This window comes from Candidatus Erwinia haradaeae, from assembly GCF_900698885.1.
Classification (GTDB): domain Bacteria; phylum Pseudomonadota; class Gammaproteobacteria; order Enterobacterales; family Enterobacteriaceae; genus Erwinia_E; species Erwinia_E haradaeae_H.
Genome location: NZ_LR217705.1, coordinates 749,729 through 807,399, shown reverse-complemented (window position 1 = coordinate 807,399; position 57,671 = coordinate 749,729). Strand labels below are relative to the sequence as shown.

At 29.4% G+C, this 57,671-nt stretch carries 33 protein-coding genes, 1 tRNA gene and 1 other RNA gene (1 of these 35 cut by a window edge); 19 read left to right on the top strand and 16 right to left on the bottom strand.

Annotated elements, in window-relative coordinates; translation table 11 throughout:
- Positions 1 to 774: 774 nt before the first annotated feature.
- The 6 genes from hisS to rnpB all read right to left on the bottom strand — a co-directional run bounded on the left by hisS (position 775) and on the right by rnpB (position 10,226).
- A complete protein-coding gene (gene hisS, locus ERCISPPS3390_RS02475; RefSeq protein WP_197095247.1) occupies positions 775 to 2,076 on the bottom strand; it encodes a histidine--tRNA ligase in 1,302 nt (433 codons plus the stop codon).
- Positions 2,077 to 2,238: 162 nt separating this feature from the next.
- Positions 2,239 to 3,363 (bottom strand): flavodoxin-dependent (E)-4-hydroxy-3-methylbut-2-enyl-diphosphate synthase, encoded by a 1,125-nt coding sequence (gene ispG / locus ERCISPPS3390_RS02470; RefSeq protein ID WP_197095246.1) that lies wholly within the window; start codon positions 3,361 to 3,363, stop codon positions 2,239 to 2,241.
- Between the two features lie 1,917 nt (positions 3,364 to 5,280).
- Complete coding sequence (gene rlmN / locus ERCISPPS3390_RS02465) at positions 5,281 to 6,444, bottom strand: dual-specificity RNA methyltransferase RlmN (protein WP_197095245.1); 1,164 nt, start codon at positions 6,442 to 6,444, stop codon at positions 5,281 to 5,283.
- A gap of 453 nt (positions 6,445 to 6,897) precedes the next feature.
- Positions 6,898 to 7,335, bottom strand: a complete 438-nt coding sequence (gene ndk, locus ERCISPPS3390_RS02460; RefSeq protein ID WP_197095244.1) for a nucleoside-diphosphate kinase — start codon at positions 7,333 to 7,335, stop codon at positions 6,898 to 6,900.
- Between the two features lie 484 nt (positions 7,336 to 7,819).
- Positions 7,820 to 9,019 (bottom strand): enoyl-ACP reductase FabV, encoded by a 1,200-nt coding sequence (fabV, locus tag ERCISPPS3390_RS02455; RefSeq protein WP_197095243.1) that lies wholly within the window; start codon positions 9,017 to 9,019, stop codon positions 7,820 to 7,822.
- Positions 9,020 to 9,845: 826 nt separating this feature from the next.
- Positions 9,846 to 10,226, bottom strand: an RNA gene (gene rnpB / locus ERCISPPS3390_RS02450) — RNase P RNA component class A.
- 2,308 nt (positions 10,227 to 12,534) lie between these two features.
- Here rnpB and fabB point away from each other — a divergent pair.
- From fabB to purD, 4 genes are all read left to right on the top strand, one after another.
- On the top strand, positions 12,535 to 13,767 hold the full coding sequence (gene fabB, locus ERCISPPS3390_RS02445) for a beta-ketoacyl-ACP synthase I (RefSeq protein WP_197095242.1): 1,233 nt from the start codon (positions 12,535 to 12,537) through the stop codon (positions 13,765 to 13,767).
- An 860-nt stretch (positions 13,768 to 14,627) separates the two neighbouring features.
- The gene (locus ERCISPPS3390_RS02440) at positions 14,628 to 15,380 is read left to right on the top strand and encodes a 1-acylglycerol-3-phosphate O-acyltransferase (RefSeq protein WP_197095241.1); all 753 of its coding nucleotides are present in this window, start codon (positions 14,628 to 14,630) and stop codon (positions 15,378 to 15,380) included.
- Between the two features lie 3,192 nt (positions 15,381 to 18,572).
- Positions 18,573 to 20,159, top strand: a complete 1,587-nt coding sequence (gene purH, locus ERCISPPS3390_RS02435; protein ID WP_197095240.1) for a bifunctional phosphoribosylaminoimidazolecarboxamide formyltransferase/IMP cyclohydrolase — start codon at positions 18,573 to 18,575, stop codon at positions 20,157 to 20,159.
- Positions 20,160 to 20,878: 719 nt separating this feature from the next.
- A complete protein-coding gene (purD, locus tag ERCISPPS3390_RS02430) occupies positions 20,879 to 22,147 on the top strand; it encodes a phosphoribosylamine--glycine ligase (protein ID WP_197095239.1) in 1,269 nt (422 codons plus the stop codon).
- A gap of 1,804 nt (positions 22,148 to 23,951) precedes the next feature.
- Here purD and speD read toward each other — a convergent pair.
- The 3 genes from speD to ERCISPPS3390_RS02415 form a co-directional block, all read right to left on the bottom strand.
- Positions 23,952 to 24,749 (bottom strand): adenosylmethionine decarboxylase, encoded by a 798-nt coding sequence (gene speD / locus ERCISPPS3390_RS02425; protein ID WP_197095238.1) that lies wholly within the window; start codon positions 24,747 to 24,749, stop codon positions 23,952 to 23,954.
- A gap of 28 nt (positions 24,750 to 24,777) precedes the next feature.
- Positions 24,778 to 25,629, bottom strand: a complete 852-nt coding sequence (speE, locus tag ERCISPPS3390_RS02420) for a polyamine aminopropyltransferase (RefSeq protein ID WP_197095237.1) — start codon at positions 25,627 to 25,629, stop codon at positions 24,778 to 24,780.
- An 873-nt stretch (positions 25,630 to 26,502) separates the two neighbouring features.
- Entirely contained in the window at positions 26,503 to 28,455 is a 1,953-nt protein-coding gene (locus ERCISPPS3390_RS02415; protein ID WP_197095236.1) for an exoribonuclease II, read from the bottom strand.
- Between the two features lie 1,438 nt (positions 28,456 to 29,893).
- Here ERCISPPS3390_RS02415 and rpsF point away from each other — a divergent pair.
- The 4 genes from rpsF to rplI are packed head-to-tail and all read left to right on the top strand — an operon-like array spanning position 29,894 to position 31,341.
- Complete coding sequence (rpsF, locus tag ERCISPPS3390_RS02410) at positions 29,894 to 30,289, top strand: 30S ribosomal protein S6 (protein ID WP_197095235.1); 396 nt, start codon at positions 29,894 to 29,896, stop codon at positions 30,287 to 30,289.
- Positions 30,290 to 30,291: 2 nt separating this feature from the next.
- On the top strand, positions 30,292 to 30,615 hold the full coding sequence (priB, locus tag ERCISPPS3390_RS02405) for a primosomal replication protein N (protein ID WP_197095234.1): 324 nt from the start codon (positions 30,292 to 30,294) through the stop codon (positions 30,613 to 30,615).
- 4 nt (positions 30,616 to 30,619) lie between these two features.
- Positions 30,620 to 30,847, top strand: a complete 228-nt coding sequence (rpsR, locus tag ERCISPPS3390_RS02400; RefSeq protein WP_157989256.1) for a 30S ribosomal protein S18 — start codon at positions 30,620 to 30,622, stop codon at positions 30,845 to 30,847.
- Positions 30,848 to 30,888: 41 nt separating this feature from the next.
- Positions 30,889 to 31,341, top strand: coding sequence for a 50S ribosomal protein L9 (gene rplI, locus ERCISPPS3390_RS02395; RefSeq protein WP_197095233.1), 453 nt, complete (start codon positions 30,889 to 30,891; stop codon positions 31,339 to 31,341).
- Positions 31,342 to 31,774: 433 nt separating this feature from the next.
- Here rplI and ERCISPPS3390_RS02390 read toward each other — a convergent pair.
- Positions 31,775 to 31,851: transfer RNA gene (locus ERCISPPS3390_RS02390), tRNA-Asp, on the bottom strand.
- A 94-nt stretch (positions 31,852 to 31,945) separates the two neighbouring features.
- The gene (gene dnaQ / locus ERCISPPS3390_RS02385) at positions 31,946 to 32,680 is read right to left on the bottom strand and encodes a DNA polymerase III subunit epsilon (protein ID WP_197095232.1); all 735 of its coding nucleotides are present in this window, start codon (positions 32,678 to 32,680) and stop codon (positions 31,946 to 31,948) included.
- Between the two features lie 72 nt (positions 32,681 to 32,752).
- Between dnaQ and rnhA the strand changes: the two genes are divergently transcribed.
- From rnhA to cmoB, 4 genes are all read left to right on the top strand, one after another.
- Positions 32,753 to 33,262: a ribonuclease HI gene (rnhA, locus tag ERCISPPS3390_RS02380; protein WP_197095231.1), complete on the top strand. Its 510-nt coding sequence runs from the start codon at positions 32,753 to 32,755 to the stop codon at positions 33,260 to 33,262.
- 789 nt (positions 33,263 to 34,051) lie between these two features.
- Positions 34,052 to 34,819 carry a hydroxyacylglutathione hydrolase gene (gene gloB, locus ERCISPPS3390_RS02375; RefSeq protein ID WP_197095408.1) on the top strand — a complete coding sequence of 256 codons (768 nt, stop codon included), beginning with the start codon at positions 34,052 to 34,054 and terminating at the stop codon, positions 34,817 to 34,819.
- A 690-nt stretch (positions 34,820 to 35,509) separates the two neighbouring features.
- A complete protein-coding gene (gene cmoA, locus ERCISPPS3390_RS02370) occupies positions 35,510 to 36,262 on the top strand; it encodes a carboxy-S-adenosyl-L-methionine synthase CmoA (protein WP_197095230.1) in 753 nt (250 codons plus the stop codon).
- Complete coding sequence (gene cmoB / locus ERCISPPS3390_RS02365; protein ID WP_197095229.1) at positions 36,262 to 37,233, top strand: tRNA 5-methoxyuridine(34)/uridine 5-oxyacetic acid(34) synthase CmoB; 972 nt, start codon at positions 36,262 to 36,264, stop codon at positions 37,231 to 37,233. The genes cmoA and cmoB overlap by 1 nt, the downstream gene beginning before the upstream one ends.
- 969 nt (positions 37,234 to 38,202) lie before the next feature.
- Here the strand turns inward: cmoB and ygfZ are convergent.
- Both ygfZ and der read right to left on the bottom strand, forming a co-directional pair.
- On the bottom strand, positions 38,203 to 39,180 hold the full coding sequence (gene ygfZ / locus ERCISPPS3390_RS02360) for a tRNA-modifying protein YgfZ (RefSeq protein ID WP_197095228.1): 978 nt from the start codon (positions 39,178 to 39,180) through the stop codon (positions 38,203 to 38,205).
- Positions 39,181 to 40,614: 1,434 nt separating this feature from the next.
- Entirely contained in the window at positions 40,615 to 42,123 is a 1,509-nt protein-coding gene (der, locus tag ERCISPPS3390_RS02355; RefSeq protein ID WP_197095407.1) for a ribosome biogenesis GTPase Der, read from the bottom strand.
- A 1,141-nt stretch (positions 42,124 to 43,264) separates the two neighbouring features.
- Here der and ERCISPPS3390_RS02350 point away from each other — a divergent pair.
- From ERCISPPS3390_RS02350 to ung, 5 genes are all read left to right on the top strand, one after another.
- Positions 43,265 to 44,008 carry a YciC family protein gene (locus ERCISPPS3390_RS02350; RefSeq protein WP_197095227.1) on the top strand — a complete coding sequence of 248 codons (744 nt, stop codon included), beginning with the start codon at positions 43,265 to 43,267 and terminating at the stop codon, positions 44,006 to 44,008.
- Between the two features lie 52 nt (positions 44,009 to 44,060).
- Entirely contained in the window at positions 44,061 to 44,597 is a 537-nt protein-coding gene (locus tag ERCISPPS3390_RS02345; RefSeq protein ID WP_197095226.1) for a septation protein A, read from the top strand.
- Between the two features lie 86 nt (positions 44,598 to 44,683).
- Positions 44,684 to 45,100 carry an acyl-CoA thioester hydrolase YciA gene (yciA, locus tag ERCISPPS3390_RS02340; RefSeq protein ID WP_197095225.1) on the top strand — a complete coding sequence of 139 codons (417 nt, stop codon included), beginning with the start codon at positions 44,684 to 44,686 and terminating at the stop codon, positions 45,098 to 45,100.
- Between the two features lie 1,848 nt (positions 45,101 to 46,948).
- Positions 46,949 to 48,289: a metalloprotease PmbA gene (gene pmbA, locus ERCISPPS3390_RS02335; RefSeq protein WP_197095406.1), complete on the top strand. Its 1,341-nt coding sequence runs from the start codon at positions 46,949 to 46,951 to the stop codon at positions 48,287 to 48,289.
- A gap of 1,229 nt (positions 48,290 to 49,518) precedes the next feature.
- Positions 49,519 to 50,187: a uracil-DNA glycosylase gene (ung, locus tag ERCISPPS3390_RS02330; RefSeq protein WP_197095224.1), complete on the top strand. Its 669-nt coding sequence runs from the start codon at positions 49,519 to 49,521 to the stop codon at positions 50,185 to 50,187.
- Between the two features lie 212 nt (positions 50,188 to 50,399).
- On the opposite strand, the gene grpE is transcribed toward ung, so the two are convergent.
- The gene (gene grpE, locus ERCISPPS3390_RS02325; RefSeq protein WP_197095223.1) at positions 50,400 to 50,996 is read right to left on the bottom strand and encodes a nucleotide exchange factor GrpE; all 597 of its coding nucleotides are present in this window, start codon (positions 50,994 to 50,996) and stop codon (positions 50,400 to 50,402) included.
- A 121-nt stretch (positions 50,997 to 51,117) separates the two neighbouring features.
- Here grpE and nadK point away from each other — a divergent pair, with 121 nt between their 5' ends.
- Complete coding sequence (gene nadK / locus ERCISPPS3390_RS02320; protein ID WP_197095222.1) at positions 51,118 to 51,999, top strand: NAD(+) kinase; 882 nt, start codon at positions 51,118 to 51,120, stop codon at positions 51,997 to 51,999.
- 125 nt (positions 52,000 to 52,124) lie between these two features.
- Here nadK and tig read toward each other — a convergent pair whose 3' ends face one another.
- Together tig and ompA are read right to left on the bottom strand one after the other, a co-directional pair.
- Positions 52,125 to 53,429 (bottom strand): trigger factor, encoded by a 1,305-nt coding sequence (gene tig, locus ERCISPPS3390_RS02315; protein ID WP_197095221.1) that lies wholly within the window; start codon positions 53,427 to 53,429, stop codon positions 52,125 to 52,127.
- 1,046 nt (positions 53,430 to 54,475) lie between these two features.
- Positions 54,476 to 55,525, bottom strand: coding sequence for a porin OmpA (ompA, locus tag ERCISPPS3390_RS02310; protein ID WP_197095220.1), 1,050 nt, complete (start codon positions 55,523 to 55,525; stop codon positions 54,476 to 54,478).
- Between the two features lie 1,558 nt (positions 55,526 to 57,083).
- Between ompA and corA the strand changes: the two genes are divergently transcribed.
- A protein-coding gene (gene corA, locus ERCISPPS3390_RS02305; RefSeq protein ID WP_197095219.1) for a magnesium/cobalt transporter CorA crosses the window boundary here: on the top strand, positions 57,084 to 57,671 show its 5' portion. Its footprint extends 372 nt past the window's final position; only the first 588 of its 960 coding nucleotides appear in the window; it begins with the start codon at positions 57,084 to 57,086; the stop codon falls past the right edge of the window.

Here is a 57,671-nt window from a genome sequence, read left to right as displayed (position 1 = left end):
CATTAAGCTACTTGTGGCTATCATATCTAGTACACTTTGTAAATTAAATTAATTACATTCTTGTCATTGAATTGACTATTATTGATTAGCGCGTTTCAATAAATTTTATTTTATATTAATAAATATCTTTTTTTTGATAAATTATTGTAGTGTGTAAAGATCTTTTATCTTAACGAAATTATTCACCAAAAAACCTAAAAAATGGAATAATAGATTATACATAAAAACTTAGATAAGCTAGAATTTTACATCAGCATACCAAAAATAACTTAAATGAATAAGAATATAGTGCAAAAAAATTATGGAAGCTCTCGATCTGATATATTTTACTAGCTATTAACAGACGGCTTATCTGTTATATAAGACTATTAAAAGTATTCTGCAAATATCAATATTTTTTGATAAACTATTAGGAACATTATTTAGTATAAACTTGTCGTTTATTGGTTATATTTTATAATGCGATGATTTGGTAACGCATAACAATATAATTGTTTTTGAGCTGTCATGATGATTTTTTAAAAACTAAATCCATTTAAAGCATCAATATATTATTATAATAGATAAGTTAACTATTTAAGTATTATTTATAAAATTTTTATATTATACTCTAAATATTATAATATGTAAATATTTTTAAGTTTAGATTAGAGAGTCTTATCATATATGCAATATACTGTCAGTTAAATGACAAAATTTAATGTTTAATTTTATAAAAATTTTATTTTCTATTATGTTGATCGCAGTAATGTTCTATTCTAAACTAGATTGATCTTAAATTTTATGTTTCTTTCTTAGTGTATCAGTTAGCAGTGCTCGAAGTATATCAGCTGCATGATGTTGAGAAATTGTTTTTTGAATTCCATTATATAAGTCTTTAATTATACATGTATGATGTGCAACTTCATTTTCACCTAAAGCTAAAACAAGACGTGCGGCTAATTTATTCGCTCTAGAAAATTGTGCACTAAAGTTTCCGCCACCAAAATGATTTATTATCTTAAACTCCGGTAGTTGATTTCGGAGATACTCGGAAAAAGTTAACATAGAATTTTTTGTGCCTTGACCTGAAGATATAAGGTAGATATCAACAACTTTTTTTGTTTTTAATAGGGGGTAAACTGAACGAACAAGTAATATTAACCTCTCTAGTCCAATAGCACAACCAACTGCTGGAACGTTAGGTCCGCCCAATAATTTAACTAGATAATCATATCGTCCACCAGAACATATTGCACCTTGAGAACCAAGGCTATTGGTAATCCATTCAAAAACTGTGTTATTATAGTAATCTAGCCCACGCACAAGACGGTGATTAACATGATAAGAAATACCGGCAAGATCTAATAAACGACATAGTTCAGTAAAATGTTCACGTGATGTATCATCTAGATAATCTATAAGTGGTGGTATATTGTCAAGTAATGCTTGTATAGAAGGGTTTTTACTGTCGAGTATTCGCATTGGATTAGAATGTATACGACGTTTTGAGTCATTATCTAATTTTTTAATATTCTTTTCAAGCATATTTACTAGTGTATGGTGATAACTTTTTCGTGTTTCTATGGAGCCTATAGAGTTTAGTTCTAATTGAACATGATTATCTATACCTAGAAATCGCCAAAATCGAGCGGTCATTATGATGAGTTCTGCGTCAATATCCGGGCCTTTTAATCCAAATACTTCAGAACCGATTTGGTAAAATTGTCTGTATCGACCTTTTTGTGGGCGTTCATAACGAAACATAGGGCCTATATACCATAGACGTTGTTCTTGATTATAAAAAAGACTATTTTCAATTCCTGCGCGTACACAGCCAGCTGTTCCTTCTGGGCGTAAAGTAATTCCCTCACCGCGACGATCATTAAAGCTGTACATTTCTTTATTAATAATGTCAGTATCTTCGCCAATCGCGCGCTTAAATAAAGACGTACATTCGATAATTGGGGTTCGAATTTCACTAAATCCATAATTTAAAAGTATCTTAGTAAGAACTTCTTCTACATGTTGATAGAGAGAGATGTCGCTGGGTAGCAAATCATTCATACCGCGAATTGCTTGTATTGTTTTTGTCACTGCATATATTCTCTTGAAATAAAAACTTTACATTATATTAGTTTTTCTAATTGGGGTTTACTATGAGAGATACACCTTTATTTTATTATTTACTTTTTTAGTTATTTTCTCTTTATTTTATTTTATTTTTATGTTTAGTAAAAAAACAAAAACTATTTAATTCTATGGATTAGTGATTGTCTTTATATCAATATTACGAGCAGTGTTAATTTTATGCGATTTACGTCGAATATGTTTCTCAAGTTGGTCCACAATCCTCTGATTATCTAGACGCTCATTTAACTGAATACCATCTTCATATAAGCTGCTACTTTTTTTTCTACCAGATACCGCTATAGTTGCGAGTTTAGCTTCACCAGGGCCATTTACCATACATCCTATAATAGCGACATCCATCGGCGTTATAATGTCTGACAAGCGTTCTTCTAAGATATTAACTATGCTAATTACATCAAATTCTTGCCGTGAACAGGTTGGACATGCAATAAAATTAATACCACGTGAGCGAATACGTAAAGATCTTAGTATATCAAAGCCAACTTTAACTTCCTCTAGCGGATTAGCCGCTAGAGAGATACGTAGTGTATCTCCAATGCCTTCTAGTAAAAGAGATCCAATCGCAATGGCTGATTTTACTGCGCCAGCCCGTGCGCCGCCTGATTCTGTAATACCTATGTGAAGAGGTTGCTGAATCTGTTTCGCTAAGAGGCGATATGACTCCATAGCAATACAAACATCAGATGATTTTACACTAACTTTAAATGAATTGAAGTTTAATTTATCTAGATAGTCAATTTGACGCAAAGCGGATTCTAGTAACACTTGCGGAGTTGGTTCTTGGTATTTTTGTTGTAGATTTTTTTCTAGTGATCCACTGTTTATTCCGATTCTAATAGGAATATTATGATATCGAGCGCATTCAACAACAGAACGAATACGTGATTGATTTCCAATATTACCTGGATTAATACGTAGGCAATCTACACCATATTCAGCAACTTTTAAAGCGATGCGATAGTCAAAATGAATATCTGCGACTATTGGAACATTAACTTGTTTTTTTATTAAACGAATAGCTTCTGCAGACTCTATTGTAGGTGCTGAGATTCTCACAATATCAACACCGATACGTTCTAGAGATTTGATTTGATTAACAGTTGCTGGAATGTTAGTTGTGCAAGTATTTGTCATAGATTGAATAGTAATTGGCGCATTGTCACCTACAGGGACTTTACCAACATAAATGCGTGTTGACTTACGACGTGTAATGTGTTTGACATGAGGCATGATTTTTCCACAGTTACTTATCACATGAGAAAGATATATGTAAATTTAATAAAAATTAAATAGGTATCTTATGAGCTATAGTATATACACTATAGTTAATAACTTCCATGCTAATGCTTTCTGGAAATTTAATATATAGTTATTAACCGGAGCTAAGATTAATATAAATACAGAGTATATTTTTACTAAATTCTAAATTTTTCTTTTATTTAATAGTTATATATATTGTCAGATAGTAAGCGTTTTATCTGCATATAATCATAACAAAGATCGATTAGACGTAGTTTAATTTGATCTATTACTAATAAAAATCGAGTTGTCTTTTCTAAAAGAACTAAAGCTTATCCATTAAAATTACCACTTCTGTTTAGTCGTGCTATATAAATAAATACTTATGATATAGCATATAAATAATCAATTATTATGTTCTATAATTTATATAGTATTGAAGTATGCTATAAATAAAATTATTTTTTTTCTAAAAACAGAGAATAAGAATTTTAAAACTTATTTTTATATCTACATATAATATCATTTGAGATTAGATTAATCTACTGAGGGTTCATCTATATTTTTTTAACATTGATAATTATTGACTGCAATTTCTGCATATTGAGCTTTTATTAAAGAGTGTATAATCTTTAAAAATTTGTGTTATTATTTCCAATAAGTGCGAAATTGTTACGATAACATAACACACTGTTAGTCATGTGCAAATTATTAATAATTTCTTTCTTTTTTATCCTATCTAAGGAGTGGTTTTTCATTACTAAAATATGTGAATTTTTATTGCAGATTTCGGATCTATTATAGATATTAATTTTTTTAGGGACACGGACTAGGTGAGTATATAATTTCATATAACCTCAAAGAAATGTTAATGCTAGCGAAACAGGTATGTTATTATCTTTGATTTCTTAAATGACAGGTATGTTCAAGTCAAGATATTCAGTAACATGTTGTGAGGTAAATCTTAGGTTTTTACGGGTACTATATAGATTCTCTCTAGTTAAAGCGACTTTGTATATATTTTGAGTGTTGTCAGAATTCATAATCAAGATATTCTGCTATTATATTGATAATAAAAAAATTGTGTCAGTTTGCATATTAAATATAATATGTGATTTTTTGATTTTTTTACTAAAATAAAAAACTAACATTGCTATAGATTTTATGCATAAATAATACAGGATTCTTTATTATTTTTCTTTAAATTAACTTGATACTTTTGGTTAGCATAAATATATATTATTTGGATAAGGCTGTATTTTGTACCTTTGAGTATAATATGTTTTATTCTTTTACAACCAACAAGTGTGTGCAATTGTTTTGAAAGGTCTGCATGTTATAAAAAATACATGTTTCACTGGGGTGACTTATTTTTAATAAGATTTATTAAGGTGTTTGTAGAGTTAGTAATTATTTATTATTTAAGTGAATAGTATTTTTTTGATACAGAAAGGTGCTTTTTATTAGTGTTAGGTTTTAGATAGATGTTACATATTTTTATATGTAGTGAGTGTGCGCTTAAGTTAGAGTGATATACGTTCTATAACGATAATAGTAAATGGTATTACAGAAAAATTTTTTATTAAATTTTTGTAAAATCAGATTATTAAGAATAAATTTTATACCGTACTTAGATGCAGAGGTAATGTAGATTATACAATAATACTTTTTTATTCGTTTTGTCTTTTTAATGTGAGGTATTTTAGGCAAATTATAATTGGATGCTCTAAAAAAGTCTTTAAGTTATTCGCTATTTAAGCAATAGGTATCTTTCAAGAGAGCGGTATTTGTATATAAAGATAAAGTGTTTATTTTAAGTTTTTTTATTAGAAAAATTTAGAGATGAGATTTATATATTCTAAGCTTACTTTAAGATGGATATTTTATTTAAGAGAGTTATATTAGCATTTATCGTATCATTTTATCAACTTTTATATTCTTATTATGTAATATACGTTTCGTGCGGTTTAAAACATTCCCAGTTAATTGCCCGCAAGCTGCATTAATGTCTTCTCCGCGAGTTTTTCTAACAATAGTGGTAAAACCATGCGCCATTAAAATCTTAGAAAAACGATCAATACAGCTATTTGAGCTACGACTGTATGATGCTCCAGGAAAAGGATTCCATGGAATTAAATTAATTTTACATGGAGTATCCTTGAGAAGAGTGGCTAATTTGTACGCATGATTTATTTTGTCATTGATTTTATCTAGCATGACATATTCAATGGTTACTTTTCCTTGGTTAGCTTTAGATTTACTAATGTAACGCCGCACTGATGTGAGTAAATCCTCAATATTATATTCTTTATTAATAGGCATAATTTTACTACGTAGCCTGTTGTCTGCTGCATGTAGAGAAATTGCTAATGCAACATCCAATTTTTTACATAGTTTTTCTATCGCTGGAGTTATTCCTGAGGTTGAGATAGTCACGCGTCTTTTAGATAGACAAAAACCAAAGTCATCTAACATGAGCTCGATTGCTGATATAACATTAGTGAGATTTAAAAGTGGTTCGCCCATACCCATCATAACCACATTGGTAAAAGGACGTTGACGACTGATAGTATCTATCCTTAGTCTTTGCGCAGCTCGCCATACTTGACCGATAATTTCAGATACTAATAAGTTTCGGTTAAAGCCTTGTTGTGCTGTTGAACAAAATGTGCATGCTAGCGCGCATCCAACTTGTGAAGATATACATAATGTACTGCGATCTTTTTCAGGAATGTATACGGTTTCAATATTTTGATTACCGACCTGCATAGCCCACTTAATTGTGCCATCTGATGACCTTTGCTCCTTTGTTATTTCTGGTGCTCGAATCTCAGCGATAGTTTGGAGTTTAGCTTGAAATATTTTTTTTATATCCGTCATTTGAGAAAAATCAGAACAATAGTATCGATAAATCCATCTCATAATTTGCTCTGCATAGAATGGTGGTGCATTTATACCAATAAAAAATTGACGTATTTGCTGACGATTTAAGTCTAATAGATTGATTTTTGTCTTTTTTTGTATCAGATTGATAGGTAATGTAGATAATGGGTTGACTATTAGCGTGCTCATAAATAGTGTTTAACCTTCTATGCATTAGTTAGATCGGTGCGCTACATAATATGACATAATATGATAGAATACAGAATTGATAAGTTATTTCATTGATTGCAGAGGTTCTTTCTGATAATTTATATGAGATTATGGGAGATTGTTAATAAACCTACTGAATAAACGTTTGAAAAATTACATACTAGTAGTTATGTAGAGCAATTCAAGTAGTTTGGTTTTTACAGTTTTTTATAAGTATAAGATAAGCTTGTTTAATATTAAATCATACCAGACTTCTTTTAAGGAATTTTAGTTAATAGACATGAGTTGTCAAAAGATCAGTGGAGCTAATATGGTATATTATGGCATGCCATTATGCCTTATAATAAAACATTTATATTGAAAATTGCAGAAAAATTTTAGGGTAGATAGCATTATATGTTTTTACTAAATACTCTCTAGTTTCTTATGATTTTATAATTGACATGATTTTGAAAATAGATCATGACAGCTAAAGAAGAAATTAATTTCACGTGTTGCAGATGTGGATGAATCAGAACCATGAATCGCATTCTCTGTCAAGCTATCTGCATAATCTGCTCGTATGGTTCCAGAAAGGGCATGTATCGGGTTTGTTGCGCCCATTAACTGACGATAAGATTGAATAGCATTCTCCCCTTCAAGAACAGAAATCATGGATGGCCCCAAGGTCATACACTGAATAAGATTTTGGAAAAAAATTTTCTCTTGATGTTCTACATAAAATTCTTTCGCTTGAGATGGAGTTAATTGTAACATTTTACAACCAATAATGGCTAGTTTAGCGCATTCTAATCGATAAAAAATTTTACCAATAATCTTTTTTGCTACTGCATGTGGTTTTATAATCGATAAAGTACGTTCAATAGTCATGTCATGCTCTAGTTTATAAAAATGGCCCAAAAGAAATGCTTTTATTTGGTGAGGGATAAATAATCTATGAAAAGAAATTTAACATTAATTTTTATTAATGATTAATATGCACAGAATTATGAGCTAATTCTAATAAAATTGTACTTAATTGTTTTTTACAAAAAATATCATATTATATAAACAATATTAGTGAATTACGATTCAATCATGAACTGCCTTTATTTAAATAAAAATAGAAAATATTAAATATCTGCAAATTAATACTTTTTAAAATTAAAAATACTCCAAAGAAAGATTTTATTCAAAATAATTTACATATAATAATAATTAATAATTATAATATAATGCAACAAGATTATATTAATATGTTTTTTATATTTTAGACTTACTTAATTAACCCTGACTAAGTACTTTAGTACTTTGTTGATTTATTGATATCAAATAATGTTTATAATAATTATAACTCTTTTATTTTCTTAGTCAACTATATCTGAATAAGGTTTTTAATATTTACCATGGGATTGATCATTTCTTTATAATTTATGTTTTTAGAACCAAAACCAAATAGGCTCATAAACTCATGTTTATACCCAACCAGGTCAGTGATGACGTGCAAGTTTTCATTGTTCACTGTAAACCAGAGTTGAGTAATTTTTTCTTGAATATCAGGATGAATTTCTGTATCATCTACTCTTAAGCGTCCCATTGCATCTAATTTAGGTAAATTACTATATAAGCCGTTTTGATATAACCCATATATTTGTTCGATGCAGCCTTCATGTGTGCCTTGTTCTTTTGCTAATTTTAAGAGTAGAGATAAATAAAGAGGCATAACTGGAATCGCAGAACTTGCTTGAGTTACTACTGCTCTGAGTGCTGCGACGCGAGCATCACCATTACCATGCGTTACTAACATCTGACGAATCTTGGTGCTATATTGATCTAGATCTTTTTTGGCTGCACCAATTGATCCATTCCAGTAGATATCTCTCGTGATTTTTTCACCTAAATAAGTAAATGCGATAGTTTTTGCACCTTTTGCAAGTGCATCTGCTTCTATCAATGCCTCAATCCACATTTGCCAATTTTCTCCACCCATGACAGCTATGGTGCTATCAATTTCTTCCTGTGAAGCAGGATCTAAAGAGATATCAATAACAGTTTCTGTATCAGTGTTTAATCCTCTTGTTTTTAATATTTTACCGATTGGTTTTAATGTGGAGTAATGAGTTTTACCAGTTTTTGAGTGTACACAGCGAGAACTAGCTAGGCTGTATATTACTAGATCGACTTGTCCTAAATCTTTTTTAATGACCTCAATAGTTTTCTTTTTCATAAGATCTGAAAATGCATCACCATTGATACTTTTTGAGTATAACCCCTCCCTATTTGCTAATTCTTCAAAGGCAGCGGTGTTATACCAACCAGCGCTCCCTGATTTATTTTGTTTGCCTGGGCGTTCTAAAAAAATCCCCAATGTGCTTGCTGAGCAGGCAAAAGTGGAAACAATCCGAGCGGCTAATCCATACCCTGTTGAAGCGCCAATAATTAATGCTTTTTTAGGTCCTGGTTTTATAGAGCCTTTAGAAAGAACATATTTTATTTGTTGCTTTACATTGTATTTGCAACCTTCGGGGTGAGATGTTACACATATAAATCCACGAATTCGTGGTTGAATAATCATTCTTACCTCAATTATAAATATAATAAATAATTTTTTGGTGTTTTTGGTATTTTTATAGCTTCAGGTAGACTATTGATCTGGAGTGCGATTCACTATTGTGGTATCACAATAAATTACTGAAGTTGAGGTCACATGATTACACTGTTTCGGTTATTATATTCGAAAGGTTTTTTTGTTGCATGGAATAATTGAAGCGCATTGTTAAATTGAAGAGCTGTGTTTATAATGCATTCTTTGTCCCTGCTGCAATGTTTTAGAGCTAGTGCGTTAAGTGAGTTATTTTTTTAATTACGATTGATTCTATCTAAAGTAGATAGTCTATCACATAGAAATAGTATTTTAGTGTTCACTTTGTGAATTAATATTTAATATTTCTAGTAATTCTGCAAAACAAAATATACTTATTATTTGATAATTATCAAATTTCTGTTATCAGATTTATTATATTATGACTGGTATTTATATAACTGGAAAGATATTTTTAAAATATAATTAAAAGTTAATAATGCTTATTCAATTTTATTTTTTAGGACTAATACTTTCATATTTTATATATGCATATAATGATTGGAATACTTTTAGTATTATTTATGCCTTCATTTGCAAAATATACATCACAATACACATAATTAAAAATTTATACAATATTATACATATAATTATATATATAATTTAAATCTTTATTTATTGATGGTGATAATATAAATCTGTACTTATTCAGACTAGTGCCTAGCAGGGATTTTACAATTATATAATAACTTTATAATAATTTTTATTATTTTTTAAAATTTCTCTTAAAAATTTATTTGTCTTTACCTTTACCTTACAAAGAAGCTGACCGATAAGCCGGGTTCTGTCGTGAACAGTCATTCATCTAGGCCAGTAATCACTTATTGGCTCAAGCAGCCCACCCGAGCTCTGTGCGGGTCGCACTTAATGAGCTCCTATTTGGCCTTTCTCCGGGTAGAGTTTACCATACCACTAACTGTTACCAGCTGCGTGGTGCGCTCTTACCGCACCATTTCACCCTTACCTAACCTGTTTTAATTGGTCATCGGCGGTTTTTTTTCTGTTGCACTAGTCGTTGGCTTACGCCCCCCAGGTGTTACCTGGTACCGCACCCTATGGAGCCCGGACTTTCCTCTCCCTGAATTTTCCATGCTGATTGAAAATAGATTAGTCAGGCAGCGACTGTTTAGTCAGCTTCAAAGAGAAGTATGACAAGTTTACAGATATTTGTCACTGATTATTCTAATTTTTTTGATTAGTATGGTTAGTGATAATTATTAATTAATATATTTTATTTTCTTTTTAAGAAAATATTTTAAAAAATCATAAAAATTTATTGCAATATAATCGCATATTAATTTTGCAATTAATATTGATGTAAAAACAGCACAAAATTTATAGAAGCACTCATTAGTTGTGTAATTGGTTGTGTAATTTCACAAGCATTAAATATATTATTATTGAAAATTTCAATTATATTCTAGCTAATTACTAACTTTAGTATATGTCTGGTGTGATTAAATTTAGATAAATCTATTAACATTAAATGATTTTTATCATATGGAAGATATTCATTATAAATTTTATATAACATGTTACATACATAATAAACTATTATTGATACATTTCAATTAAATATGTATTGTGATGACTTATTTCTTCAGTGAAGATTGTATCAATAAATGTATTGATTTACTGCAAAGAATCTTGTTCGAATAAAGAGATTTGCATCACAATTAGTAATATTGAGTAAATAGTATTGAATAAATATAATTATTGTAGTGTGATTACTATCTTTTGAGTATTAGATTATTATGTAAATAATATCTTTTAATGATAGAAAATATCTTAATTTAGATTTAATTTTAAAAATATTTATATTTAGTCAAACCAAATCCATGTTTTGTTTTTTCCATGGGGTAATCTTATATTTTTTTATTACTCTAAGCAAGATTAGCAAAACCTACAATGAATCTTGACTGATAATTTTGATCTTAGTTAAATGCATATGTGGTGATTGCCAGGATCAATTTTTAATGTTAAAAATATATTGCGGCGTTAAATATAAAAGTTAGTATTAATATATATTAGATATATAGCTAAGTTTTACATAGCGCAGCATGTTGTTGATAATTATGAGAAATTATAAAAGAGTTATATTTTTATTGAAAAGTAGCAAATTCGGTCATCTGTCTAGAATTAGTTAAGAGTATAGATTTTTAAAAAAATTACTCTATAATTCATGCTTAATATTTATTTAAAGAGAGATCGATAGTATAAAAACTATAAGTAAGAATGAAGTGATCTGAAAAATTTTACATAAAGAAAGAATGGCATAAAGCATTTTGTTATCTAGTAATCATCTGCTTATATATTGTGGTTATTTCTGGATCATGTTCTTATCTTGTGTGCTGATACAGTACAGAATATAAATAGTATTTTAAGATAGATAATGATTAGTAGATATAAATCATATAAATATATTATTTATGAATACGATTCAGGATAAAGATTTTAGGACGATTAAATATATCAATGCATAAAATAATAGTAATGAAATTACTATGGTATAGATGATATAGATGGTATAGATGGTATAGATAGTATAGATGGTATAGATGGTATAGATCTATTTCTAATGTCCATTAGAAAGAATATTGTAGTATTGGATTTATTATCAAAATAAAAAGAGAAAAATCAAAATAAAAAGAGAAAATCTTATTACATAGATCATCTATGATGTTTTATTTTTAAAATTATACCCCTTCACTTTGAGGTATTATGAAATATATAGAAGATACTAGAGAAAAAAAGGCTTATTAATTAATAATTATGTTTAATCAGTGTTTTTTAATTATAAATTATTTTTAACTGATGCAAAATTTACTTATGCAAAATTTAATTATATATAAAGTACATATATTATAAAGTACATATATATTAAATTTATTAAATTACATAGACAAAAATTAGTGAGATTATATATTTTCGTAATCAATTATAAGTGACAGGTTATAACTATATTTTTATTACTATATTATAGTATTAAAATAATTAAAATTAAAATTAAAATTAAAATCTAAATATAAATTTAGATATCTGAGCTTTTAAAGATAGATTATATAAATTTATTAAAAATGATATATGATGATTTATATGTAATAAGATATTCATCTTATTATAGTATAACTATAACATGAATCTAGGTATGGTATATAATTAAATAATCAATAAAATCGCATAAAAGTTAACTTTCTCAATAATTTTTAAAAGTATATAAGTAAAATTATATAAAATAATAATTTTTTGGCAGTGGCATTAAAAGCAAATACATCATCATGTATATGTATTTATTGCAGGTATTATATTTTATACTTGAACATACTTTATATAGTATAAGTACATGACATGTAGAACCATATACTGATTGGATTTTTTCAGTGTACAAAAGTAAGAGAAAGTGTCATTTAAACTCTAACAGAATACAGTGACGAAAGAGGTATAGAATGAAGCGGGCTGTGATTACTGGTCTTGGAGTTGTTTCTAGTATTGGTAACAATCAAGAGGAAGTTTTAGTATCTTTACGTGCAGGGCGCTCCGGAATTACTTTCTCACAAGAATTAAAAAATTCCGGTATGCGTAGTCATGTGTGGGGGAGCATAAAACTATCTAAAAAAGATATAGCATCACGTATTGAGCGAAAGACGCTGCGATTTATGAGTGATGCATCTGTATATGCTTTTATCTCTATGCAGGAAGCAATTCAAGATTCTGGTTTAACTAAAGAGCAGTATCAAAATAATGCACGTGTTGGGTTAGTAGCTGGATCAGGCGGAGGCTCTCCATTTTATCAAGTTGCTAGTGTGGACGGCATGCGCGCTAAAGGCCTCAGGGGGGTTGGTCCATATATGGTGACAAAGGCAATGGCTTCAGGTGTTTCAGCATGCTTAGCAACTCCATTTAAAATTTACGGTGTAAATTATTCTATTAGCTCCGCTTGTGCCACATCTGCACATTGTATTGGTCATGCTTTTGAGCAGATTCAGCTAGGTAAGCAAGATATCGTCTTTGCAGGTGGCGGGGAAGAATTATGTTGGGAAATGTCTTGTGAATTTGATGCGATGGGAGCGCTATCAACTAAATATAATCATATACCAGAAAAGGCATCACGTACATATGATGTAGGGCGTGATGGTTTTGTTATTGCTGGTGGCGGGGGTATAGTGGTGGTTGAGGAATTGAATCATGCTATAATTCGAAATGCACATATTTATGCTGAAATCGTAGGGTATGGAGCGACGTCTGATGGTTTGGACATGGTGGCTCCATCAGGGGAGGGTGCTATGCGTTGCATGCGAATGGCTATGAAAGGTGTTCATAGACCTATTGACTACTTAAATACGCATGGAACTTCAACATTAATTGGTGATTTAAAAGAATTAGGTGCTATTCGTGCTGTGTTCTCTGACTATCAGCCAGCAATCTCAGCAACAAAGGCAATGACTGGGCATTCACTTGGTGCAGCAGGTGTGCAAGAGGCAATTTATTCGTTATTAATGATGGAACATAGTTTTATAGCTCCAAGCATTAACATTGATAAATTAGATCCAGAAGCCAAGGGTTTTAACATTATCACTTCGTATTCAGAGCAAACACTGAATACAGTGATGTCTAATAGTTTTGGCTTTGGAGGTACAAACGCTACGCTAGTAATGAGTAAGCCAGATCTCTGTATCTAAAAGCAGATTGTATGAAAAAACTAAAACTCAGTAAATTTTTTATAAAGGACCATAAAAATTATAGATGGCATGTAGCATTTACATGCTGGATAATTCTCTTTAAAAATTTTTTTAGGTTTATTTTTCAGTCACATTGTGTCATACATTATTTATTGTATTTAAAATACACACAATACATTCAAAGAGATCAGGTGCGCTGATAATAATTTTTTAGATTTAATCCTGCTTTATATGTAACCATACTTTATTATAGATGTGTGTAGATAGTCTTTAATATTTAAAAAATACTTATTCCTCAGTCAATGTTTTTATTTTCTCTAATATTTTATTTGCTCTAATACAGAAGGAAGCATTTTCTGGATAATTTTATTAAAATATTTTTAGTTAAAAGGCCATCACTCTTTAATTGTATTTTATTTACAAAGATAATTATAGATAATGAGCTATCATGATTGATGGTATCTTTCAACCCCTTAGATTTTGGCTGAAAATTGTATTTTAAAAGATAATGTTAATTTTTCATTCTTATGGAATCATTAAGATAATATGCTTTATTAGTATTGGAGTTTTATTATATGCGAATACTATAATGATATTTGGTATATATAATTAATACACTTCTCTATAATTTAAACATTTTATGTTAATAATAATTTTTATACATTGGTTATGTGATTATATCATTTTATAAAATACAGATTTTAATTTAAAATAAGAATATAGGTTGAAATATTTCACTCATACTGTCTGTTTTATTGGCAGGCAGATTATGGTAACAATTATCCCTATTTTAAAAGCATCACCCTAAGGAATCTTTTATATTGTAATAATAGGGTTACTACCTCAAAGGATAAGATCCGATGCTTGCTGTACTGCGTACCTTTATAGTGATAGTATATTCGATATTTGTTTGTGTTTTTGGTTGCATTTATTGCTTACTTAGTCCAAGAGATCCACGGCACGTAGCTACTTTTAGTCATTTGTTTGGGCGACTTGCCCCAGTATTTGGTCTTAAGGTGCAATTGCGAAAACCAAAAGGAGCTGAACATTATCCGAATGCAATTTATATATGTAATCATCAAAATAATTTTGATATGATCACTGCAGCTAATATGCTACAGCCAACTACTGTGACAGTTGGTAAAACCAGTCTTTTATGGATACCATTCTTTGGTCTGCTCTATTGGTTGAGTGGTAATCTTTTAATTGATAGAAAAAATAATATTAAGGCATATTCTACTATAATAGACTTAGTCTCTCAGTGTAAAAAAAAGAAAATTTCTTTTTGGATTTTTCCAGAAGGTACACGTAGTTATGGTCGCGGTCTGTTGCCTTTTAAAATCGGTGCATTTTATGCTGCTATAGAGGCTGGTGTGCCTATTATTCCAGTAGTAGTATCCAATACTCACCAGAAAATTAAACTCAATCGACTTAGTAATGGTATTTCGATCGTTGAAATGCTTACCCCAATTGATACGCATCAGTATACTAATCAATCTGTACGAAAGCTAGCTACTTATTGTCGTGCTTTAATGCTTCGTAAGTTAGATGAATTAAATACCGAGGTTGATAGAAAAGAAGATAGTTTTAGAAAAATGCGTAATCTTGATTGATTTTATTTATTTATGTTAACTAATGGTTTTTAAGTTCTGTATAAAAATTTATCATATATCTCGATATCTAGAAAATTTCTATAAAAATAAGATTTCTATAAAAATAAAATATATATCTTGAGTATATATTAATAAGTATTAGTAATCACTAAGATATTTCATAAAGAGATTATGTTTTATGCTACTTTTTTTATTTAAAGAGTTTCGATGCATAACCTTTTGGTTTTTTTGTATAGCTGACTGTCCATTTACAGATCATATTCCTGAGCATTTAGCGATTTTAAAAAATTACATTTAACATCTTATGATCAATTAAGATTATTTTTCTTAATTTTAATAGAGTGTTTGAATAATTTTCAATTGATAAACTTTATCATAAGTATGATGTGATATATATCACATTATAATATATTTGATAGGTAAGAAATTTTTACTAAAAATATTAGTCGTTCATATTCAAAGACTTCCATTATCTAAGATGTTATAGTAAATAACCTTATAGCATTATTTTTTATCTATAGCTTGCAGGTTCTATATTAAGTATGAATTTGTATTGAAGATTCAATGTGATATCTGTTCTTTCGTAATATGGTCTTATTGTTCTAAGATGGATATGAGCTCTGTAAATTACTATAAAAATCATATTTTATTAATCATTGACCGGAAGAGACATGTATAATATTAGCAAAATATTATGCAAACTTGATTATATTAAATGACTGAAGGATGCAATGTATATGTAATGTATATGTAATGTATATGTAATAATATTACAGAAAGTTCTATTGAAAATAAATTTATACTATACTATACATATAGGTAATTAGAGATATGACGAACATTTTAAAGAAATATTTTTATCACATATTCATATGATCTTAATCTATAAACATAACAGATAATAAGTCTCTGTGTTTTATATAGTAATATTTTATAGTTTATTATCAGTTTTATAAGTTAGTAATTTTTTAACATACTAACAAGATATGTTGTGGTGTTATTTTATTGGTTTTAATCTTTTAGTTTTTATGCGCTAGAAACTTTTTTCATTTTATTGTTAAGGTTAGGCGGTTTATAGAAACTTATCAATTTATTCAAGTATTTTGAAACTTTAAATAGTTTATTCTTGGTGATGAATTGATAAAAGTTGTGAATATATAAATATAATAAGAATGTTTTTTAAGAAAAATTAAAAAATTTTTAAATTTTTATTCAATGTTTGTTAGTGAAATATAATAATAGCTTTATTAAAATAATAAGATTCTTATTCTATCTATAAGAGCTCTAGATTAGATTGAGTATACTGGCATGTTAGATAATTTTTTATCTTATTAAGTTATCTTTTATGTGCGATAGGACAGTTTTTCTTCTATAGTCTTTACTAGTATTTGCTTTGTGTAATGCCCACACAGAAGAATTTAGCATTTATTAGAGTGTTGTTTCATTTAATAGTAATAGTTTATTAGTTTATTAATTTATAGTATAAATATTAGTAAATATTAGATAGAAGAGGTAGGATAAGAGGTAGGATAGTAATAATCCTATTACTCTTATAATTGTGTTGGATTATTAGTATGTGATTATGTGATTATTTGATTATGTGATTATTTGATTATGTGAATAAAAATTATTAATGTCTTGTGTTTTGAAAAGTTAGAAATCTTTTCATTACAGCACTTTCCTATTCTTGTCTCATGAAAAATCTCCAATACATAAAAAGAATCATCTTATGTTACTGTGTATAAATAGATATAATTTTTATTAGAATAGAACCAATAAGATTTGTTTAAATTTTGAACAGTTAAAATTATTAAGAATTACTTATTAAGATCTATTGAGATTTATTCACAGAAGAGTTGAAATATTAGTGAGTTTTTCTCTATGTATTGTTTAGAAGTATTTAACATGCTAATTAATTAAAAAGAATATGGAATTTTTATTCCATATTCATTAAACAACAGGATAGTCTTAATAAGATTATGATAAAAATGCTTATTTACATTATGAATTAATCATAAAATATAAAAAGATAATGCATTATATTGCAATTATTTTACTGAAAAGAATTAAGATTTTTGTCTTCAAGATATCTGAGATAGTATAAATAAAGATAGTATAATAAATAAAACCAGAACTAAATTCATGACAAAATGTCAGAAATATTTTTATAATTTTATTATATGTTTTTTATTGTATTTATATATTTTATTTTTAATAATCTTAATTTATAATTAATAATATTGATATTATCTCGAATAAATATTTAATCTCAATATAAAGATAGTAAAATAATTAAAACAATTACAATAATTAAGACGATATCTTAATTATTTTAGAAGATTATTTTATAATAGTGATATTTATTTTTTGATGATTAATTATGACTGATTTGATTTTAAATATAAAATTTAGATGGATTTATTAATATAATATAGATTTTTTACATGTAGTAGTACTGTGAATATTATTTAGTTGTTATCTTCATTTATTATTAGATCTGAATCTACTAGATGAATTTACTATTTATTTTTCTAGTCTAGATAAGAGTATCTCTGTTATATTTATTTTTCAAAAAACGATTTGTCTTAATTAAATACATTTAAGATTTATCTTAATTAAATACATTTAAAATTAAATTTAATAGCAAAAAAGTTTAATGCGTTTACTTAAATAGCTCTATTTTTAGTTAATAGATTACTTAATAAAGAAAAAATCTATTGTCATTACAATAGATTTTTTCTTTATATCGAACTAAAAGAGATGGGGAAAGATGAATAATGCAATTAAAATCAAGATATAGTAAAATTCATAAATTAATAATAGAAGATCTATTTAATACAAAAGCGTAGCAGATAGATTATTTTATAATAAAATAAAAGTATCTTATTGGTAGTATCATCTTAAAGTCTTAATACCTACTGGTACCAATTCTAGAATTATAACTTTCATGTTTGATACGGAATTATAGTTATCTTCTTCTTATCTAAATAATAGAAATTAATATTTTACTTAAGTTTTATAAAAATATTCTACATAAATGGAATTATAGTGTAAATTGAGTTATGCATTTAACATGTAAATAGACTTTATATGAAGATATTAAGATATATAACTATATATTAATAATAACAAAATAGATCTTGCTATCATGGTCAGATCTAAAATATATATAATATAAGGACCGTAAAGGATATGATAAAATATTGCCATATACGTCGAGCATTGCTTAGTGTGTCCAATAAAGTAGGTATTCTTGAGTTTGCTCAAGAGTTATCTCAAAGAGAGATCGAGATATTTTCTACTGGAGGTACTGCTCGTTTTTTATCTGATGCCGGTTTATCTGTTACTGAAATATCCGATTATACTGGAGTACCAGAAATGATGGGTGGACGTTTAAAAACGCTGCATCCTAAAGTTCACGGTGGAATTTTAGGTCGTCGTGATCAAGATAATAGTTTCATGACTGCATATGGAATTTTACCTATTGACATGGTAGTTGTAAATTTATATCCGTTTCAAAAGGTAACATCTCATGGTGGTACGTTAGATTCTGCGATTGAAAATATTGATATCGGTGGTGTAGCTATGATGCGTTCTGCTGCTAAAAACTATAAAGATGTAGCCATTGTGATAGAAAGCAGTGAATATAGAAATATTTTAAGAGAATTAGATAAAAATAATAATGCACTTACCGAGAATACTAGGTTTCGTTTAGCAATAAAAGCATTTGAATACACTGCAGAGTATGATAGTCATATCGCGAATTATTTTAAAAAATTAACTGTAGAGTGTAATAGCAATACAAGTAAATCACCTGATCGTTTTCCAAATATTTTGCATCTAAATTTTACTAAAAAGCAGGATATTCGCTATGGTGAAAACAGACATCAATTAGCAGCTTTTTATGTAGAAAACACCAACATAGAACCGTCAGTATCTACTGCACAGCAAGTTCAAGGAAAAGAGCTCTCATATAATAATATTAACGATACCAATACTGCCTTAGAGTGCGTAAACGGGTTTGATCAACCCGCGTGTGTCATTATCAAACATGCCAATCCTTGTGGCGCTGCATTAGGTCATAATATTATTGATGCATATATACGTGCTTATCAAACTGATCCAGATTCTGCCTTCGGAGGAGTGATTGCTTTTAATCGCGCTTTAGATGCGACTACCGCGCGGGAAATTATTAATCGACAATTTGTAGAAGTTATAATTGCTCCATTTGCTAGCGAAGATGCTTTAAAAATCACTGCTATTAAAAAAAACCTTCGTGTTCTAATTTGTGGAAAATGGCGTGCTCAACAAAAAAATCTAGATTTAAAAAGTGTATATGGTGGTTTATTAGTTCAAGATTATGATATTGAACTAATAAATAAACAAAAATTACGTATTGTGAGTCAGCGTGCAGCTACTACAAAGGAGTTAAGTAATGCGCTATTTTGCTGGAAGGTAGTAAAGTTTGTCAAGTCTAATGCTATTGTCTATGCATGTGATCACAGGACTATCGGTATAGGATCCGGTCAAACAAGCCGCGTTTATTCAGTAAAAATTGCTGCAATGAAGGCTGCGGAGGCAGGTTTGAACATAGAGGGATCGGTTATGGCATCTGATGGGTTTTTTCCGTTCCGTGATAGTATTGATATTGCTTCTGATCACGGTGTAACCTGTATAATTCAACCAGGTGGTTCTATACATGATGATAAAATCATAGCTGCCGCTGATGAACATAAGATGGTTATGATATTTACTGATGTTCGTCATTTTTGTCATTAATGATCATTATTTTTAGCAGGAGTATTAATCATTGATTATATACACTGCATTATATATTAACCATTTGATCATTATCAATACCACATTCTAATTTTTATGTAAAAATGTTTTTTATCTAAAATTATAAAGTAATATATTATACAATAATTATTGTATGAGTAAAAAATGTTTTTAAGGATAGGGTTCTAAACTAATAGTGAATATATAAAAGATATGCTTAATATCAATTAACTAGTTTTTTAAATACTTTTATATGTTATTATTTTTTAATACTTTAATAAATCACTTTAATAAATCATATGCATGTAACTATATATTTCTATTTTAGATAAGATGTTAATAACTTTTTAATTATAGAGTTTTTATGAATAAAATTTTTCATTTTAATATTTTTATGAGGTGTTTTGATAATATTTAGAGATTTAACTGTGCATAATTACTAAAATCGTTTTATAAAATTAAAGTTATTGTTTTCGCAAGAGATTAAAGATAGTGTTTTAAACAAGATTAACTAATAAACTTATATGATGATATATGATAAATATCATCGTATGATAGAAATATCATTTCTATGATACTTAATCTCAATTTCAAAAAAAAACAGTGCAACTATATATTGAATAGTGCGATTGTTAACAGTGAATATTAAATAGATCATAATTATAGCTATTATTCCATAAATTTTTCTGAGAATAATTTTTTTAGCAAATGAGTTGAAGATGAAAATTCTAGTAATCGGCAATGGTGCTCGTGAGCATGCACTGGCATGGAAAATATCGCAATCAAAATTAGCAACTAAAATATTTGTCGCGCCAGGTAACGCTGGAACTTCGTTAGAGCCTATGCTAGAGAATATATCTATTCAGTCTACTAATCTTCGAAAATTATTGTCTTTTGCAATTTCTGAGGAGATTGATCTAGTAATTGTTGGTCCTGAAGCACCTTTATTGCTCGGTATAGTAGATGTATTTCGTGAGGCTGGTATTAAAATCTTTGGCCCTACTCAGGCAGCAGCTGTATTAGAAGGCTCAAAGGTATTTTCTAAGAGATTTTTAGTACGTCACGGTATTCCAACAGCTGCATATAATGACTTTACTGAGGTTACACCGGCGGTTCAGTATGTACGTGATCAAGGTGCTCCCATTGTAATCAAAGCTAATGGGTTAGCTGCTGGAAAGGGAGTAATAATTGCTGACACATTGAAAAATGCAGAATTAGTAATAAAAAGCATTTTATGTGAGAATGTATTTGGTTCGGCGGGTAACCGTATTGTAGTGGAAGAATTTTTAGAAGGAGAAGAAATTAGTTTTATCGTTATGGTTGATGGTAAAAATATTTTGCCAATGGCAACTAGTCAAGATTATAAGCGAGTAGGTGATAAAAATACGGGGTTAAACACTGGTGGTATGGGGGCTTATTCTCCAGTAAAGTTAGTGACGGATGAAATGCATCAGCGTATTATGACTGAGATCATTTGCCCTACTGTGCACGGGATGATGTCAGAAGGATCTCCTTATACAGGGTTTTTATATGCAGGTTTGATGATTGATCGTTATAACCAGATCAAAGTTATTGAATTTAATTGTCGTTTAGGCGATCCAGAGAGCCAGCCTATTATGTTTCGTTTAAAATCTGATTTAGTGGATTTGTGTCTTTCGGCAATAAATGGAGAACTAGACCAGCGATCTATTATTTGGGACCCTCGTCCAGCAGTTGGACTAGTTCTTGCCTCTGGAGGTTATCCTAAAAAGTATGTTAAAGGTTACAAGATTCATGGTCTTCCTTGCTCAGGGATATTAGGTTGTAAAGTTTTTCACGCTGGCACTGCATTTCAGGATGGCGCAATAATTACTGATGGTGGCCGTGTGTTATGCATAACCGCATTAGGAGAAAATATTCTTGAAGCCAAGAATCATGTTTATCAAGTAGCTAGTCTCATCTCCTGGAAGGATAAATTTTTCCGTACAGATATTGCTGATCGAGTTTAAGAGAAGCATCATCAAAACAAAAACAGTTAGTTTATTCATAATAGCTTGTGTGCTTTTTTTTTGTTAGCTCTTTTTTAAAAAAAATGACTCTATTTTATTTTAATTAAAATACGATATTAATCAATAAAGATTATCAGTCTTGTTATTGTTAATTACTAAACATATTAGGTAATTATGATTACTAATCGATCTATAACTTTTTTCAATCTTTTCTTTATAATGTGTTGAAATATACTTGATTAGATTGGTTGATTAAAAATTACACACAGTTACTGTTTTATAACAACTGTGTTTAAAATAAAGAATTATTTTTTATGTATATTTGAAAATTAGTGATTTTATGATTTTCTGTATTACTTATCATCAGAAAATTATACGAAAGATACTTAGTAATTCTAACTATTATAGAATAATTTTAATAATTTTGATAATTTAAATAATTTAAATAATTTTTAGCGAGCAAAATAATATTTTTATGCAGAAATGAAAGAGTATATAAAAAAATATTAGACATTTTTTATCTCTTTGATGTTATATTAAGATTAATATAGCAATATGTAATCAGAATAAATAATTTGTGATATTATTATTAATAATAAAATCGATAGTTTTAATTTTTAATATCATTAAATGTGTTAAATTATAACTGATATATTGAATCAAGTTTTTATAGAGAATATTATTCTTAGTTATTTAATTTACTCAAATTATAAATTTAATTAGATTTTGAATCTAAATATGCAACATATTAATAGAAAATAATTTCATATTTTAAATAATTGATGAAAATCAAGAATATATATCTCCATTTATTATTTAATAAATTAAATCGAAATTAATTTCGATTGAAATAAGAATTTTGATATACACAATGTATGTAGTATAGATTTTGATCTATAAAATTCTTTACAGTATTTTAAAAAATGGTTATTGAATATCTATGTTAATATAAACGAAATACTAAAGTAGTTCAGTGAATAGGGTGGCTATATTTACATGAGTTTTTAGATGATAAATAATAAAATTAATACAACTAATTAAGATACTTTAAAAACTAAAGATAGATTGTAGTAAAAATCTTTATTTTTATTTTTATTTGAAGAGGTTTTCAAGAAATTATCGAATAGTAATAAATTAATTATATTAGAAGAATATTGAGCACATAGTATATATAAAACAATAAAAATAAAGAAATATCGTAAGCATCTTATATATTATAATTATAAGAATAGTGTTCTATTTTTATTTCAAGTAGTTATAACACCTATATTGTTTGTAGTTGATATTGAAAATTATAAAATACTCTAGATATTATGCTTAAATTATCAAGGCATCTTTTTGGATGGTTAATAAATATAAAATATCATCCATGAGTAGATTAGAATAATCATATTATATATTATGGTATTTATAAAATGAGATTTTATCGATAAATATTTTAATAAAATTAATTCTGATTTTTTGAAATTCTTTGTATAATACAATAATTTCTGAATTCAAAAATCTAGATAAAATAATTACTAAAAATCTTCTTAAAATTTTAAAATTAAATCAATCTATAGAAAAAGTGTCAGAGTAAAACTGATAATCTTTACTATTTATATACTAGCTTTACTAGGTTATGAACTAGTGATTAAATTTATTTATTATTACTATAAATTTATTAATGAATTTTGTGATAGATACAATCTCAAAACAAAACGATAATATTATTATATTAAGTTTCTAAATGTGAAAACGTGTATTTATTTTAATTAATTTATAATTAAAAATTAAGGCATTCTAACCATATAGATGGAATATTCTAACCAATAGATGGAATATTCTGACCATAATAGATCTCTCTCATTTCTTTCCAGAGCAGATTAGTAATCCGTTTATGTTCTTGCGCACCTAAGTCTTCTAATCTGGAATTAAAAAGATAATGTCTAAGGTCAAATTTTTTTAAAAGCATCTTCGTGTGGAAGATATTTTCTTGGTAAACATTTACATCTAACATATCATGCATTGCTTTTATGTCTTCTGACATAAAATTTTGTATTGAATTGATTTCATGATCCATAAAGTGCTTAACCCCATTTATATCACGAGTAAAACCACGCACCCGATAATCTATAGTAACAATATCAGATTCAAGTTGATGAATTAAATAGTTTAAGGCTTTTAATGGTGAGATTACCCCACAAGTAGATACTTCAATGTCAGCACGAAAAGTACATAAATCTCCTGCAGGATGACTTTCCGGGTAAGTATGAACACATATATGACTTGTATCAAGGTGTGCAATTATTGAACTCGGTAAAGGGCCAGGATACTCAGATATGTCAATATCACGTGGGTCAATAAGTTCCTCACTGACTAACATAGTCACACTAGCACCTTGCGGTTCATAATCTTGACGCGCAATATTTAGTATACTAGCACCAATAATTGAGCAGGTTTTACTGAGAATTTCGGTTAATCGATTAGCGTTGTATTGTTCATCAATATATGCAATATACCCGTCACGTTCCGCGTTAGTATTAGCATAACAAATATCATAGATACAAAAACTTAGGCTTTTTGTTAGGTTATTGAAACCATGTAGTTTTAGCTTTTGCAAGTGATTTTCCTTAAAATACTAACTAGTATTAGAGCATATTTAATAAATATTGTGGAAGAGCAAAGCTATGAGCATGGATTTTTGGATTGTAATATCGGCACTGGATACCTGATTGTTTATAGCGATTTATTAACGTATGCATATCTACTTGACGAAGTAAAGAATTATTACTTGCCCAAGAAAAGATCATAATACCGCCATAATAGGTTGGGATAGTAGCCTGATAGAAACTAACATCACTAAAATAATTCTTGAGTTTTTTATAGCTCTGAATTGCTGTGTCATATTGTAAAAAACAGACGCCATTTTGTGCTACAAAAATACCACCATCATTTAAGTGATTTCGACATCCTTGATAAAAATCTGTAGTATATAGACTTTCCCCTGGTCCGATAGGATCAGTAGAGTCAGAAATAATTATATCAAATTTTTCATGGGTTGTTTGAACAAAATGAGCTCCATCATCAATGATTAGTTTTAATCGACAATCCTTATAGGCGCCAGCATTATGCTTTGGTAAGTATTTTTGACATAGTTCTACTACGCCGTAATCTATTTCAACCATTGTAATTTGTTGGATGTTTTTATAGCGACTCACCTCACGCAGTATAGCTCCATCTCCTCCGCCAATAATTAATACATGACGCGGTGAGTGATGCGCAAGCAAAGGGACATGTGACATCATTTCATGATATATGAATTCATCATATTCAGTAGTCTGTACTATACCATTTAGCACCATAATACGACCTAAGGTTGTATTTTCAAAAATCATCAAATCTTGATAATGAGTTTTTTCATGATAGAGAATTTTATCAATAGAAAAATGTTGCCCTATTCCAGAGTAAAGTGCTTCAAACCATGTATTATTAACATCCATAAAAGTTCTCCTTTACTATTAACAGAGCATGTATTAAGTAGCTATGTATAACTATAGGTAAAAAATTAATAGATATGTGCTATGCAGAATAGTGAGTTTCTAGAAAATTTTTTAATTATATAATATTAACCTGCTATTGAGGTTGATCCCTAGATCTGAATAAAGATGTAACTCTTATTATACTATAGCGTAATTATTTTAACGTAGAACATTTTTCTAGTATTATAGTTTTTATAAAATTTTCTGTATAATAATTTTAAGAAATAGAAGCTAATTTTTTCGATAACTCTATCTTATTTTTTAATATAACTATATATGTATAGTGAAGCTTCATCTATCATGATATAGATGGTCAGAAGCTTTTATTGTTAGAATAGTATAAGGATATTATAAACTACCGTTATACATTTTTAGAAGTATTGATAAGTGATATACACTTTATATGTCTCTGTTTTTCAAAAATTCAGTTACAAAACTACAATAGTAGTATAGAGATTTTAAAAAATAGAGAGTGATCTATTAAATACAAAAAATGTAGAATACCTAATGATCCAGGATACTATATTTGTATAGTACTTATATGATTCCTTGCGGTACAGAGTTTTTATGTATGATTAAACACTATAAACAATAGCTATTGAGTTATGCAAAACGTATTGGGTATGTCATACATGTAGTAAATTACAATGCATATTTTTAGAGAAACCTTCAAAATATATTGGCTTGTACAAAAGAATCAAGAGTAAATATTTTTAATACTTATATTGGTCTTTTATACCTAAGAATGTAAGAAAAAATCAGATTTATCATGATGAATAGCTTTTGTACAGAACATACTGACACAGATGCATTATGGTTCATAGCGAATAATTATTAATAATTATTCGCTAGACGAGCAATAATGCTACGCGTTTTTATCCTCACCGTTACAATGACCACCTCTATGATATCGGTGACACGATAAAGTATCACGTTGTTATTTTTTACATAGCCATGAGTGTGACTAAATACGAGATCATGATGTTCTTCTTCGATAAGAGAAGCAGGAATAAATGCTGTTGCACCATTATCTTGCAATCGAACGCGCATACCACCTTTTGATATATCAATCACTTCGGCGCTAAATTTTTTAGCAGTACCAACTGATTTTTGTAAAAAACGTGAGTACAGTAAATCGCTTATATCTCTTTCGGCCATACGGTTTTGTCGGCGACGTTCAGACATTTTTCTTGTTAGAGCATTACTGGGTCGTACACCATTTTCACCTTTAATAATAGCTTTTATTAAGCGATGGTTTAACATATCTCCATATTTTCGAATAGGAGATGTCCAGGTTGCATACACTTCTAGGCCTAGACCAAAGTGCGGACCTGGGGTAGTTTTAATTTCAGATAATAACTGAAAGCGTTGAATACGAGTATTAAGAAAATGGTTTGGCTGAGCATTTAGTTGTCGGCGTAATATGCGAAATCCGTCCAATGTTGCCATCTCTGTTGGATGAATGTCGATGCCATGATTAGCGAGCATTGTGGCTGCTTGCTCTCTATGCATTGGGTCAAATCCAAGATGAACATTATATATACCAAAACCAAGTTGATCACTCAGTAATTTAGCGGCACAAATATTTACAAGAATCATAGATTCTTCAACAATACGGTTTGCAATGCGTCGATGTTCAGCAATAATATCTAGAACTTCTCCTTTTTTACTTAATAAAAAACGAAAATCTGGGCGATCTTGAAATAAAAGCGCATGTTTTTGTCGCCATTGGTTGCGTGATCGGCACAGCCTATTAAGCAGATTTATTTGTTGAGAAATTATTGTATTTTTTGGTTTCCAGTTACTTTTTTGAGGATCTTCCAGCCAATCAGAAACATTGTTATAGATAAGTTGAGCTTTAGAAGTAATCCAAGCAGCAAAGAACTGGACATCGCTATCAGGTGTTCCATTAGAAGAGATTATAACTTGACAAGCAAGAACTGGTCTCCGTTTGTTTGGGAGTAAAGAACAGACATCATGTGATAAATAGCGCGGTAGCATTGCAATATTCAAACCAGGTAAGTAATTAGTAAATAATCTCTCAGCAGCTACAGTATCAATTGCGCTACCAGAAGATATATAGGCGGTCGGATCAGCAATAGCAACAATAAGTTTTAGGTGACCATGTCCAATGTCTTCTATATATAATGCATCATCTATATCCTCAGTGCTAGCACTGTCGATAGTGATAAAAGGCATTTTAGTGAGATCTTTGCGGTCTAGAGTTTCATCTAGCATCTCTGTTGGGGATTCTATATTTGGTGCGTCACGTTCAAGATTATAACGCGCCAGGGTGATCCACCATGGAGCTAAATCATTTTTTTCATTGGTTATAAACTCGATAATTTCAGCGAAAAAGTTTTGGCTTCCTGTAAGTGGATGATGAAGCATTTCTGCTATCGTCCAATCACCTTCCTCTAAAGGATATCTTATGAGATGCGCACTTGGTTTGCACTGGATAGACTGCTTTAGTAAGGGGCGCTCTGGTATGATAAATAAACGGTTATTTTTTTTTTCTATTCGCCCAATAAAACGTTTTAGAAAAGGTTGTATAAGTTTTTCCGGATATGCAATCAGCCGATCGTTTTCATGTTTAATGCTTGCCATTATACGATCACCATTCATAACTTTTTTCATAAATAGTGGTGGAATAAAACAATTTTTTTGTTGATTGATTTCTAGAAAGCCAAAATCTTTTTCTGTGCTTTTTACTACACCCTCTACGTATCTAGTTTTTAATTGGAGAGTTTTTTTTAGCTGCACTAATAATGGGTTATCTTGTAGCATGATTGAAATAGATCTTATGGGTTTTTATAAGAAAGTAAGCTATTATAAAGTGAGATCCGTTTTAAATCAAGATATAAACTCAATAAAGAAACATACGTACTTATTATATATATAATGAAGCGTGCTTTATTTAAAAATAAGATTAAACTGTTTTATGGTTTTTCATATTTTCAGAGATATTGATATTATATATTATTATATAATCAATAACAGTTCAAAAATCCTCTTTTGTTTTAGAAAAGTAATTTTGTGTAGCCAGTTATCATGTCTATACGTTCGTATGTTATATTCTAACTTTTTTAAGATATATTTTTAATTAAATAATTGCTTTAAATTACTGTAAATCTTTTATATATTTTTATTACTGTTTAAATTCAAAGGGTAGCTTTTTCCTTAAGATAAATAAACTAATTATTACATGTATTTTTTCATATATTTCTTGAATCTTATCCAATCATCTTTTCAAAATTAGCCTTATATTTATATTATAAAGTAAAATATTGTAAGAATAATCAATTGAATATATATATTTTTTATATAATATACTAATTAGTTTATTATATAAAGCTTATATTTACTATGTAAACTTTTTAAACATTATACCTCCTAACCCCAGATAAACCATAAAATTATAAATTTTCACATATTTATATATTATGGAATATTTTTTTAAAAAAGATTTTAAATTATGGAGACAAGTAGATTTATTGATAATTGATTTTACTGTTCTAAACAGTATTAACAACTATTACTATGCTATAATAGGTATTGATAATAGGAGTTCATGAGCTGACTGATGATAATATAGATATAAATAAAAATTAGAGGAGCACATGTAGGAGGCGGATAAAAACTTAAGTTATTCATAATTTTATGAAAAAATAAATTAAAATCTAGCTTTATCATTTTCAAAAAATATCATCTATTTTATCTTTATCATAATACAGTAGGGGGTAGATTTTTCTGAATTTTCTGTGAGTTAATCTCTGGATTTAAATTTTACGCATAGTAAATCTTACATTGGTTCCTATTTTTAGAAAATAATTATTTATAAATAAAATGTAATTCTATTTATAAATAATATAGACTAAAGGTTGGGGATTATTATTCATAATATATGTTATGATCATGTCAAGAAGAGTCTTTATAATATATTTTTATAAACATTCACTAAGTAAAAGTAATGAAAAATAATTTATTGTTAGAAACCAGAGCTTTTATTAATTATTCTTGCACATCATCAACATGAAGCATGATCTATAGTATCATACATGCTTATTTTTGTGATATTTATATATTATATATTAAAAATAGACATAATTATAGATTAATGTGACAAATATTATATACAGTAATGTTACTGACACTCTTGCTTTTTTCTTTAATATAGGTCAAGTGTGTGACCTATCGAAGCTACAAATCTATAAGGAGCTAATTTATGCGTCATTATGAAATTGTTTTCATGGTGCATCCTGATCAAAGCGAACAAGTTCCTAGCATGATTGAGCGATATTCTGCTATCATCAGTGCTGTTAAAGGTACTGTGCATCGATTAGAAGATTGGGGGCGTCGTCAGTTGGCGTACCCAATTTATAAATTACAAAAAGCTCATTATGTTTTAATGAACATAGAAGCTACACAGGACGTTGTTGATCAGTTAGAAAATCAATTTAGATTCAATGATTGCATCATTCGTGCCATGGTTATACGTATGAAAAAAGCAGTCACTGAAGCATCTCATATGGTTAGAGTAAAAGATGATCGGCGGGAGCACCGAGAGGATGTTGCAAATGAAATACCTCATGATTTGGAGACTAGGAATACTGAAGGATAATTATGCCAGGTAGAGATAATTTGGTGATTTTTTCTGGAACTGTGTGCAAGGAGCCCAGGAGATCAGTGAGTCCGTCAGGGATACCGCATTGTCAATTTATTCTTGAGCACCACTCAAGGCATATAGAAGCCGGCTTGAATCGGCGGGTTTGGTGCTGGATGCCAATAGTTATTAATGGTCAGGTTGAGCAAAATATATCTCAATGTATAGTAATTGGGGTAATATTGAATATTCAGGGTTTTCTTTGCTCTTATAAAGGGCGTCATGGATTGTATAAAATTGTATTACATGCTAAAAAGATTGAACTCATAGAGTCTGGAGAGTAGCTATATGGCACGTTATTTCCGTCGTCGTAAGTTTTGCCGTTTCACTGCCGAAGGGATTCAAGAAATTGATTATAAGGATATTGCTGTGTTAAAAAATTATATTACAGAAAGTGGTAAGCTTGTACCAAGCCGTATTACTGGCACACGAGCAAAATATCAACGCCAGTTAGCTCGCGCAGTAAAGCGAGCTCGTTATTTATCCTTGTTACCATATACTGATCACCATCAATAAATAACAGAACTATTTATTTAGTACTTGAAGAGGCTATGGTTATGCAAGTAATTTTACTTGATAAAATAGTGAATTTAGGAAGTTTAGGAGAGCATATTAATGTGAAGTCAGGGTATGCTCGCAACTTCTTAATTCCACATGGTAAGGCTGTGCCTGCTACGAAAAAAAATATTGAATTTTTTGAAATTCAACGTGCAGAGTTAGAAGCTAAAGTTACTAGGATTCTTTTTATAGCTCATCAGCGTGCTAAGAAGATCAATGAGTTAAAAATGGTCACGCTTCTGTCTAAAGCAGGTAATGAGGGCAAATTGTTTGGATCTGTTGGTATTCGTGATATCGCGGAAGCCGTGACTAAGGCTGGTGTTGAAGTGATTAAAAGTGAAGTTCGTTTACCACATGGTGTATTAAGAACAATTGGTGAGCATGTAGTAAACTTTCAGCTGCATGCTGAAGTATTTGCTCAACTTATTGTTAATATAACACCTAAGATTTAAAGATTGAAAAACTATTTTCATTTTATCGAAAACTTTAATGGATTTATTTTTCTATTTAATCAAAGTTTCAGATAATTCTATACAAGGATATTTGCTGATAAAGTGCTCTCTTTGATTTAAATAAAATACTTATTAATATAAAATAAGATTTAATGAGTAGTGTATTGCTAGTATCATGGGTTACATAGATTATCTAATATAATAGTATAATAGCTATTTTTTTAAGATGCGTTTTCATAAGAGATTTTTGTTTATAGAATATTAACCTTTATATTAGAATTTTTATAAAGGAACATTAGATTTTAACCGACTTTAATCTAGGAAATTTAATCTAGGAAAGCTCAGAATTTAATGTTCCATTTATAATTATGCATATAATAATTATATTTTCAGATAGATATTATCTATAGATAACCTGTTATGGATATATATATGGCGGAGCGGACGGGACTCGAACCCGCGACCCCCTGCGTGACAGGCAGGTATTCTAACCAACTGAACTACCGCTCCATGCTATTTAATGCATTCATTAAATCTTTTATGTATCATAAATGGGATTAGAATATTCGTCAATAATTTTATATAGTAAAGTATTAGCATACTTTCATTTATTCGGAGTAGGATGCAGATCCCACAGACAGATTCCGCTTTTTTCTTTTATAAAATTTAAACGTTCTACATGAGCTATCAGTTCATCCTCAGTTGCGCGAACCACGCAAAGCTTGGCAGAAACATGAGGTGTTTGATGATTCTTTTGATTATTTTTGGCTGAATTACATGTTCCTTTCGTGAATAAAGGTAGAGTAATTTGTCCTCCAGTCATCATTAAAAACACTTCTGCTAAAATCTCTGCGTCCAGTAACGCACCATGCAGCGTTCGTTTACTATTGTCTATCTTATAACGTGTGCAGAGTGCATTTAGGTTATTTCTTTTACCAGGGAATAACTTACGAGCTATAGATAAACTATCTGTTATTTTGCAGAAAGTTTCAGTCTTCGCAATTCCTCTATACAATTTAGAAAATTCATAATCAATAAAACCAATATCGAATGAGGCGTTATGAATAACTAGTTCTCCACCTTTAATATAAGCCAAAAAATCATCAGCAATCTGTGAAAAAGTTGGTTTATCTTTTAGAAAATCATCAGAAATACCATGTATACGGAATGCCTCTGGCTCTACTAAACGATTTGGGTTTATATAAAAATGAAAGTTGTTTCCGGTTAAACGTCGATTAATTACCTCTACGGCTCCGATTTCAATAATACGATGTCCTTCATGTGGAGGACCAATGATATTCATTCCAGTGGTTTCAGTATCAAGCATAATTTGACGCATGGAATCTATTCTCTCTTAATTAGGCTCATTTATGTTAGGTTTTGTATTATACTATAATGGAGTCTTTGATCAATGCTTAAAAAGGTAGAAGTTTTTACTGATGGTTCATGTTTTGGTAATCCAGGTCAGGGAGGTTATTGTGCGATCATACGTTATGGAAGATATGAGAAAACCTTTAGTGCTGGCTTCTATCTGACAACCAATAATCGTATGGAAATTATGGCAGCAATAGTAGGGTTAGAAGCATTAACTAAACCTTGTATAGTTGTTCTTAGCACGGATAGTCAATATGTAAGACAAGGAATTACTCTTTGGATATATAATTGGAAAAAACGGGGATGGAAAACTGTTGATAATCAAAAAGTAAAAAATATTGATCTTTGGCAACGCTTAGAGAAGGCCATAATTCAACATCATATGACTTGGAAATGGGTTAAAGGACACATTGGTCATATAGATAATGAACGTTGTGATGAAATAGCTAAAACTGCAGCAGGAAATCCAACCTTATATGATTTTGGCTATCAGTTACAATCTAAATCTTCCGCATTAGACATTAGAATAGATAGCGATATTGTATAAGTTTTTATCAGGTTTTTTACTAAAACAAGTGATATCGACGCACTCTGCATACGTAGTGCACATAATATATTGTAAACATGATATGCAATGTTTTATAATATGGTATATAAAATGCTAGTTCGAAAGCACTTGATTTTAAGAAAAAGATCAATTCATCAATAATAAATGATTGTATATTAAACGTTATATAATTCAGAACTAAAATATAGAGTTTATAGTAAGAATGAGACAGAATTTAGATTCTATCTTGTGCATTATATAGAGTCGTTTTATAGATTGGAACTATTATATAACTATAAATTTTATGACAGCATTGTTTTAAAATGATCATATTGATTCGCTCAGAACTAATATTGAATTAAAGTTGAAAGCTTATTGTATAAATTATTTTTTGGAAAACAGTTAGTCAGTATTCTATATAATAGAGTGCATCACTTAATTAATTATATACTCTATAAGAGTGTATAACACTTTATTACCTATTTTCTTTCAGCATGTAATCTTTATATGGTGAACATAAGTTTTATTATATCATGATAACTTTCTAAGTAATTTTATTATGTAGAAAGAAGGATTGCTTCTATAGAAAAACTGCGGTAACCGATTTTTTTAGATGGATTACAATAATAATATTGCGTGAGAGTACAATATAAAATTAATAGATGAACCTAAATTTTTACTTTTAAAGATATTTTTAATTTTTTAAATATTGGTTTATTTACTCTATTTTAGATGTTGTAATAATACTAGATTATAATTTTTCATGGTGCAATTATGGATGCACAAAAAATAACCTTAACAAGTATCACGGCTCTGCAGGATAATTATATTTGGGTTTTAAATAACGATCATGATCAATTTTTAATTGTCGATCCAAGTGATGCTATCCCCGTTTTAGATTTGATAACAAAAAAACGCTGGAAGCTTGAAGCAATTTTATTAACACATCATCACTATGATCATATAGGCGGTGTATTAACATTGTTAACTATTTATCCTGATCTTGTTGTGTTTGGCCCCCTGGAGACCAGGTATCATGGGGCTAACATTATTATTCAACATGGAGATAATATCAATATCTTAGATATGAATTTTAGAGTAATTGGTACACCAGGGCATACTTTAGGGCATGTTTCTTATTTTTCCCATCCCTATTTATTTTGTGGAGATACGTTATTTTCTGCAGGTTGTGGAAAAATCTTCGAAGGGACATCACAGCAAATGTTTGAGTCTTTGAATAATTTAAATAGGTTACCGGAGGATACATTAATATGTGGCTCACATGAATACACTTTATCAAATTTGACTTTTTCTCATGCACTTTATCCAGAAGATTCTGACATAAGCAAATATTATTATCATGTCAAGGAGTTACGTGTCAAGAATATTAGAACTTTGCCAACAACATTAGCACATGAGAGAAAAATCAATATTTTTCTTAGAACTAAAGATATAGGATTGCAAAAAAAAGTTACCATGAATGGATCGTATTTACATGAGAGTCAGATTTTTAAACGGTTGCGTTACAAGAAAGATCAATTTCAAAAATACATATAGTATTGGTTTATATGGTATTATAATTATGGATGTGTAATCATTTATTATGATTAAGGAAGATTTATATTTTTATTCAAAGCACAAAAACTTTTTAAGTTAGAATAATGTTTAAATAATTTTATTTTTGACAAAAAATAGTCTAACCTGAAATAAATTAAAATTATTTTATGTAAAATTAACTATTATTTCTTAATAATTTAATCTTAATAATTTAAGATTAGTGTGCATATTTTGACATCATATATATTCACTTAGTGTAGGTTTTTTGGTTTTTCGCTCTGAACCGAGAGAAATCTACATTTTTACTTAAAATATTTCAGGTAAGAATTTTTCTGTGAGGTGATAAATATAGTGGAATTGTTATACGGACTTCTGATTATATTTTTCATTTAAGGCTAGAGTAAGGATTGAGGGTTATTGTGTTGAGACAAAAGATAGTTATTTTAGCTTTCTAAATTTTAGTTAGCATATGTGTTTAAGTTTGTGTTTTATATTATAATGTTTTTTTGAGAGAGCTACGATGAATATAATGGCTATTATTTTATATACTTAAAAATTGCATACTTAACACCCCAGTGGTTTATTAAGCCCACTATCTTATAGTAAAGATATATATCAAATATATACAGAAATATTCAACTCGTAAATAAGGTTGATAAATTTTCAGTTATAGAGAGATTCTTATTGAGAATGATTAACAAGCATAAATTCGATATTTTACTATCAAAACCTATTGTGGAGATGGATCCATGGACATTCAATCATGCCGTTGCTGCGGTATTTCCTGATATGATGAAACGTTCTGTTCCGGGTTATCGCTATCTTCTATCAATGATCGGACGCCTAGCTAATCGTTACGTAGAGAATAGTACCCAGGTTTATGATCTTGGTTGCTCTACAGGTGCAGTGACTATTGAAATTGAGAAAAATATTCATGGTAGAGGTTGTAAAATTATTGCTGTAGATAATTCGGAAGCAATGATCCAGTGCTGTCGTATTGACACACAGACTTTCTGTAGCACGGAGACAAAAATTGAAATAATTGAGGATGATCTTCAGAATATTGAAATTTATAACGCTTCATTAGTTGTATTGAATTTTACTTTACAGTTTTATCCAAGAGAAGCACGCCAAAATTTACTAAATGCTATATGGAGTGGGCTTAATCCATATGGTATGTTAGTTTTATCCGAAAAGTTTAGTTTTTCTGATATAAAGATTGATCATATCTTATCAGATATGCACTATGATTTTAAGCGTATGAATGGTTACAGTGATTTAGAAATTTATCAAAAACGTTGTATGTTAGATCAGGTCATGTTGACGGAGAGCCTTTCAACTCACATTCAGCGATTAAAAAGTGCTGGTTTTCAACATAATACGCTTTGGTTTCAGTACTTTAACTTTGGTTCTATACTTGCATTAAAACCAGGCCCTCCTTAATGATAAATTTTTATGATTTTTATCATATTATCTCTAAAACTCCTTTAAAGCATTGGTTAAGCACCTTGCCTGTATTTATTTCTTCCTGGCAGCGTGAACTACTACATAATTATTTAAAGTGCTGGGAACGCTCAATACAATATTTACCCAGTTTAACGCCAGCAGTTTTAAATTTATCGCATGGTGTTGTGGCGGACAAAGATCAGATAACGGAGCGTCAGCGCGAAGGAATTGAAAAGTTATTGAGAAATTTTATACCATGGCGTAAAGGTCCTTTTATGCTATATAAGGTGCATATTGACAGTGAATGGCGATCAGATTTTAAGTGGGACAGACTCTCTCCTCATATTTCCCCTCTTTTTGGTCGTTTTGTGTTAGATGTAGGTTGTGGCAATGGTTATTATATGTGGCGCATGCTTGGTCATGGTGCGCATCTGGTTGTTGGGCTTGATCCAGTACCTCTTTTTTTGTATCAGTTTGAAGCAATACGAAAATTACTAGGTCGTGAGAAGAAAGTGCATTTAATACCTCTAGGTGTAGAAAAGTTACCTCCTCTTAAAGCATTTGACACGGTATTCTCTATGGGAGTGCTCCATCATCGTCGTTCTCCGTTTGACCACTTGCTTCAACTGAAAGCACAGCTAGTAAAAGGCGGTGAGTTGGTATTAGAAACATTGGTCATAGAAGGTGATAATTGTAGTGTTTTAGTACCTCAGAAACGTTATTCTCGAATGAATAATGTATATTTTATTCCATCTAGTAAAGCACTGAAGAGGTGGATAGAAAAGTGTGGTTTTTTAAATGTACGCATTGTTTCTAATATTATCACAAGTACTAAGGAGCAAAGGAGCACAAATTGGATGCCCAGCGCATCTTTGTCCGACTTTCTTGATCCAAAAGATCAAACAAAAACAGTAGAAGGATATCCTGCTCCGCAGCGTGCTATATTGATTGCAACGGCAGGTTCTTAAAGAGAAAGACCTGAAAATTTATGTATTAATGAAAGGAATTTTATCTTTTTAGTTGTCACTAACGGATAATTTCTGTAGTTCGATTTTTATCGTATAGCCAATCTTTCTAATAATATTATCAAGTTATATTATTGTGATGAGTATAAAATTAATATAATTATAATGATAATTATGATATCAGCATAGTATATAGAATTAAGATGAAATTTTTCTTTACTTTAATTTTGGTTTCGATTAATGGGTGTATATGATATTTTAATAAAAAGATTTCCCTTGATATTTATATATCATATTTGATGTTGTGGATTTTTTATAAAAAATTATGAATTAAAACAAAATCTCTTAATTAATTAAAAATACATTTAGATATGCATCTAATCTATATGAAGTGTAGTTACATTGCTCTTTTGTTTAAAATTACATGTCAGTTATATTATGTTAGAGAAGATACATATCAATAATTAATTGGCCCATAATGACTCCTCTAATAAAAACTTGTAACGCTTCAGGATGTGGAAATATTTTAAATAACATCATAAATATGTAATATACGATGTAATTTTTAATAAAAGGGTAGAGGTATTTGGATATATCTAGTCTTCTAAATGTAATTCAAAAATGTTGTGTATGATTTTTTTCGTTTTCTATAAATCACAAGATTCTAGATGCATAGAATCTATATTAGCTTATGAAATTAGCCAATGTATGACCGATTGTATACTGGTTAATATTCTAGCTAAGGATCTGTATTTAAATAAAATGATAGAATTTTTATGCAATAAGAGTTTTAGTGTTTTTAACATATTAACATATATATAACTATTAATAATATCTATTAATAATTTAATATATTCTTGTACAATGTATTTTGCAAGATGAAAATTGAATTACATTTTTAATAAAAGTATATTACAAGATAAAATTCAGAGTGAACTGTGACACTTAAAAAAGTTTAAAAGGGTATGCATTTTAAATTTTATATGAAATCTTATTGATTTTAAATTGACTTGCTTTGTCGTTATAAGCACGTAATAGAGTAGTATTTTTTAAGTTTTTATTTAAAACAGCTTGCACCCAAATTATGTTGTTTTTGATTTGGCATGCAGCAAGAATTATTCCAGAACGTCTCCAGTAATCACCGATTTTTATTTCTAATTTGTCATTGGGTGCTAAAATTTTACCCGAGATTCCGGATAGCCAATATAATGCACGCTGATTAGAATTACGAAATGTAGCACGTGCCACCACCTCTTGTCCTATATAGCATCCCTTTTTGAAATTGATGGCGTCTAATGCATGCAAGTTAAGAGCTTGAGGAATAAACTTTCCAGTTGTACTGCTTTCTATAATTGGTATACCCGCCTCAATATCTAGAGCTAGCCATTGTAAACTATTATTGAAGTGTGCTTTATCTTTAAGATGTTTAATAAACATATTGGCTTTTTCTATTGTTGTTACTAGGATAAATCGTTCTTGTGGTCTTTTAAACCATAGTAGCGTACTATTTTCTTGCTGAGTCACTGGTGATAAAATGTCTGGAATGGTATCAAAAAAACCATCTAATGCATCCTTAGCTTGGATGCCAGCTATACCTAAAAGTATAGCCTGATCATCTACAGCTAGCATGATTTTAGAAAAGATTGCATATTTTTTGAATTCATTTAATTGCTGATGATATAAGCTACGGCGCACGATATACGTTAATTGATTACCTCGGTGAAATAAGCATAAATTACTCCATGTTTTTCCATAAGGACTGCAATGAGCGGCATAGCGATGCTGGTTTAGACGTAAGGAGGTAACATCTAGTGTTAACTGGCTTTGCAAATAGCTGATACGTTCATCACCAATAACATTTATTACAACCCATTGTTCTAACGATATTACAGTAAGTGGAAGTTTTTTTGAAGTTAGTAGTGGTTGAGGCAAAAAAGGAATGCTTGGCATTATTGAAATCCTTATTAATTCATATTCCCTTGTATTTGTATTATATTACTTATGTGTAATATTTATATATTATAATTAATTTTAATAAGTGATATTAAAAATTTTATTTGTAATACACTACATGGTTAAAATCACAGAGAATAAAATAATATTAATTTTCTCTGAAAATCAGGAATGAATAATATTCATGAATCATTCATGTAATTTTTAAGAAAATTCATAAGTGGTATAAAATTATTAAACCTTATGATGTTGGAGGTATTTGTTTATTTTTAATTTTTAAGTAGAGATATCACAAGCATTAACTATATAATATATAATGAATAATAAATCTGATATGTATATAAAACATCAAAATACTTAGTTATTTTTATTTTGGTAATATACTGAAATATGAACCTTGTGAAAAATATTGTCTTAATAAAGGTTTATTTATAATATGTTCCAAATAGAATTAGATGTTTAGTATTAACCATTGTAATATTTTTTAAGAGATTAAGCTATTGGCTAATAACTTCTAGTAGGTGATTTTAATTTTTAAGTTTTAATATATGCTTTTAATCATATATGCTTTTAATTCTTGATATTTATATACTATTAACATGAAAAATAAAATCTATATATTTAATACCAGATACATGTAATTCTACATGATTTTTTATGATTAATCTTATGGTATGGTAATTTTACTAAAATGATTATTTTTGGATTTTTATTTTTATTTTATGAAAATATTTCTAGTTTATTTATGTATTGCAGCATCGATAATTCAATAATGAACATTATTTCAGAATAGCTATTTGTATCATATTTAAGAGATTGAAATAATTTGGAGGTATGTTCTCTAACATTTCTTTTTTACATTGTGTTGTGATACAGATCAGATTAATAAAACTCAATCAAACTAAAGATGTATTACAATACATTATGTGTGTACGAAGCTATGCATTTGTAATTTGAAGATAATATTTTTTATAAAATAAAAATACAGACGAGACAAAGAATATTATTCTATAAGTACATATTTATATTTTATAGAGTTTTACTCTAAAAGAGAGCGACATTTTTAATACATTCAATTATCCAATAAGATATCTAATGCTTAGCATGCAGCACTTACAGAATCACCATATTTTAAATATTACCTAGATGCATGGTGATTTTAGTGTTTTATTTTTATATAAAAATGAAAGACTAGAATAAGAATATTGTTATCTGAAGCATCAATTTAGGCCTCTTAAAATAAGCATATCAATAATATTAATCTAAAATAAGCAAATAGTATAAATATTTTTATTTATACTTATATTTTATACATATTATATATTTTAAATTTTATGAAAAAGCTATAAAGAGATGTAAATAGGCCGTATTATTTAATTATGTACACTGTTTATGGTATTAGAAATTCTATGATTTATAGAGGTTGTGTTTTTATTTTTTTTGATATTTACGATAAAATAAATTTTTTGATTTTTCTACATATGGATTTTTTGCTTCTTTAAATTGCACACGAATAGGTGTGCCTGTTATATTTAAAGAACGTCTAAAATAGTTTATTAAGTACCGTTTATAAGAATCTGGTAGGTTTTGAACTTGATTTCCGTGTATCACGATCACAGGAGGATTATAACCACCAATATGAGCATATTTTAGCTTAGCTCGCCGAGTAGTAACCAGTGGCGGTTGGTGATCCTTAGTTGCTTGCTGCATAATGCGAGTCAGCATAGATGTATGAATTTGTCGTGTTGCACAAGCATAAGCTTCAGTAATAGAGTTAAATAGAGGTAATAGGCCACTGCTAGTTATTGCGGAAATAAAGTGAACTCTTGCATAGTTAATAAAGCTAATACGAGAATCTATCATCTTTCTTACTTTATGACGAAAAGAGTTTGATAGAATATCCCACTTATTAACTATAATAATTAAGGATCGTCCGCTATTAAGAATAAATCTTAAAATTGAAAGGTCTTGATCTGATACACCTTCTTTTGCATCAAGCACAAGAAGTACTACGTTAGCGTTTTCAATTGCCTGTAGCGTTTTAATAACAGAAAATTTTTCTATAGATTCTGTTAACTTTCCGCGTTGTCGTACTCCAGCCGTATCAATTAAAATGTACTGACGATTCTTATGTACCATCGGAATATGTACACTATCACGGGTAGTACCAGGAAGATCCCCAACGATCACTCGTTGCTTACCTAAAAGAGCATTAGTTAGTGTTGATTTACCTACATTAGGTCTACCGACGATTGCTATTTTAATAGGTAGATTGATGGAATAGGCATCAGTGTGTATTGATTGCATACCTAAAGAATATCTATAATTCTTGTTTTTACACTTTTTTAAATTAGCTGTTTTAACTAAGTTTTGCTGTATTGTTTTGTTATGTGGTTCATCTTTTAATTTTTGCCCCCTATTATTGACCCTAGTGTTTATATATGGTAAAAGAGCTAGCTTGATAAGACTTGTAACACCCTCTCCATGAGAGGCATCAATAGGATATACTTCTCCTAATCCAAGTGACCAGAATTCTGCTATTGCTGAAGGTACATTAAGGCCCGCTATCTTATTAGCAACAACAAAAGTTGATTTTTGACTTAAACGTAAATACTGAGCAACGATTATATCTTCTGGCATCAATCCGGCGCGAGCGTCGACTAAAAAAAGTACTATATGCGCTTCTGTGAGTGCTGTTTTTGATTGTTGCAACATCTGACTGGATATATCTTTGTTTCTATCATTAATACCACTTGTATCAATACCACTTGTATCAATACAGATAAATATACACCCTGAGATATAAGAGTGACCATATTGACGATCCCGAGTAACCCCAGGAAAATTTGCCACCAGAGCATCTCTTCTCCGTGTTAAACGGTTAAAAAGGGTGGATTTTCCTACATTAGGTCGCCCGATTAATGCGACTACAGGTACTATGTTGACCATCTCATTACTCATTATACATTCCCAGTTCTTTCGCCAACACAATACTATAAAGTTACCAATTATTTTAATTGTTGTTTAGTTATATTAACATATCAGTTATTATATCAGTATGTTTTTCCAAAAAAATACTAAGGTATTTTAAAGTATTAAAATTTATTTCAGATGAAATGGAGATACACATAAAATCTGGGTGATCATCATAATGATGATTATCATATTTTGCGATATTTTGTAATAAAATTGCATTCAGTGTAATTTTTTATTTTAAGTCTACTTAATTGGGCGCTGCACGTAGAAGAAAAATTAGATAAAAAAAGAATCAAGCCTTGTAAAAAATCACTGGATTAATAAATAATATTGCTTTAAATAAATTTTTGATAAAATATAAAATCACTTCTATTTTAGGATCGTGTATAGTACATGTTTTCTATTGACTTTTAAATAACGCAAGATAAAGTTTAATATTATTGCATTCGATAAATGTTTATAATTTTAAAATGTTCAGTCTATGGACATTATTAAGATGTAGTCATTCCAAGGACAGCCTTTGTAGAAATACAAGAGAATTATTTATTTTTTTAGATAAAAGTGATATTTTTCAGAAAATAAATGATTTACCTGTATTTTAACGATGTGTTTCTTGAGATAGTAGTAGTTGATTGGTCATTAATTAAATTAAGGATAAGACCGCATGCTTTGAAATATACCCTCATTAGAATATTAAAGTTTTAAATCAAATAGCGGAGTGCTTTGTAATGGATATCTGATTGTGTAAACTTATGCATAAGTGGCCAGAAAATACGAAAGAAATCTAAAAGGATTAATAGATAGGAAAAGATGTTCCAAGATTCTAAATGCAATGATTTGTTCAATATTTAGTCAGTTTATTTATCTTATGAGTTATATATATGATAAGTATTTTCAAATTATTAGCTTTTTGATATTTCTTAAATGTTATTTAAAAATATTATTTATTTGGATAGTTTTAGTGCTCTAAAAAATTCTTCTTAGATAGAAGAAAGATTGCTTTTGTTAGAAATAAATATATATTACAGAAGTTTAAGTAGGGAGAGCTTATAATGCAATGCATGATGAGTCTCAGATTTTTAAAGAATTCTTGCAAGGAGTATACATGTTAATCACGGCAAGTACTCTATACCGTGACACGGGAAATTTTTTACGCCATCAGTTAGTGAATATTGTATTAATAGTATTTTTTACATCATGTGTGATGGCAGTGGTTAGTAAAATTTTCATGCCATCTCTTGAGGAGGTTCAACTTCTTGGTGAAGATGTTTTATCAGGCGCTACAAGAAGCTTGATAGAGATGGTGCAAAATATGTCACCAGAGCAACAGAAGGTTCTGTTACGACTCTCAATAGCTGGGACTCTTTCTTCTTTAATCGGTCATGCGTTATTGCTAGGTGGAATGTTAAGTTTAATTTCCATTGCATCATCTGGTAGACCAGTTACTGCATTACATGCAGTTGGCGCGTCATGTTCTAATCTGTTACGTCTATTGTCTCTTACTTTTTTGATGATGCTTAGTATACAAATTGGATTTATGTCTTTAGTTGTGCCAGGCATTCTTCTAGCTATTACTTTAGCTTTGTCACCAATGGTTATAACTACGGAAAAGGTTGGTCTTATAAATGCGATATATACTAGCGGTCAACTTGGTTGGATTAATATTAAGTTGATAGCACCGGTTGTTAGTTTTTGGATTCTTGGAAAACTCTTAGTGCTTTTAATAGCTTCACAGCTTGTTATTCTGCCTCCAGATGTAGCTATAGTTTTTTTAGATATATTGAGTAATTTTTTTTCTTCTATACTTATTATTTATTTAGCTCGTTTATACATGTTATTAAAGTCATAAAAATAAATCTGTAGTATTAATTATGATTTTGACTATTATCTGGATAACTATCATGAAGAAATTTCTTGATTTTTTACCACTTTTTGTTTTTTTTATAATTTATAAAATATATAATATTTTTATTGCATCCAGTGCATTAATTGCTGTTTCAGCGGTTGTTCTATTATTAAAATGGCTTTTGTATCGCATATTAGATAAAATATCATTACTAACTTTTTTTTTAGTTGCTATGCTAGGTGGTCTTACTATTGTTTTTCATAATCCTGATTTTATAAAATGGAAAGTTACTATTATTGACGGTATTTTTTCTATTGCATTACTATTTAGTTATTTTTTTATGTCAAAGTCTCTGATGCAAAAAATTCTAAACACACAAATCCACTTACCAGAAATAATTTGGCGTCGTTTAGATCTTGCATGGGGGCTTTTCTTTTTGTTCTGTGGTGTAGCTAATATCTATGGGATATTTTATTTCTCCCAAGATGCTTGGGTAGATTTTAAAGTCTTTGGGTTGGGCGGTTTAACATTGCTATTTACATTACTAAATGGAATTTATGTATTTCGTTTTATTTCTAGAGAAAATCATTAATAGTATGCTAAATATATTTAGTTTGAATTTTTTTTCAATTTACATGTACGCTACTTATCGCACTAAAAACCAATTAAGAGTACACCATGAATGAAGATTTACGACAACCATTAGGTAAAATTGTTTTACAAACCCTTGCTATGCCAGCAGACACTAATGCCAATGGGGATATTTTTGGCGGTTGGCTTATGTCACAAATGGATATGGGCGGTGCAATTTTAGCAAAAGAAATCGCAGGAGGGCGCGTAGTTACCGTCCGTGTTGATGGTATGATTTTTTTGATGCCAGTTACGGTAGGTGATGTTGTTACTTGTTATTCAAACTGTATTAGAACTGGTAAAAGCTCTATCACCGTTCAAGTAGAATTATGGATAAAAAAAGTATCATCAGAGCCCATTGGACAGAATTATTGTGCGACTGAAGCAGTATTTATATATGTTGCAGTTGATCACAATGGTCATTCACGATCTTTATTAAAAGATAAGCAGAATTTTATTCTTTAAGTTAACTGGAAAAATAAATTATTGTACGCTTACAGGGTGTTCTTCAAATATTAGAAAAAATCTCAATGATACATATCATATGCAATTAATCCTATTGAGTATTCTTTTATAGTGCGTGTTATTTAAAATAAAATTATCAGAAGTTAATAATCGAAGCTAAAATATATACAATTTTTCTAGATTTCAAAATTGTATGGTTGAATATTTTTTTAAATTGATTCTGCAGTTAATTTGAAGAGTACTGAGAGTCATAAATAGATGCTATAGATTACATTATTGGTGAAAACTGAGAGGTTTTTTACAATAGCATGTTTACTTTTAATAAAAGCTCCTGTTATTATATTTAGTGAAAGGAGCGTAGAATAATTATTGTTATAATGATCATGAATTTTTATTCAAGAATATTCAAGAAGAGGTTGGATAAAATTTTTACTGAGGACAAATAGAGTGTTTCTAAGTATTAGATTTTAGATGCAATAGGTAATCATTATGATTTGTTTCTTTAGTTTTTATATGCAATTGTATTGATCGACTTTTAGACAGAAAAAAAATTCTCCTGAAATATTTTTATGGATAATAATCTTATTATACTAGTTATGGGTTTCAATATTTTAATAGATAATCAATTTTATTATATTTCTAAAATTTTTTTAATAAAATAAGTGGTTTTGATGCTTCTGTTAGATTTATTAAGTTAACACTTTGTGTTGATAAATGGATGAATTAATGCATATTAAAAATATGTAGCTGACCTTTTTCAATGATTCCACCGATATTGATGATTCAATTGATATTGATCTCTATTTTTTTATATTTCCTTATTTTATATACAGCATAAATAAACAAAGTGTTAAATTATGTAAAAAGTCTTATCATGAAAGAATTATGAGATAATTTGTTCTATAAACAATGTTAATAATATTTATTAATTATAAAAATTATTTTACCTATAAAAGCTTTTTCTATTTTTACATGAAGAATTTATATTTTACTTATTTATTTTGAGATTTATTTCAAGGTTCTAAAGATAAAAATTCATGTTCTTTCATTTCTTTTAGATGCGATCAATGTATGGTTTTGATGCAATTAATAATTATCTCTTAACCGTAAAGATCTATTTTTTACCAGTTGCATGTAGTAATATTATTACTTACGAAGTTTAGATTAAAGATGTCGATGATAATAGAGAAATCATAGACGGATTATTAAATAGATTATATATAATATAAAAACGTAAAATGCATTATTTTGCGGATTAGTGATAATCTACTTTTAATCTAATATGTTAATATTTTAAATGTACCCACAGAGACAAGATTAGGGGTATGTCTTGTAAAAAACAAAGTCCTTTTAGATGTTAATTAACATTGCTAGTAATTGTACAAATAAAAGGGATAGATTGTTGAGATTTATGATTTTCATTTTTTAGATTTGAGATTAATTTAAATAGCACTCCAGATAGTAAAATTTAGATAAGATTTGGATAATAAAAATATCATGATAAATAACACACTTACAACTGTGAAAGTATAAAAGGGATTTGTTTAGTTATAGTTCTTATATATAAATATATATAGTATATGCACTCATATTCTCTCTTTGAAAAATTTAAAATATTCTGTAGGATTTGAGAATTTTTTTAAGATAATTTATAAATGAAAATGATTAAGGTACAAAATATCTGAACATTGTCGTTAGATCCCATCTCAATATAAAACACTTTATTATATGTAAAGCAAATCTTATATATATATATCAAGGTAGTATATTTTCTTTTTGAGTAAGGCAATAGTCCTAAATATTACTTTTTATTATTATATGGCAGAATCAATGAAAGAATTATTTCATATGACAGAACAAAACAATATTACTGAACAGAGATATTTTTTAGAAGAGATGGCAAGAAAAGCACTGCAGTTAATTACATCTAATTGTGATGGTATGGAGATTACAATCCTTAAAATGAGTAGTGTTAGTATTAGGACTAATTATGGAGCTATAGAAAATATTCAATTCAATAATGATTCTGAATTTTATGTTACTATTTATTATAACTCTTGTACAGGTACGGTTTCCTCTACTGACTGTAATTTAGACGCCATTAAACAGGCGGTCAGCTCTGCTTTTAATATAGCGCGTTATACTTCGCATGATCAACATCGTGGTGTAGCAGATCGTGAATTATTAGCCTTTAATAGTCTTGATTTAGACTTATATCATCCGACAGAGCTCAATATAGATCATTTTATTGATTTGGCATCTCGGGCGGAAATGGCGGCGCTGCAATATGATCAACGCATCATTAGGACTGAAGGTGGTCATTTTGATGGTCGCGTGGGTATTAAAGTTTTTGGTAATACACATGGAATGGTACAGAGTTATTGTAATAGTTGGTATTCATTAGCTAGTCATGTTATAGCAGAAGAGAACGGCAGTATGGAACAAGATTATGCTTATACTGTCAGTCGAGCAATAGAAGATCTTCAATTACCAGAAGATATTGGTCAAAAATGCGCTATTCGGACCTTATCGCGTTTATCTCCTCGGAGATTATCTACCATGCAATCACCCGTCATCTTTTCTGCAGAAGTTGCCACAGGTCTTTTTGCATTATTAGCTTTAGCTATTAGTGGTAGGCAGATCTATCGTAGATCTACATTTTTATTAAAGAGCATGGGTCAGCAAATTTTACCTGGATGGCTTAGCATTGAAGAGCATCCGCATTTATTAAAAGGAATAGGTTCATCTCCCTTCGATAGCGAAGGTGTTAGAACTAAAAAATGTGATATTGTTAAGGATGGCATATTAAAGAGCTGGCTTCTTGATAGTTACTCAGCACGTAGATTAGGCTTACAAAGCACTGGACATGCAGATGGGATCCATAATTGGATTTTTCTTGGTTATAAAATTCATTTTAACGATATGTTACAACAAATGGGAACAGGTCTTTTGGTTAATGAATTAATAGGTCAAAGTGTTAATAAAATGACAGGAGATTATTCACGTGGTGCGTCAGGATTTTGGGTAGAAAATGGAATAGTACAATATCCGGTTAGTAAGATTACTATCGCTGGCAATCTAAAGCATATGTGGCGAAATATGATTTCTATGGGAAATGATATCGAAAATCGTAGCAATATTCAGTGTGGATCTGTATTGTTATCTAGCATGCAGATATCTGGAGAGTAATGTATTTAATGCAGATCGCAAAGTAAAGCATTTATGATTTTTTGTGTGAGATATATATAATTTTACTTTGTTTTAAATAATGCAAAAGAGTTTTAATTCATTAATTTTTCTTATATACGGCAGATATATATGCAAAATACTGTTAAAAGAATAGATTAACTCTTTTACCCTAGCTTCATAAATGTTAGATATATTTTTTAATTTTATTTTAAAATTTCCAGAATGAAATAAATTTTTATTACTAAAAATCAATCTTTAACAAAGAAAAATGAACAATTTTTAATCTTCATAGATTGTTAAGTTATATTAGATGGCAATATATGGCATGTAAATGCTGTTTATATCGATTTTTTTCATATAATTCAAATTATTTATTTTACGATACATGATCGATTAATAAATATTATTAAAATAATATTTATTATATTCTATATACTGGAAAGATAACATTTAAGTTATTAACTAGTAGCAATCTTTTTTAATTTTACAATATATTTCCTCTTCTATTTAAATACAATGAATAAAGTATAACTTATTAAAATTTTATACTGTATATATAGAAGATATTTTTTATAGAATTATATTTAGATTTTTTTGAAAATAGATAACCTTTAAATCAAAAGATAATACATTAAGACATGATCGCTATTTGATTATAATATTGATAATATTGATTATATTGAACTATATCTATAAGAATTATAGGGAGATATTTGTTTTGTCAAAGAAGACAGTAAAATATAGATCGATGCTGCTTTGATTATCTCTTTAATTCACAGTTTAAAAACATATATTTAATAATCTTTATTATATATCATGTTTAAGTAAAAGAATATAAATTATTCTAATGTGTTGCGTATTAAACCTGCACGGATCTTAAATTATAGCCTATCAAAACATGTATGAATTCTGTATCTATTATATTTTTATATTTCATAAAATGAAAATCATGATTTTGTGTTTAAAAGTATTTTAGTACTCTTTATTGTGACATAATATATCATATTAAATGTATTGTAGATTTTTCCGCTAATTATAGTAATAAACTATGTCTTTAAAAGACTTTATCTTATATTAGCGGGTGGATATCGTCATATAGTGTATTACTGTGTTCAGTATATTAATAACTCTTAAGAGAATAATCTTCTTATTATAAATACGAAGTGAATATATCGATTAGATATTTTTTGATAAATAATATTTTCATACAAAGATTATAGAGTAACACAATGATTTCTAAAATGACCTGGCGTAGTATTTTTCTGAGTGAAAAAGAAAAATTTTATTTTAAGCATATTGAAAATATGGTATCTCGTGAACGAGCAGCTGGTAAGATTATCTATCCCCCTAATTCTGCTGTATTTAATGCTTTTTATTTGACAGAACTATGGAAGGTTAAAATAGTTATTCTCGGTCAAGATCCTTATTCTGGACCTAATCAGGCGCATGGGTTGGCTTTTTCTGTGTTGCCTAATATTGAAATCCCCCGGTCTCTGAAGAATATATATCAAGAATTGCTTAATGACATTCCGGGATTTCAAGTGCCATCTTACGGATTTCTAAAGAGTTGGGCAGATCAAGGGGTGTTATTACTAAATAGTGTTTTAACCGTAGAATCTGGAAAACCCCGATCTCATGCCCATTTTGGCTGGGATATTTTTACTAATAAAGTGATTTCGATTATTAATGAATACTGTGAAAAAATAGTTTTTCTCTTGTGGGGTTCTCATGCTCAAAAAAAATTTAGTTTAATTGATAGTAAGCGCCATTATATATTACGTTCATCACATCCGTCTCCATTTTCTGCGTATCGTGGATTTTTTGGTTGTTCTCACTTTTCAAAAGCAAATCAATGGTTGAATAATATAGGAAAAACAACTATCGATTGGGTTCCATGATGATCAGCAATAATATTATTCTATATTTTAATATTCATTAAGCATGATTGTTAAAAATTGTTAAAGATAACTACAAGATTATAAATTTTACATATTTGGTCAAACATTTGCTTAAAAGTACGCAAAGCGTAAATCCTATAAAAACAGCAGCTATGTAATGAGGCTACTGTTTTTATAAAATGTTTATTTTATATTAATTCTATTATCTGAATCTAATCAGTATGAGTGATTTTTCTTTGAGAAACAGCTACCATCGCAGGACGAAGAAGACGATTATTAAGCATATAACCTTTTTGCATTACCATTATTACATGGTTTGGCTCTATGTCTGTAGAATCTATCATCGTCATAGCTTGGTGAATTTCTGGGTTAAATGGTATGTTAATTGTACTAATAACTTCTACTCCAAATTTTTTAACTGCATTTAGCAATGACTTCATTGTTAGCTCAATACCTTCAATCATTACTATTAGCTCAGGATTAGCTTTATCTGCTATTCCCAGTGCTCTTTCAAGATTGTCAATCACAGGCAATAATTCGTTAATAAATCTTTCTAGAGCGAACTTATGTATTTTTTCTATTTCTGATTTCGTTCGGCGTCGAATATTTTCAATTTCAGCTTGAGCGCGAAGTTGTATATCACGCGCACTATTTTTAGATTCAGCTAACTGTATCTCTAATTCAGTAAGGCGTTTATCACGTTCCTCTATTACTTCTGTAGCCTTCTCTTTGATCTTTGTTTCTATTTCTTCACTCTCAATGGTCTCTGAGACTGGTATATTAGGAATATTATGTTCTTGACTACTCATAAATTTCTCCGCGTTTGTGCATATTCATTGCGCTGCTTTGTTTATTATGGGGGGTTTATATCACAGTTTCAAGAGAAGTGTCATTATTAGAGAAATTTACTTTTCAAGGAATATTAATAAAATGAATCAGCCCTTTAGTTGTATTGGGATTGTTGGATATCCGCGCTATCCTGCTATGCTTGGTACCTGTAATATGCTGTATCATTGGTTAATTGATACAGGTTATCAGGTTATCATTGAGAACAAGATTGCGAATAAATTAAATATATTAGAAAGAATAGCTACAGGTACTTTGTCGGAGATTGGTTGTGCTGCTGACCTTGCAATAGTAGTGGGTGGTGATGGTAGTATGTTAGGAGCCGCGCGTGATTTAGCGCGATATGATATTAAAGTGATAGGTATCAATCGCGGAAAGCTAGGATTTTTGGCTGATCTTGATCCAGATCATTCACAAAAACAGCTCTCAGATGTTTTAGAAGGACATTATGATATTGAAAAACGTTTTTTACTAGAAGCTCACGTATTGAGTCAATTAGGATCGCCTTATATTGGCACTGCTATGAATGAAGTAGTACTCCATCCAGGTACAGTAGCACACATGATTGAATTTGAAGTATATATAGATGCGATGTTTGCTTTTTCAGAGCGCTCTGATGGTCTTATTGTTTCCACACCTACAGGCTCTACGGCTTACGCACTCTCTGCCGGAGGGCCTATTTTAACACCATCATTAGATGCTATAGCTCTTGTGCCGATGTTTCCGCATACATTATCAGCTCGCCCACTAGTAATTAGCAACAATAGTAGTATTTGTTTACGATTCTCATGTATTTGCACTGACCTAAAGATTAGTTTTGATGGTCAGATAGCTATACCTGTTCAGAATAATGGAGATATTCTAATTCGTCGCACTAATTATTCCCTTGATTTAATTCACCCTAAAAATTACAATTATTTTAGTATACTGAACTCTAAACTTGGATGGTCAAAAAAATTTTTTTAAAAATTAATTTATATCGTGCTCTTTATAGTTTCGCATAGAAAGAAAGGATTAATTCATTTTAATGAGGTAAAAACTATTTTATGTTATGTACGATATAGGCAGATTATGCGCGAGAAGGGTTCACGTTAGTGTTGAATAGGTGGATACATAAAATCCTCGAAGGTTGTGCACTTTTCAATTATCTGTGCTTTTCTGAGGATGGCTTCTACTGCTTGTTCTTCTAGATCAGTATTGTATATATTTTTCATGAGTTCAGTATTTGCTTGATATTGAGTTATGACCTCTCTTGGATCGTCATAAGCAGAAGCTATTTCTTCTATTAATGCTCTAACACGTTCTTTATTAGCTGTAATATTAAAGTTATGGATAACTTGACTAAAAAGCAAATTTACTAGTATGCTATATTTTGTTTCTTCAAAAGAAAGCACTTGAGAAGCATTCTCTTTTTTTTTGGTTGTATTATAATAATTATTATTTTTTTGGTTTCTCAAAAGAGCCATTTTACTATTCACTATCTCATCTGGAATCTCTATGTAGTTTGTTTGTACTAACCCGGTAACAACCTGTGATTTTATAAAATGACGCACAGCGTTGTTAAGTTCACGTTGCATATTTTGACGTACTTCTGCGCGCAGTTTTTTAAGGGAACCTTCTTTAACACCGAATTTTTTAATAAAACCTGTATTGATTTCTGGAAGAGTGTATGTTTCTACTTTTTTTACTAGAATGTTAAATTTTATCGTTTGCCCCTGTAACTCTAAGTTATTGTAATTTTTTGGAAAATATACTTCATTTGTAAAATGTTCACCTGTTTTATGCCCAATAATACCTTCTTCAAAAACAGAGATCATCTGCCCATCCCCGATGATCAATACAAGATTTGATTCTTTAAAATTTGACAATGCACGGTTGTTTTTTGAGCCGCTAAATTTTAGCGTAACACGATCTTTTGTTTTAACAGGAGCATTAGTTTCCTTCCAGATAGCTTTTTGTTGGCGAAGTATTTGTATCATTGAATCAACATCGGATTCAGTAACTGTTATAATTGGTTTTTCAATTTTTATATTTTCAATTCCTTTTATCTCAATAGCTGGATACACATCAAATTTAACAGAAAAGGTAACATCTGTATCATTTGTGCTCTCGAGTGCAATATATACTGGGCTGCTGGACGGGTAGAGTTGATTTTTTATCATCATATCCATCAAGTAACGCTGCATTAATTCGTTAATCACGTCTTGTCGAACGGAGTGACCATGACGCTGTTCTATAATATGAAGCGGAGCTTTTCCTGGACGAAAACCATCGATTTGTGATTTTTTTGCTATTTGTGCTAGTTTTTTTTTCACTGTATCTTCAATCACTATTTTTTCAATAGTGAGCGTTATACACTTATTCAAAGCCTGTATATTTTTTGTTAAATCTTTCATTTTTACCCCTGAATAACCTACTGCGTTTATTTTTAAGAAAATATTTTATATCGTTAAGAATATAATTCTTGCATGAAGATACTGCGTTAACTTTTGATTGATAAAGTTTTTAATAGAGAGAATTAATTATATCAAAATGAATCACAGTCATATCGTTTTATCTTGAAAAGTTTTTAATAGATTTAAATCGATAATTAAGACTATATTATTTTATTTACTTACATGATTTGAGCTTCATGACAGGATAATTATCAATTTATGAGGATAAAAAAGATTTTTATAGATTATTATTAATAATAGAAAAGATTAAAATTTTTTTCTTTATAATACTTCTACTGCATAATATTATTACACATCACTAGTATATTACTAGTTGTGTCGATAATAATCATAAATCATCATATTTTTGTATTATTATCTACTATTCTATCGTGATAATTAAATAATTACGTTTATAATCAAACATAAACAGATAATACTCTAAATCTATCAAATATTATTGAATATTATTCAATATAAAGTGGCTCAGATATTGTATAGTACATAATGCTAATTTTCTTCTATAGTTTTTTGATTTATTCGTGTTATATGTGCACCTTAATTATGAATAAAAACAAACACAAGATGTATAATATCATATATATGATATTCAATTATATTGGTAATTGAAGATTGAAATGTAAAAATTAATCCCTCATAGAGGTTTATTTAACCTTGTCTGCTTTTTGCAGAAACACTGAAAGCATTATTTATCATAAAATAATAAGCATCTGTAATTATTTACCCTTACATTTATGTCAGATAAAGTGTTATATTGAAATAATATTCAATATGTTTATGCTGTATTTTGTGAAATATGTGAAATATATATTTCATTAAAAATTTCTCACTATTATTTATAATGCTATACTAGAAGTTCATGCATTTCTTATTTCTTAAATAAAAAGTTTTTCGTTAAGTAATGCGGTGTTATATGATAATTAACTATATCTACATTATATATACCCCTAATATAGGGGTATATATAGGTATAATGCTTTATTAAATTACTGGTTTTCAATATCTTGAATATCTTTAACTTCAATTTCCACACGTCGATCTGGTGCTAAACAGACAATCAATTCTTGTTGATTATGCACTGCATCACATGTATGTGTAGAAGCTGGGTTAGCACTTCCTTCACTATGTGAAGAAATCTGATCGCTAGGTACGCCCTTATTTATTAAATAGTCTACAACTGCTTGAGTTCGTTTTTCAGATAGTTTTTGATTATATTGTTCCGAACCAATACGGTCACTATAACCTACTACTACTATAGAAGCATCTTTTGTGTCTAGACTATTAACTTTAGTGTATAATTGATCTAAGATCTTCTGACCATCTGCATTTAGATTAGCTTGATTAAACGCAAATAGTACATCAGATTTTAAAGTGAAATGATTATTTTCTGGAGCGGAAGGTGATAAAGGAATAATGCTCTCTTCTTCATCTTTACCAAAATGATAAGCCACACCGATATTGAGCAAACTACTGTCAGGACGTGCACCAATAGTTCTAGCATTTCCAACATTATTTACCCATTGGTAATCTAATCGTGTCGACCAATTTTTATTGATAGTATATTCCATTCCCAGTGCTATAAGTGGTGATACACCGGTATCTTTGGAGCGCAGTTTAGCATTGGTTGGATTAGTCTGTGCTGTATTCGCATGCCACATCATGCTACCTAAACGGGTATATGCATCAAGATTATTAGAAATGGGATAGTTAATTTTTGCTGCTAGCTGGACTCCTTGTGCTTTAAAGGCACCATGAACAGTCTTACCTTTATTTGGCATGCGACCCAACCAGTCATATCCTAAATCAAAACTCAAATGCGGATTTGCTTGATAACCAAAAAATATACCGGAACCTAGCTGGCTCCGATGATTCGGGCCATCATTTTTTTGGTATGAGATATTAGAGTAACCGGTATCATCGTAATGAGACCAGCCCAATTTAACACCACTATACCAAGTGTTATCTTTAGGAGTGGCTCGCGCTACTGTAGCAAAACTAGCCAATGCCACTGCAATTGCGATAGCTGTTTTTTTCATTTTTTAGGCCTCGTTATCATTTTAAATAAGCAATGAGCATAAGTTAGCTCTTTCGGTTCATCTCTTTCCAAGTGATTCAGGTTATTTATTTTTCTGCATAATTATATAAGAACTTGGTATCTTAACGCACTAAAGTCTACAACGTACTGAAAAACTTACAAGTATGTTGTTGCATACCCTGATATAATAATAAGCGGAAATATAAACTATAACAAAGCTTCTGTGTTTGAGGAATGGGTATGAGATAATAAAATATTATTTTAATATATTAACTTAGGCTCATGGTTGTAATGTTTAATACTGTGATTACAATTAGAACGATAAAGTGTTCTATGTAGTATTAATAATCTTTAAGATCATTCTGTGTGATATCTGGTAGACATCTCAGAAAACATTTTTTAGTACATGTACTATATTATATATGGTGTTAGTAGTTATATGCTCTGTATTATGCGCTTGTCTCCAGGTTAGTGAATAGGAAGTTGATAATGATTATAATATAATCTAATCTGAATTGAGTAAAATTTTTACAAGTATAACAAATAAGTTTTTCTAGATCTGTATAAATAGCCATAATGTTTTTGTGAAATTAAAATGCACGAATGATATGTATAGCATATATAGTTCTATGAAGACCAGGTTTTCTGCTTTTATATATGCTTTAAGTATCGTCCAGGACAATTTAATAGCTAAAATATTTTATTTTACAATATAATACTGTATTTAATTGTATTAAAATCATAATTTTTCTAGAGTAGATAATAAATAAAAATGATGTAAATGTTATAGTGCTAATATAAATAGACTGCATACGTAAGAGAAATGAAATATTCTAATGATAGAAATCACACATATTAGGATACACCGCAAAAGCAGAGTCGATCTAGCATTTTTTATAAAAATATTAAATTTTGCTTTAGTATTTTTGAGAACGGAAGAAGATGTCAAAAGACATGTTTTGGTAGTTTTAGTACAGAAAAGCGCTAATAAAAGTTGATTAGCAATCATAGGTATCATGTATGATGTATGTTTTTTATACAGAAGGTTAATTTGGGATAAAAATGATAATTAAAAATTTATTTATTTTGTTAAGATGTTGTTAGTAAATAATATGTTTAATTAGTTTTTATGCTACAGCAGACCTCTAGTTGATCGATCTCATAAAATATATAAATATACACATAGGGTAATATGTTATGTATCTCAAATATTAATTATAATTAAAGGATACTTATAACGGTGACCATAAGTAAAAATAATTTAATCAAGAATGTTAAGCTCTCGTATAAATTTGCATAAGTTAAATGTTTTAGAGAGAGATCTGTTTTTTATTAAAATTACCAGAAGGCTAGAAAAATACAGTGATTCTAGTTAAAATTCAGAGGATTATATAAAATTTATCCTGTATTTTACTATGACTATCGTAATAGTAGATACTCAAAACAAACTTTGCATAGCATAAGGTGATGCATGATGAATCTCATGATGAATCTCACTTTATTAAATCAAACTGTATTCAGCGCTTTACCTAATTTATCATCTTAACTTGAGAATAGCTATGTTGAACGCATTTAAACTAGAGAGCAGTCGTCTGCGTCGACTTGTTTTGGGGGATCCCAATAGTAGCGATAATCTTAGTGAATCAATTTGGGTAGATCTCGTTGGGCCGGAAGAAACACAACGTGCTCGTGTACACAGCGTACTAGGTCAAGTTTTAGCTACAAGTCCAGAATTAGAAGATATAGAGGCTTCAGCTCGATTCTTCGAAGATGAAGATGGCTTGCATATTCATTCTTTTTTTCTATATGAGGACGTGGATGATCATGTTGGCAATTCAACAGTAGCATTTACTATCCGTGGAGGTCGTTTGTATACCTTACGTGAAAGAGAGCTGCCAGCTTTCCGCTTATATCGCATGCGAGCGCGAAATCAAGTATTAATTGATGGTAATGCCTATGAGATTTTACTTGATTTGTTCGAAACAAAAATTGAGCAGTTAGCTGATGAAATAGAAAACATCTCTAGTAATCTAGAAAAATTTAGTAGAGTAATTATGGAAGGTCAGCAGGGGGATGAATTTGATAATGCTCTCTTAGCGCTGGCAGGTCAAGAGGACATAGGATGGAAAGTACGCCTTTGCTTAATG

Coding starts and splice junctions, on each gene's coding strand:
- ispG (WP_197095246.1), bottom strand. CDS start 3,363: ATGCCTCATGTCAAACACATTACACGTCGTAAGTCAACACGCATTTAT.
- rlmN (WP_197095245.1), bottom strand. CDS start 6,444: ATGAGCACGCTAATAGTCAACCCATTATCTACATTACCTATCAATCTG.
- ndk (WP_197095244.1), bottom strand. CDS start 7,335: ATGACTATTGAACGTACTTTATCGATTATAAAACCACATGCAGTAGCA.
- fabV (WP_197095243.1), bottom strand. CDS start 9,019: ATGATTATTCAACCACGAATTCGTGGATTTATATGTGTAACATCTCAC.
- fabB (WP_197095242.1), top strand. CDS start 12,535: ATGAAGCGGGCTGTGATTACTGGTCTTGGAGTTGTTTCTAGTATTGGT.
- ERCISPPS3390_RS02440 (WP_197095241.1), top strand. CDS start 14,628: ATGCTTGCTGTACTGCGTACCTTTATAGTGATAGTATATTCGATATTT.
- purH (WP_197095240.1), top strand. CDS start 18,573: ATGATAAAATATTGCCATATACGTCGAGCATTGCTTAGTGTGTCCAAT.
- purD (WP_197095239.1), top strand. CDS start 20,879: ATGAAAATTCTAGTAATCGGCAATGGTGCTCGTGAGCATGCACTGGCA.
- speE (WP_197095237.1), bottom strand. CDS start 25,629: ATGGATGTTAATAATACATGGTTTGAAGCACTTTACTCTGGAATAGGG.
- ERCISPPS3390_RS02415 (WP_197095236.1), bottom strand. CDS start 28,455: ATGCTACAAGATAACCCATTATTAGTGCAGCTAAAAAAAACTCTCCAA.
- rpsF (WP_197095235.1), top strand. CDS start 29,894: ATGCGTCATTATGAAATTGTTTTCATGGTGCATCCTGATCAAAGCGAA.
- priB (WP_197095234.1), top strand. CDS start 30,292: ATGCCAGGTAGAGATAATTTGGTGATTTTTTCTGGAACTGTGTGCAAG.
- rpsR (WP_157989256.1), top strand. CDS start 30,620: ATGGCACGTTATTTCCGTCGTCGTAAGTTTTGCCGTTTCACTGCCGAA.
- rplI (WP_197095233.1), top strand. CDS start 30,889: ATGCAAGTAATTTTACTTGATAAAATAGTGAATTTAGGAAGTTTAGGA.
- dnaQ (WP_197095232.1), bottom strand. CDS start 32,680: ATGCGTCAAATTATGCTTGATACTGAAACCACTGGAATGAATATCATT.
- rnhA (WP_197095231.1), top strand. CDS start 32,753: ATGCTTAAAAAGGTAGAAGTTTTTACTGATGGTTCATGTTTTGGTAAT.
- cmoA (WP_197095230.1), top strand. CDS start 35,510: ATGATTAACAAGCATAAATTCGATATTTTACTATCAAAACCTATTGTG.
- cmoB (WP_197095229.1), top strand. CDS start 36,262: ATGATAAATTTTTATGATTTTTATCATATTATCTCTAAAACTCCTTTA.
- ygfZ (WP_197095228.1), bottom strand. CDS start 39,180: ATGCCAAGCATTCCTTTTTTGCCTCAACCACTACTAACTTCAAAAAAA.
- ERCISPPS3390_RS02350 (WP_197095227.1), top strand. CDS start 43,265: ATGTTAATCACGGCAAGTACTCTATACCGTGACACGGGAAATTTTTTA.
- ERCISPPS3390_RS02345 (WP_197095226.1), top strand. CDS start 44,061: ATGAAGAAATTTCTTGATTTTTTACCACTTTTTGTTTTTTTTATAATT.
- yciA (WP_197095225.1), top strand. CDS start 44,684: ATGAATGAAGATTTACGACAACCATTAGGTAAAATTGTTTTACAAACC.
- pmbA (WP_197095406.1), top strand. CDS start 46,949: ATGACAGAACAAAACAATATTACTGAACAGAGATATTTTTTAGAAGAG.
- ung (WP_197095224.1), top strand. CDS start 49,519: ATGATTTCTAAAATGACCTGGCGTAGTATTTTTCTGAGTGAAAAAGAA.
- grpE (WP_197095223.1), bottom strand. CDS start 50,996: ATGAGTAGTCAAGAACATAATATTCCTAATATACCAGTCTCAGAGACC.
- nadK (WP_197095222.1), top strand. CDS start 51,118: ATGAATCAGCCCTTTAGTTGTATTGGGATTGTTGGATATCCGCGCTAT.
- tig (WP_197095221.1), bottom strand. CDS start 53,429: ATGAAAGATTTAACAAAAAATATACAGGCTTTGAATAAGTGTATAACG.
- ompA (WP_197095220.1), bottom strand. CDS start 55,525: ATGAAAAAAACAGCTATCGCAATTGCAGTGGCATTGGCTAGTTTTGCT.